Below are 57,671 nucleotides of genomic sequence, written 5' to 3'. Positions count from 1 at the left end.
GAACAGCAGAGGGATTTCGAGATGGATGGCTATATACAGGAGATGTCGTTACGGTTGATGAAGAAGGGTGTATTAAGATTGTTGATCGAACGAAAGATGTAATTAAAAGTGGTGGAGAATGGATTTCATCTGTTGATTTAGAAAATGCTTTAATGGCACATGAAGCAATATTTGAAGCGGCTGTTGTTGCAGTACCACATAAACAGTGGCAAGAGCGCCCTGTTGCATGTGTTGTTGTAAAACAAGATCAATCTGTTACAAAAGAAGAATTATATGACTTTTTAAAACCGCAATTCGCAAAATGGTGGCTACCAGATGAGATTGTCTTTCTAAAAGAAATTCCAAAAACTTCAGTCGGCAAATTTTTAAAACAGGCACTTCGAAAAGAGTTAGAGCAATATTATATAGCAGATTGAAGATGTTAACTGTAATTGTATTGTAGTTGACAATATAAAAAGAGCAAGGTAACATATCATATGTTACCTTATTTTGATTTAAAGTTTACAAACAGGAGAAAACATAATATGAGTACAAGAAATTTAGTTTTTGTAGCTTTATTTAGTGCCATTATGGCAGTGTTAGGACTTATACCGCCAATTGCTTTATCATTTACACCTGTACCGATTACACTACAATCACTTGGTGTCATGCTTGCAGGCGGTTTGTTAGGATCTCGTCTGGGGGCTCTTAGCCAATTCGTATTTTTACTTGTTGTAGCAGCGGGTGCACCGTTGTTAGCTGGAGGCCGCGGTGGATTTTCAGTTTTTGTGGGACCGAGTGCCGGTTATTTAATGGGATATGTAATTGGAGCATTTGTTATTGGATATTTCGCAGAACGTCTTCGCAACGTATCATTTCTGAAATTATTTTTAATTAATATTATTGGTGGTATTTTCGTTGTATATTTCTTTGGTGTTATCGTACAAGCTTTTGTGATGGATATAAGTGTAGTAAAAGCAGCGAAATTAAGTGTTGTGTTCTTACCGGGAGATCTATTGAAGGCTGTATTTGCGACAATTCTTGTTACGAGACTACAACGTTCATTGAAACGAACAATTTATCATACAAATTATGAAACACGTTAAAACGTGTTTCTTTTTGTTATAGAGAAGGAAGTGAAATAGGTGGGGATTACAAAATCTTATGCAGCACATGCTCATTATCAACCGAACAAAACTGCAATAAAATTAAAAGATAGAAGCGTTACATATAAAGAATGGTATAGGTCAGTTTGCCAAGTTGTGAATTGGCTTCATGAGGAAGAAGTAAGTAATAAAAAGATTGCGATTTTACTTGATAATAGCGTAGAATTTTTACAAATTTTTGCTGGGTCTGCTATGGCAGGTTGGATTTGTATACCACTTGATCCAAAGTGGAGTATTCATGAACTTGAGGAACGACTACAAATTGTACAGCCTTCTATTATAGTTGTAGCACAGCATAAACGTAATCAATTGCCTCAAACAAATAGTAAAGTATTTTCGATCAGTACGTGGTCTGACAGAATAATAAACACTTCTATTACAGTAAATGATATAGAAAAGGTGGGAGAGTTACCTTTTTATATGGGATTCACATCAGGATCAACTGGACAAGCAAAAGCGTTTCTCCGCTCACAACAATCATGGGTAGAAAGCTTTGCTTGTAATGTTTATGATTTTCATATGAAAAAAGATGAGACAGTATTGCTTGCGGGAACGTTCGTTCATTCTCTATTTTTATATGGTGCAATGAGCGCTTTATTCTTAGGACAAACGATATATATGACAGAAAAATTCATTCCAAACCGTGTTCTTTCAATATTAGAGAAGGAATCTATTTCTGTTATGTATACAGTCCCAACGATGCTAGAGTCCTTATACAAAGAAGAAAGAATGATAGAACGGGAGATAAAGATTATTTCATCAGGTGCAAAATGGGAAGCTGAAGCAAAGCAAAAAATCAAACAGGTTTTTCCGAATGCAAAGCGATATGAATTTTATGGAGCGTCTGAATTAAGCTTTGTTACAGCGCTATCACATCATGATAATGAAAATAAACCATCTTCAGTTGGAAGACCATGTCATAATGTAAAGATTAGTATTCGAAATGGGGATGGACAAGAAGTAGAGCAAGGAATAGTCGGCACAATTTATGTGAAGAGTGAACAATTTTTTATGGGATATATAATAGATTATGCACCAATTTCTCACGTAACGAGTGATGGATGGATGACAGTTCATGATGTAGGTTATGTTGATGAAGATGGATTTTTATATATTGTAGGACGAGAAAAAAATATGATTATTTATGGGGGAATCAACATCTTTCCTGAAGAAATTGAACGTGTATTACAGATACATCCATATGTAGATGAAGTAGTAGTTGTTGGTAAGAAAGATATGTACTGGGGAGAAAAGCCGGTAGCGCTAGTTAAAGGAGCTGTATCAAAAAAGGAATTGAAGCAACTTTGTTTGGGAAGGTTATCTTCCTATAAAATTCCGACGGAATGGTATTTTGTAGATGTAATTCCTCATACAAGCAGTGGGAAAGTTGCACGGGCAGAAGTAAAAGAAATGATTGAAAAGCAGGAGCTTATGTATGAATAGAGCGGTAATTGTTGAAGCGAAACGTACTCCAATTGGAAAGATAAATGGTATGTTTAGAGATTATTCCGTTGAAAAATTAGCAGCTCCTTTACTTACATATATAAGTAAAGGTATCGAAAACGAAATCGCTGATGTTATATTCGGAAATGTTGTCGGGCCTGGTGGGAATGTAGCTCGGTTGTCAGCATTAGAGGCAGGTCTCCCATATGGAGTACCTGGGGTGACGATTGATCGCCAGTGCGGGGCAGGATTGGAAGCAATTCGATTGGCATGTCATCTGATTCAAGGCGGGGCGGGAACTTGTTACATTGCAGGTGGAGCCGAAAGTGTAAGTACCTCACGATTTGAAAAGCGAGCTCGCTTTTCACCTGAGCATATTGGTGATCCTGATATGGGAGTTGCTGCAGAGTATGTAGCAAAGCGTTATGGAATTACAAGAGAGATGCAAGATACGTATGCATGTTTGAGCTATAAACGAGCATTAGCGGCGTTAGAAAAAGGATATTTACAAGAAGAAATTGTACCAGTTTCTCACATTACCGTAGACGAAACAGTTAAACATTGTATGAATTATGAAAGAATGATAAAACGAACACGCCCTGCCTTTTTACAAGAGGGAACAGTGACGGCAGGGAATTCATGTGGAGTGAACGACGGAGCGTGTGCACTTCTTATTATGAATGAAACGCAAGCTGAAAAGCTTGGTTATAAACCGGTACTACGATTTGTGCATAGTGCTGTTGCTGGCGTAGATCCTCATTTTCCTGGTAGTGGACCGATATTTGCGGTACAAAAACTATTACAACAGATGAACCTTACAATAGAAGATATTGATTATATTGAAATGAATGAAGCGTTTGCTTCCAAAATCGTTGCATGTGCGCGAGAGTTAAACATTCCTTATGAAAAATTAAATGTAAACGGCGGAGCGATTGCTGTTGGACATCCATACGGTGCATCGGGAGCAATGCTCGTGACAAAATTATTTTATCAAGTGCAAAGAGAACAGGTGAAATACGTGATTGCAACGTTAGGTATTGGCGGAGGGATTGGACTTGCGCTTTTGTTTGAAAAATTATCAATACCTAAATTTTAAAAAGTCATAAAAAATAAAGGGCGATACATATTAGACATGACTAATATGTATCGCCCTTTTACTTTATGTTCAACAATCGCGCCCTTTAATAAAATAACTATTTTTTTAATGATTTTAGGTAAAGCATCTTCGTTTGACAAAAGCTAAATCTACTATTATCATCAACTCGAGCTTATTTATAGGAGTGATAAAGATGAAAATTTATGTTGATGCAGATGCTTGTCCGGTAAAAGATATTATTATCTCTGAAGGTACGAATGCTGAAATTCCTGTTATCCTTGTTACTAGCTTTTCTCATTTTTCTAATGCGGAACAACCATCAGGGGTGGAAACCATTTATGTTGATTCTGGAGCAGATGCTGCGGATTATCGGATTATGAAGTTAGCAGAAAAAGGAGATATAATCGTTACGCAAGATTATGGTCTTGCTTCGCTAGGTTTAGCAAAAGGGTGTACGGCTCTTCACCATAATGGGTATAGCTATACAAATGAAAACATTGACCAATTATTACAAACACGTTATTTGAGTGCAATGGCTCGAAAAAGCGGAAAGCGTACAAAGGGGCCAAAACCATTTACATCAGAAGATAGGGAGAAATTTAGGGAGCTTTTTAAAAGAGCGATTTCACTTTAAAAAAGAACCGTCCATTTTTAAGGAAAACCTAGAAAAATAATATTGTGACAAGTATTTCAGTTCTTTTTTCAAGCCTTACACTACACTCACATGAATAAACATTATAATTATTTGATGTATCCGTATTAATGGTACCATATTCTATCAAATGACTTAATATACAAAAAAAGACGCGTTTCTAAATAAACGCGCCCTATAGTTTAAGTGATAGCATTTGCAAATTTATATAAGGTGAAACTTTAATCAGTGGGGGGGGTTCTTCATCCCCCACTGATTATCAGCCCTCACCAATCGGGCTTTTACGGGCAGTTTATCTCCCGCCTAACTTCTTAAGAAAAGCGGAAGCGGCTCGTTCAGAATCGCAGGACGCCCACGCCCCTGACAGAGAGGCGCTTTTTGCCTCGTCCGAGGGGCGAAACGACCGGAGATTCTAGCCGCTAGAGCTGGACAATGCTTTCGCCGAATTTTGAGGTGGGAGTATTACTGCCCGTTAATGCGGGATAAAAAAGCCGATCTCCACATTTGGAAAGTCGGCCATATTGATGTATTGAGTGGAGTTGGATCGGTAACTATCATTTTTAAGTATGCACAACCGATAAAGTTGGCTTCAACTTTTTATCCCAAAGGAAAGATTGTGAGACACCGCTCTGGTATCCACTGGAGCGATGCTACAAATTAAATCTATTCGTATTCAAAATTACAATATTTCGATATAACCTTCTGTTCCATGTACGCGAATTCGTTGCCCATCTTTTATCAGTTTGGTAGCATTTTCTACCCCAACCACTGCTGGTAAGCCATATTCACGTGCGATAACTGCTCCATGGGTCATCAGTCCACCAACTTCGGTAACTAGCCCTTTTATGGATACAAATAATGGTGTCCAGCCAGGATCAGTAAAGGAGGTGACTAATATATCTCCATCTTCTAAATCAGCATCTTCCATGTTTAAGATGACACGTGCTCGTCCCTCTATAACTCCAGAAGAAACAGGCAGACCTAAAATCGCTTCGGCTGGGAGATTTTCTCGTTTGTACTCACCCGCAATGATTTCACCATCAGACGTGATAACACGTGGTGGAGTTAGTTTTTCATATAATTTGTACTCGTCTTTTCGTTTGCTAATGATCTGGTAATCCAGTTTGTTTATACGTACGACTTCGTGAAGTTCTTCAAAAGTGAGATGGTATATATCTTCTTTTTCATGAATAACGCTGGCTTGTACGAGTTGTTCGGCTTCTTTCAGTAAAGCCTGCTTATAAACGAAGTAGCGATTAATCATGCCGTATTTTGGATATTCACGATAACCGATGAAATTCCGTATTAGGCTGATCATTCGTTTTGTTTCTTTGGCTTTTTGTTCACCATCCGGTAATTGCTTCAATCGATCTAATAACTCTTGTTCTTTTTTCAAAGCGTCCTGTTGTCCTTGCTCAAATTTTTGATTTCCAGAATTAGGATCAAGTTCTTTGATGTTATTGAGAATCATGGGGACAAGTGTAGTTGGTTTTTCACTCCAACGAGTTTTAGTAATATCGATTTCTCCAGTACATCGCATTCCATATTTGTTGAGATAAGCATAGATAGCGTCTTGGGTTTCCTGTCCACCATCAAACTTAAGCAGTTCATCCAAAAAGTTATCATCTTTTACATGCTGTAAATAATTAATTACTTCTGGATAAGGACGAATCACATCTGCAACATCCAATAGCGCCAGACCCATTTCTGAAGTAATATTGTTAGGTACGGATAGAGAAAGCGTGTCTGCTACGTTTTTTTCACCTAACCACTTGTTCATTTTTTCATTGATCCATGTTGAAGCATCCATAGCGGCCATAATCACACCCAAACTTTGTGGGTCAAATAAAATCTTCTTTAATTTCTGGATATCTTCTAGAATAAAATCAAATAAATCTGATCCTGATTTCGTTTGGATGTTTTGTTTTAACTCTTCTATCGATGTTTGACTACTCTTAATCAAATTAGAAACGATTGTCGGATCGTTTTCGATTTGTGTTTGAAAATCCAAAGATTTACCCTTATTGCTTTGGCTGGAACTTTGTATTTTTTCATCATCTGGTAACGATTTTATAAAATTTTCTCGCTTGACTACGGTCATAAGCGCGTCTTTGATAAGCGGATCGGATTGTCCCAATGTATCTATTATCGTTTTTCTGCTGACAGGTGAAGCCAGATTATGCGTGATATCAACAAATAACCTTCCACCAGCTTTAAACCTGGGTCCAAAAGATGTTAACTGGAATAAAGACATTCCTAATGGTTTCAAGGGGTCGGTCATCATTTGTTGATGACCAACAGATACATAGACGTGATTTTCTTGATCATTCACTTCAGGGATGGGGTATAAAGTAGTGATTGGACGACTCTGGACAATATAAAATGTATCATCAACCAAACACCATTCGATATCTTGTGGGCAACCAAAATAAGCTTCGATCTGTCTTCCTATACGTGCTAGTTGTAATATTTGTTGTTCAGTAAGTGTTTGAGTCTTGTGCTGATCAGGATCAATCTGCCGCGCTTCTGTTCCGCCTTCTTTTCGTGCATAGATAGCCAATTTTTTGGTTGCTATCATCTTATCAACGATTTTATCTTCCTGTACTTTATAACAATCGGCAGATACCAATCCAGAGACCAGTGCTTCTCCAAGCCCAAAACTGGCATCGATTGATAGTAACTTTCGGTTAGAGGTAATCGGATCAGCGGTAAATAAAATGCCTGAAGCTTGTGGGAAAACCATCCTTTGAACGATAACGGATAAATAAACTTGTCTGTGGTTAAATCTATTTTGTATTCGGTATATTACCGCTCGATCCGTAAATAGAGAAGCCCAACATTTTCTGATATGCTGCAAGATGTCTTCTTTTCCGATGATATTTAAATAGGTGTCTTGTTGACCAGCAAAAGAAGCATGTGGCAAATCTTCAGCGGTCGCACTAGAACGCACTGCATAAGCATTTTTATCACCAAACTGGGAGAGATAGTCAGCAACTGCTCCCGCAATATCGGAAGGAATTTCTACTTCCATAATAATTTGTCGGATCTTCCTGCTGATTTCACCAATTTGATCACGATCCTCTACTTTTAGCATTGTTATTTGATCCAACAATGCTTGAAACGTTTCGTTTTGTTCGATGGCTTTTTGATACCCTACTGTTGTAATACAAAATCCTTCTGGTACTTGTATTCCTTGAATTTTTGATAATCCCCCTAAATTTAACCCTTTTCCGCCAACGAGCAAAAGCTGTGTTTTTTCTATCTCCTGAAAACCGAGAATCAAAGAACTCATTCTACATCTCTCCTAAACATTAATGTTCTATTGATTCTAGCAGTAGTAAATGAGAATAAAAAGTCTATATTAACCATTTTGTAAATGCTATAATTAAATTAGGAAGAGTTCAAAAAATAGTTAAACCTTACCATACAGTAGTAAACTGATGCCTCGGTTCATCCACTCGAAAGTAGTTCATATGCCTTTTAGCCCACAATGAATATCGTTAAAATCAACTTTTTTCCATTTAATCTGTGTATTTTCCCCAAAATATCTTATATTAATATGAGATATCAAGTTCCTTAATAAACTAACCTTCCCGTTGGCATAAGTACAGTTCTTCACAATCTCTATTTTCTGTATAAAGAGTTATTCAATAATCGGGCCGAATTGTTGAGGGATTATAGACAGTAGACATCCTACTTGAATAAGATTAATGGTAAAATTGAGAAGTATGGAAGACTTGATAAAGAATATAAAGTGAAACTTTAATCAGTGGGGGGGGTTCTTCATCCCCCACTGATTATCAGCCCTCACCAATCGGGCTTTTACGGGCAGTTTATCTCCCGCCTAACTTCTTAAGAAAGGCGGAAGCGGCTCGCTCAGAATCGCAGGACGCCCACGCACAAGGTGGAGAGGCGCTTTCTGCCTCGTCCGAGGGGGCGAAACGACCGGAGATTCTAGCCGCTAGAGCTGGACAATGTTTTCGCTGAATTTTGAGGTGGGAGTAGCCCCCAAATAGCAGGATAAACTAGTTGGTTACAATTAAAAGGGGCTTAATATTAAGGAAGGAAGTGCAAAACTATAGATTTCGAAACTATTATGCAGGAGCTTGAAGCCCTCGGTAAGGAACGAACTAAAAAAATGTACATATCCAATGGTGCGCACAAGCCGCTTTTTGGCATAGCTACAGGTGCTATGAAACCAATCGCAAAGAAAATAAAAATAAATCAATGTTTAGCTGAAGAGCTTTATTCCACAGGTAACTACGATGCAATGTACTTTGTAGGCATTATTGCAAATCCAAAAGCAGTTTCCTAAATGCTTACGAAAGTATTCATAAAGAAATTGATAGAGGGAGGCTTGGTTTCAAACGTAAATATGTAAGATGTTAAAAATTAGCTTAGTATTGGGGTGTTGATCCAAGAATGATTAACACTCTTTTTGTTGAAGTTACTGAACTAACGATTACGACTTGTTTCGATTAGCTGGTTTAGTTAAAGAAGGCCTCAAATGGGTATGTAGTCAAAATAAACGATGTTATCAGCAATGAAAAAGGATCTGCATTTGAAGATCCTTTTATAATATCTATAAATCATTATTTAAAATTTCCCGCATTTTACACATTTACCTTTGGTTTGCTTCTGATAATTCCAGGTAGCTCCAGTGATCGCGATACCCAGCAACAACCATCCTCCATATACTATAGATACCAACAAACCTTGGTCATCGAAAGACATTGGTCCATTCGAAAGACCTAATACTTCCAAAAGAGAGCCCAATATTGCCAAAAATCCCATTGAAATTGTCATAGATGCAGCAACCCAACCTCCGGTGATTAGAATGAATCGAGGAACTTTTTTCCCAGCAGCAAATGGTACCCACTTAGGAAACATACGCCCCCATTTTTGTACAAGAGCAAGACAAAGCAATGCACAAGCGCCAAATACTAGCATTTCTCCATAAGCAGAATGTTGACTGAAATTTTGGCCACCTCCTAGGGTGCCACCGAAGGACCAATAAAGTTTCAATAATGGATATGGAAAAGATAGTACAAACGCAGCATAGCCGAACCAAATACGGTCAGGTTGGGTTTTCACTGAAGGCCCTTGACCACATACAATGCATGCCCCTCGGGATATACGTTGAAAAGAGAGAGTTGCTGCAGCAAGTAGTATGGCAGCTATGAGGCTAATGGTTCTGGTTGCAAATCCTGGCCAATCCACAACAGGGGGCAAACCGGGGATTCCAAGTACAGCAGCTGTTCGTAATATGTCAAACATAATACCGCCTGATGACCAGACTAACATAAAACAAGCGCCCCATGTGCTAATTAGCAAAAGAAAACGTATCGTCAAACTTTCCCGCTGCCAGTTAATAGATAGTGCTAGTGCAATCATTCCTAAGATTGAAGCAAATACCGTAATTCCTACTGGAGCAAATCCCATTGTGTAATCCGGTGCTCCAGGTAAAAAGGATTTCAATATAATTGCGAATAGTGTGATAGAACTTGCTCCAATTGCAAACCACGCTTTTATATTCGATTGAACAATCTTGGTTTTACTGTCCACCTTGGTAACTTTTTCTCCATTGAAATTAATCATGAATGAATCACCTCATTTTATTTTTCAAGATTGTTACCAACTTTTTGCTTTTCCTATAATTCCTTTGCAATAATCAACAATGAAGGCAGATCACTAAGGACATCTTCAATCCCTTACTTCTCGGTTATTAATTTAAGTTTATATAAAAACTTCAGTTGCTAATATAGCCTCAGGGAGTATTTTCCAATACAGCTATGGTCTTAATTACATTTTAAATATCAAGACTTCAATTTTTTCAAAACGATTCAACTTTATTTCAATGCTGCATTAAGACTTAAAAAACTAATTTTTTGTAAGTGTTTTAAAAGATAAAAAACAACTGTTTACGGTATAAAAATAGTGCTATTATCAAGAGGGATTTTTTACTTCCCCTTAGGATAGCACTACACTGCATTAAAAAGCCTAATTATTATTGGATAAGAAGGTGAAGTGCCACATTATTCATATCAAAGTTGTATGACTGGTACCTAAAACCATACCGCTGGTTAAAGAAAATACATATGTTGTGGACCTTTTGAGATAGATATAGTTATGCAAAAATGAGAACAGGGAGGCAAGGAAGTGTTTAATGATTTTAAGCTTGTAGATGATCGTCCGGTTTATATTCAATTAAAGGATTATTTAAAAAAAATGATTATGAAAAGGCACCTGCTGGAGCACCAGAAGCTTCCATCTACCCGAGAACTTAGTAAATTATTATCGGTCAGCAGAAATACAGTTCTCACTGCTTACGCGGATTTAGAACAAGAAGGTCTAATCTATGCAATAAAGGGAAAAGGAAATTTTGTAGGGAAAGTCAAAACATCCAAAACTCCATCCATCGAACTAAACTGGAAAGAAAAGGTCAATGAAGTTACCTTGCTAGCTGATGAATTAGATTTAATGAAGCACGGTGTCCGCTGGAAAAAAGGCATGATTTCATTCAATAGCATTGCCCCAGACGAAAAGCTTTTTGATGTTGAAAATTTTAAAAGGGCTTTTCTGACCCGAATGTCTATTGAAGGAGATATTGTTTTGAACTACGGATATGCAAAAGGTTATAAACCCCTAATTGATTATCTTCTTCACTACATGGAAATGAAAGGAGTAGACATTTCCAATAAAGATATTCTAATCACGAATGGCTTCACCGAGGGTTTGGATATTTTATTGTCTTCTTTAGCTAAAAAATCTGGGCGTATTATTTGTGAAAATCCTACCCATCATGCTGCATTAAAGCTTTTTCGATTACATGGCCTTGATATCCACGGGATAGAAATGAAGGATGATGGTATTGATATTTGTCAAGTTGAGAAAAGCTTATCCGAAACGGATTTTGATTTTGCATATTTAATCCCGTCCTATCATAATCCGACTGGGATTGTCACATCCTCGGAAAAAAGGACTGAAATTATGAAACTTTTTTCAAAATATCGAATTCCTATTGTGGAGGATGGATTTAATGAGGAATTGCGTTATTCAGGTTCCCATTTAGCGCCGTTAATGACTTTCGCCGGACCTGGCAACAATGTGATCTATATTAGCAGCTTTTCAAAAATTCTGTTTCCAGGGTTACGTGTTGGGTGGATTTTAGCAGATAAGGAATTAATCCACTGTTTGGAAAGTGTGAAAAGGGCACGGACGATTCATACATCCACGCTGGATCAGGCAGTGCTTTATCAATATTTGCATGATGGTTATTTCGAAAAATATTTAAAAAAGGCTAAGTCAGTTTATAAGAAAAAATATGAGCTAGCTGTTCATGCTTGTAATCAATACATTCCTTTTCAAAGAATGACTGGGGATGGTGGACTGCATCTTTTTATAGAATTAGAAAGAGGAATGAATTCGCGTACCCTTTTGAAAAAATGCTATGAAAAGGGAGTTGTTTTTTCTCCTGGAGACGTCTTTTACACGGATGGAAGGGGAAGTAATACGTTTCGATTAGGATTCTCTCGGTTAAAAGAAGCGGATATTCTTAAGGGAATTAAGATAATTGGAGATACATTGAAAAATGAAAATGGGAGTTGAAAAAAGTGAGAGTTGGCGTAATTATGGGAGGCATGTCCTCCGAAAAACAAGTATCCCTCATGACTGGGGAAGAAATGATTGCACATTTAGATAAAAGTAAGTATGAGATTGTGCCTATTCAACTAAATAACAAAAAAGAGCTTATTGAAAAGGTAAGGAATATCGATATTGCCTTGTTAGCGCTTCACGGCGAATACGGGGAGGACGGCACGATTCAAGGTACACTGGAAACGCTTGGTGTTCCATATACCGGAAGTGTCATGTTATCAAGCGGTATTTGTATGGATAAAAATATGTCGAAAAAATTGATTCGTTATGAAGGAATTCAAACCCCGGATTGGATGCATCTTTCGAATATGGAAGAACTTCAGCTTGATGAAATCGAAAAAATGGGATATCCGTTAGTTGTAAAACCTAATTCGGGTGGTTCCAGTGTAGGGGTAAAGATCGTATACGATAAGGATTCTTTACTATCCTCGCTTGAGGATGTATTGAAATGGGATTCTGAAATCGTAATTGAAAAATATATAAAAGGCGAAGAAATTACCTGTTCCATTTTGGACGGGAAACTTTTACCGATTATTTCAATTCAACATGTAGCTGAGTTCTTTGACTATCATGCGAAATACGATGATGCGGCTACGATTGAAGAGATTATAGAACTTCCGGTCACAACTCAAAAGCGTGTCGCTGAGGCGGCAATGGCATGCTATAGAGTATTAAAATGCAGTGTATATGCTAGAGTTGACATGATGATAAAAGATGGAATCCCATATGTGATGGAAGTGAATACATTGCCGGGGATGACAAAAAATAGCTTACTACCCAAAAGCGCTCATGCGGTGGGAATCTCTTATAGCAAGCTATTGGATATGATCATTGAAATCTCTTTAAAGGCTAGAAGAAACGAAGGATTTTAATAGAAACATTCTATTAATTTTGTTGTCGGAGATCGTGCGTTAGACATTATACCGGCTACAAAACTAGGAATCACAACATGTGCTTTTCAAAACGCAGCAATTCAAGACGCATATTATCATATTGATTCTTATCATCAGTTACTTCATATTCTGAAAGAGAAGTGTATGCAAATATAAAAGAAACACAAGCTGCAGTTTATCAAGACCTAAATCGTAAAAAGTCATAAAAAATAAAGAGCGATACATATTAGCCATGTATAATATGTATCGCTTTTTTAATTGTTGTTAAACAATCGCGCCCGTTTGTTTAACATTTGTATCACATCATATAGTGAGTAAAGAAGATTTCTTTTCAATCACAGCTTTTATTGTCGAAACACTTTGTTCGGTTGATTGATTTGTTGTGTCAATAATATTGGATTCATAGATACCCAAATTGTTAAATTGCTCCCACATTTTTTCTACCAATTCAATGTTGGCATCTTCGTCCAATTTGGTACGATTGATTGCTCGTTTCATTGTTTCTTCTTTAGTCGCTCTTAAGATAATGTAATCGATGAATTGCAGCTATTCGCTCAAGAAATTCAAAGTTTTTTATCCCCAAATACCTTACGAGATCTTGCTAAAGATGTTGGTTTTGTGTACCGAACAGTAAGTACCAAGCAAAGGAATAATCATATGGTTTCTTTTTAAATGGTCTCTTTGCTTTTTCGATTTGATTACGTGTTTCATATTGTTCCCCCTTGCCAAATTGTTTTTCTTAATGGTATCATATTTTTTCGTGAATAAAATAAAAACGGTGAAACTCTCGCCCTTCCTGATTCCTATATATCTGGTAATAAAAATAACCTAAATAAACGATAAATTCCTTTTCTTCATCAAGCAAAAGGGAAACGGTGTGACTGGTCGCAAACGGTAGATGTCGTGTGGAATCAATGTTTTGAAAAGAAGCGGTTATTTTATGATTGTAATCGGAAGCGTCGTTAGCTTGTTATGGAGAAGTCCTTATACAACAATTGGAATCGTGATGCTTATGATTCTATGTATGATTACAATCGTTTACAATGTAGAGAAAAAGTTAAAAGAAAGGGAGAAATCAGATCCCAACAAACAATCTTAAAACGATTGAGTTGAAATGGTTATATAGAAAGAGGTGAAGTATCGATGATGGTGATGACAGCTCTATTGTTATTGCTTCAAAATAGTTTGCACACAGAAAATGGGAATGCCATGAAACCGATTCCGATTACCGCGGTGCATGTCGCAAATAAATACGAAAAATGGGACGGTGCAGAGCGAAACCGTTTCATGCAAACAAATGGGGTATCCACAAGTAATCCTGTTACCCAAATAGCGGCAAAACAAACAAAAGAAACAAAAAAAACAAACGTAGCACTCGGAAATTTACAACATATGATTTACAACAATCAATCTTCTTACGGAGTAGAAGGCACGGCAGAAGCAAATACGCCTGTTCACATTGAAGTGACAGATGCAGATGGAAAACAAGTTTCTGCAGACGTTACAGCAAATAAAGAGGGACTATTTCAAACTTCGATCAACGGAAGCAGGTTGAAAAATGGGAACGTGCAAGTAAAGGCGGCGGCAGGTGGACAAGTTGCCCTCAAAACGGTAGAAAAAGATGGTACTTTCTATGAATTAAACAAAAAAGAGCAAGAAAAATGGCATATTTCAAACGATGGCACGCATCCGATTGAATCGACAAAAGGAATGAACGATGCACTCCAATTCGCAAAAGCAAATGCCCTCAAAACATTCAAGGTTCCAGCAGGAACGTACATGGTAAAAAAAGAAAATCCTGCTTTGTGGAATGACCCTTCCGCGTGTATCAATATGGTTCCGAATATCACATTCTGGTTAGATGAAAATGCTGTGATTCAAAAAGAAACAAACGCAAGAGAAGTATATTCAACTGTATGTGTTGGGTACGGCGCCGACAACGTCACATTAAAAGGCGGGACGTACAAAGGTGATAAAGATACGCATGACTATTCGAAAAAACAAGGACCGAGTTTTCCTGGTACGCATGAAAATGGAATCGGCATTTCTGTATATGCGGCCAAAAACTTGACAATTGACGGCGTTAAAGCAACAAACTTCACAGGTGATGGTGCGGGTATTGGTGGGAAAGGAACGTTATTGCAAGACATCTATCCAGATCATTTTGAATCGGGTTCTCTTGATAAAAATGGAAACAAAGTGGCAGATCCCACGAAAATTAGATTGAAAGCACCGATCCCATTCACAAAGGACATCCTCAGAACAGAACCTTATTTTGAAATGCCAAATGCAAAAAATTTGCCGTATCTCTATGATGTCTATTTTTATCGAGCAGATGGTTCCTTCTTATCTAGCTACAGTGTCAATACCAGAAAAGAAGTGGTTCAAATTCCAAAATCTGCAGCGTCCTTTAAAGCGGTGTTTAAAAAAGCAAATACGAGCGGTGTATACGGGGAGTTTTGGAGCAAGGCATTAGCAACGAATGTGACCGTAAAACATTCTGACTTTTCCTTTAATCGGCGTCAAGGCATCACAGTGGGAGGCGCGGACCATGTAACCATCACAGACAGTGTCTTCCATGATATTAAAGGTGTTGCGCCTGAATCTGGCATTGACGTAGAGGGCGGATACGGTGAAAACGGGATGATGAACAAAAACATCTTCATCAAAAACAACAAATTCTACAACAATAACAAATACGATGTCATTTTATATGATGGACATGATGGGGTTGTTGAAGGGAATCACTTCGGATCAAGAGGGAAAATCGGTTTAGCTGTTTCTGAACCATTCACAAATGCATATATTAAGAATAATATATTTGATGCCAATAGTATTTACGCCTATCACGATATCACGTTTGAAGGAAACAGCATAAAGGATGGACTGATGAGCATCACAGGACCTCGCGCGGTGGTAGACGGCATGACATTTGATAAAACGATGTTCAGTCTTTCAAGTCGTGTCCCGTTTGGAATCGAAGCGAAAAACCTTACATTAAACAATATGGATTTAAATGTGTGGGTCAACCCTGTTCATGTAAGTAATGTAACCATAAACGGAGGAAGAGTGAGCGGCCAAGCACCAGACGGAAGTACTTTTGAAAACTTGAAAGTGCTCAATCACCCTGGCACTTCATTCGTACGAGGGACCTATAACAATTGCATGTTTGAATCCAGTCCAACTGCGACTGGTGGTACAAATGTCGACTATAACGGCACTTACACCTTTCAAAATTGTACATTTAAGGCAGCAAAAGGGACATTTAACGTTGGAAGCAAAGACGCAAATGTTACGATTCAAAACTCTCGATTTGATATCAATGGTGATACAACTGTACTCAATATCCCAATGGGGAAACAAATCAATGTTGTCAATAACACGATTACCTCTGGCTTACTGCCAGGGATGAACAAAGCGGTTATCAAAGTGGGAGACTATTGGAATAAAGACAAACCGTTCCAGGTCCAACAAGCAAACATCACTGGCAATACCATCACAACAGGTGCAGCGGTTGAAGGCATTAGCACGATTTACGGTGGCGTCAATGCACCAGCTTATCGCGTTCAAAACAACATCTTACACAAGGCATTTTCGAAGGTAAAGCCAAAGGATATTGTAAACGGGAATCAGGAGCTTCCGAATTAATTGAAAACACGTGGTGCACCTACACCGCGTGTTTTTTTTGTTTCTTCTATATATAAGTTGGGGTACCGCCACACATCCATCAACTTAAGGATTTAGGCTATTTTTGAAGTTAAAAGCACGTTACTATTTTCTTATGTTAATGAGAAAGGGTGACGTGCTTTTTATGAATATGAATCAAAAACAAGAATTATCTTTATTCGCTGAAGAGTTATATCGATATATGTCTCCCGCTACACTTAATCAATTAGCCATAGAAGCAGGCGGGATGAAACGAAAACGTAAGTGCCACGGGCGCCATTTCTTATCTTTGTGTGTATGGTTAAATCAACAAGTCGCTACTACCTCTCTTACTCAACTATGTAGTATTTAAAATATGGAAAGACCGCATTTTGTTTAAAAATATACCTTAAGTTGATGGATGTGGGCTACGTTCCCTATCCCTGAAAACAAACATAAGTTCTCTTAACGTTATATACATACTGAACTATACCCTTAACATATAGTTATACATTCTGATATGTATAAAAAAAGAGGATATATGCACTCATACTGAACATAGTATTCTCTTCTTATTATAGTCTGTTTAAAATCTACTTATGATTCTTGTGTTTCTTTTTGTATTTGAATAAGGTGCGATAAAAATGCTTCGCCTGTAACAGTTGCTTTACCGCCGCCGCGTGCGCTTTTTGGATTTCCGCCACCTTTGCCTTCTATAAGAGGAAGGGCTGCTTTTAAAAGGATATTCATATTTAGTGTAACGGCTTGACCACATGTGCAAATGCATTGTAAGTTTTCGCTGTTTTGTGTAACAAAATATGTAATGATATGTTCATCTTTTTCTGTAAGGATAGCTGCTAATTTTGCAAGTTCTTGCATAGAGCGATCTGTAAAGTGAACGGCAATTTGTTTCCCAAATGACGTTTTTTCTGCTTGCTGTAACAATTCATTTGCTTCTACAAGAATAAGTTTTTCGTTGGCTGCTTGCAACGCTTTCTCAGTTTCTTTTTGAGTAGAAAGGAGCTGCTTTATTTTGTTTGAAATATCGTCCTCTTTACTTTGTAATTGCTGGGCTGCGCCTTTTACGAGAGCTTGATTACGTTGCATCAGTTCAATTGCACGCCAGCCGCAAACAAACGTAAGACGAATGTTTCCTTTATGACGCTCCCAATTGATGATTTGAATCGAGCCCACTTCACCAGTTTGTTTTGGATGTGTACCACCACATCCGTTATAATCAAGATTTTCAATAATAACAACACGAATATTTTCTGTCACAGTTGGTTCCTTGCGCAAAGGAAGTTGCTTTGCTTCTTCTAGATTTACCGACTGAACTGTAATTGGCCGGTTTTCAAGTACAATTTGATTTGCAAGATTTGCAGCTTCTTCAGCTATTTCGAAAGAAAGGTCAGAAGTTTCTAAATCAATTGTTACGATTTCTCTTCCTAAATGAAAACCAATTGTTGGAATATTGAAGTGATCCCAAAAAATAGCGGACAAAATATGTTGTCCAGCATGTTGCTGCATATGATCGAAACGACGCTTCCAAGAAACATATCCCGTTACTTCATCTGCATGTATTTCTTCAGTTATGTAATGACGAATTTCGCCATCTATTTCTTCCACATTTATAACAGGAATTTGATTTAATTGCCCTGTATCATTTGGTTGACCGCCGCCGGTTGGATAAAAAGCTGTTTGTGTTAATACGACATATAAATTGCCGTCTTTGTCACGCACTTGTTTTGTAATTTGAGCCGTAAATGTTTGTAAATATGAATCTGCATAAAATAATTTGTGATTCACAACCTTGCTCCTTTCAAACTTAGCTATATAAATACAAATTTAAAAATCAACATAAAAACCCTCTTTTTTAGGTGGGCGAGAGCATCTGGCCATGCATAGAAGCGGCCAGATCCTTTTTCTGCCACAGGCAGAGCTAGACAAAAATGTCGAAAAATTAAAATGAATATATATAGTTCTATTGTAAAACACTACGTATAATTTTCCTAATATTTCATAAGAAAAATTCTCTTTTTTAGAATTTTCTTGCTATAATGGGAAAAAAGAACATAACGGGGGTGGATGATATGTTGTATGAAAATGGCGTACGCAAACTGATTCATCTAAACACAAATATTTCTGAACTATACCGAGAATTGCATGAAATGACCCGTCATTTAAAAAAATGTAACCGTGAAAGTGTAACATTTGATCGATTATATGTGAAAGAATTATTATGGAAAAAAGAAGATATAGTTTCTATGTATGAACAGCTCCTCATTCAACTTTGTATTAATGAATGTTTTGATATGAAAAGTTTCATTTCTGGGGAATATGCTTATACACATGAAGAAGTAGAGAACTATGTAGCAGAATTTAATAGTAAACATAATGTGAATATTGTAGTTGAGGAAGTATTAAAAGAATTACAGTTTACATATGGTATTGATATGGAGTTGAAACGAACAACTCGTGTTTAAGAAAATGAAAATTATGGTTTCAAAGGAAGCTGTTTTTCAGCTTTCTTTTTCTTTGCATTGCATTTAGATATAGAGAAGGTGAAAGAGATGAAGGGGAAGTTACGAAACATTCATCCAATTGGGATGACTATCATTATTGGAACTTTATTTGCAAGATTTGCAACATCGATGAGCATTCCATTTTTAGCAATTTACTTAACGAATGCAAAAGGAATATCAGCAGGCGTTACAGGAGCGATTATTGGAACGAGCGCATTAGTGGGAGTATTTGCAAGTTTTATTGGCGGGAATTTATCAGATCGTTATGGGCGAAAGAAGATTATGTTATCCTCTATTATAGTTTGGATTCTTGTCTTTATTGGATTTGGCTTTGCAGAGCATGTTGTGGCATTTTTCCTGCTAAATGCACTAAATGGGATGTGTCGTTCATTTTTTGAGCCAACGTCCCGTGCTTTATTATCTGACTTAACAAAACCGGAGCATCGTTTAATGGTGTTTAACTTACGTTACGGTGCTATTAATGTTGGTGTTGCGATTGGGCCACTTGTTGGTCTTCAGATTGGCAGTGCTGAAGCAACAACACCATTTTTTATCGCAGCTATTATGTATGTTCTATATACAATTGTACTCGTATTACAATTTCGCAGGTATTGCATTGAAGAAGAAAAAACAGAGGATAGAGAACGAGTTACTTTTATGGATTCCTTGCGCATTATAAGAAAAGATATTGTCTTTTTAGTTGCGTTAATTGGAATTATCATTAGTACAGCAGGATACGCACAGTTTTCATCAACGCTTTCCCAATATTTCGCGAATTCTCATCTGTTTGAAAATGGAGTGAAATTATTTTCTTATGCATTAACACTAAACGCAATTACTGTAGTAATTGTTCAGTACCCACTCATTCAAATGTGTAAAAAGTATACATCGCTTGTATCCATTATGATCGGTACATTACTTGTTGGTGCAGGATTATGTGGATTTGGTTTTGCGGAATCAATGTGGGCTGTTTTTGCTTGTACGATCATATTTACAATTGGAGAAGTATTAATGTTTTCCATGACAGATGTGTTTATTGATCAAATTGCGGTTTCAAATTTAAAGGGAACTTATTTCGGTGCGATGGGATTCTCTGGAATTGGTTCTGTTATTGGGCCATGGTTTGGTGGACTTTTGTTAGATTATTACGGCTATCAGAGTGGTCTTACGATTTTTACAATTTTGGCGACTCTTTCAATGCTTGCATTTCCGATTCTTTTATTGACAAGAAATTTACTTCATAAAAGAACGACAGAAGAAAAAATAGGAAGTACAAATGTAATGTGAGTTTACATTTAGGAATAAGGTTTTGAAATGAGAAAGGTGGATGATTGTAGTCAGCCACCTTTTTTCGTATACATTATTTTAGTTGAAGAAAGGGCATTTCTTATATGAATTGGTAAATTTGTATACGATTATTTTGTAAGGAGAACGGTTCGTTCTGTTAATTGTGCTGCTTCTGTTTTAGAAATGTGAATGGCAAGAAGGCCATTTTCAAGATAGGCTAACATTTTTTTATAGATAATATTGGCTGGTAAGAAAATCATATGCTGTAAGGCGGGATTATTACCAAATATGTTAATTTGTAGGCCTGTCTCCATCTTTTTAATAAGAATATTTTGCTCAACTACGTTCGGGATATCAATTTCTAAAATATATTCTTGTTCCGTTTCAAACAGGTCAATGTGAATATCGTTTGGAGAGGGGAAGTTTGCGTATAAATCGGAGCAAAATTGATCCATCCATTCTTCAAAGCCATCAACATGAAAAAGGCAGTCTTTTTTCTTTTTCTTGCCCATTGTAAGAAAACCTCCATAAAATTTCATTCAAATTATGATATTCACTTTGAAAATAGAGGTGAAAAGGAAAGAGGAAATGTGCTTAAAAAGAAGAAAAGATAGGATAAATATATGATAAATAGACAGTGCACATGCACTGTCTATTTTTTACATGTCGTGGTGAGCGTGATTTTTTTGTCGTGAATGGTTACGATTTTTTACTTTGTGTGACCCGCTTAATGGTTCTGGTTGTCCGCCAGAAACTTGTCCTTGCGGTGAATTTTTACGAATGGATTTGCTGTTGTTTTTCTCCATTTATAATACCCCTCTTTTTATTAAGCTCCAGTGATTAATCGGATAAACGGTAGAGCTTGATTAGCGAAACGAATCAACTGAGGAAGAGCACTTCAGCCTAAAGTTTCGCTTTATATTAGGATGAGAGAACTTCATAAATTTATACGAGAATGTTTTTTGAGAAAAAGGTAAAAGATAATGGAGAGTTAACGACAGAAAGGGGAATGATTATGCCGTACCACAAGGATAAACAACAAGCATTTCAAGCTGCGCAGCAAGGAATAACAGATGCAGAAAATGTATATAACAACATTGTAAAAAACGATCCGAATTATGCCAATGACTTAAAACATTTACGCCAAGAAGTGCAAGAAGCATATGAACAAATCCAAAATGCATTAGAAGTAGCTTCTGAAACGCAGCGAAAGCAATTACAGCAATATGAACAAGATTTGCAACATATTATGCAAAATGTGGAGGAAGTACGTGATTAATAGGTTGTTGAGTGTCTTCAGTAGCCTTTTCACATAAAATGAGGTAATAATGATTAAAAAAACGAAATGTATTATAATCAGTTGTTTAATCGTAGTATTAAGCTTGATGGAAATTGAGAAAGTCGATGCAAAAATGTTAATGAGAAAAGAGTTAGAGCCAACTGGCTATGTGACGTGGGAAGTACCAACGAATGAAAAAATAATAGCAATTACTTTCGATGATGGTCCGGATCCTACATATACACCGCAAGTTTTAAAGATATTACGCGAATACCACGCTGAAGCGACCTTTTTTATGATTGGCTTCAAAATTCAGCGTAATCCATATTTAATCGAACAAGCATTAAAAGAAGGCCATGAAATTGGGAATCATACAATGAACCATTTGTATGCACGCAGTGCAACAGGACAAAAGCTCGAAAATGATATTCTAGAGGGGAAAAGATATTTGCAAAAGTGGGTAGAGAAACCGCTCCTTTTCCGTCCGCCTGGTGGTTATATTAATGAATCGGTGTTTAAAACAGCGACAGAAGCAGGATATCAAATCGTATTATGGTCATGGCATCAAGACCCAAAAGACTGGTCTAACCCTGGAAAAGATACAATCGTACAACATGTTCTAAACAATGCAAGAAGTGGTGATATTGTTTTACTGCATGATGGCGGAACTGATAGAAGCCAAACTGTTGAAGCATTAAAAGAAATTTTGCCAGCCTTGCAAAAACAAGGGTATCGATTTGTGAAAGTGTCAGAGTTATTAAAGTATAAGCATTGAAAAATCCCAAAAGATTATCTTTTGGGATTTTAAATTATTGATTCTTTTTACGCTTTTTATTGTTTTGGCGTTGTGCAGGTGTTAATGGCTCATTTGAAAATTCCTCATTGTATCCTGTACCTTGTCCTTGTGCAGAGGCAGCATTCATTCCAGGAATGACATGATTTGCTTTACGTTTTCCCATTACTATCCCCCCTAATTGGCTGTAAAAACTTGAATAGTTCGGTTTATTTATAAAGTAAAATATCTTCTAAACAGAAGTTTCACTTTATAGGAATAGTATCTGTTAACGAGAAAATTATTATACAACAACGAGGTTATAACGAAAACTTATGAGAAACTATAAGTTTCTTATTATTTACTTATCCATTAAGTTGTAATAATATATTATCGTAAGGTATTGAAAAATTCGTCTACATTTTATATTCAGACAATTTCAGTCACGTTTAACAGGGGGGTAACCATAATGGTAAAACACAATCCATTTCACGCTCGCGCAACATTTGAAGTAGATGGAAATACGTATCACTATTATAATTTGAAAGCGCTTGAAAATGCAGGGGTAGGTAATGTTTCTAAATTACCTTATTCAATTAAAGTATTACTTGAATCAGTACTTCGTCAAGTTGATGGCCGCGTTATTAAAGAAGAGCATGTTGAAAACTTAGCGAAGTGGGGAACGAAAGATATTCAAGATATCGATGTACCGTTCAAACCATCTCGCGTTATCTTACAAGACTTTACAGGGGTTCCAGCTGTAGTTGATTTAGCTTCTCTTCGTAAAGCAATGGCAGATATGGGTGGGAATCCTGATAAAATCAATCCAGAAATTACAGTTGATCTTGTTATTGACCACTCTGTACAGGTTGATAGAGCAGGTACAGCAGATGCGCTTCAATTTAACATGGACTTAGAGTTTAAACGTAATGAAGAACGTTATAAATTCTTAAGCTGGGCACAAAAATCATTTGATAACTACCGTGCAGTTCCACCAGCAACAGGTATCGTTCACCAAGTAAACCTTGAGTATTTAGCACCAGTTGTTCATGCAGTGAAAAATGCTGAAGGTGAACTTGTTGCATACCCAGATTCATTAGTAGGAACAGATTCTCATACAACGATGATTAATGGTATCGGCGTTCTTGGATGGGGCGTTGGTGGTATTGAAGCAGAAGCTGGAATGCTTGGCCAGCCTTCATACTTCCCAGTACCAGAAGTAATCGGTGTGAAATTAACAGGTACACTTCCAAGTGGTACAACAGCAACAGACGTTGCATTAAAAGTAACACAAGTATTACGTCAAAAAGGTGTAGTTGGAAAATTCGTTGAATTCTTCGGTAGCGGTTTACAAAGCATGCCATTAGCTGACCGTGCAACAATTTCTAACATGGCACCAGAGTACGGCGCGACTTGTGGATTCTTCCCAATCGATGATATTTCATTAGATTACTTACGTTTAACAGGAAGAAGCGAAGAACAAATTCGCATCGTTGAAGAATATTGTAAAGCAAACGGCTTATTCTATACAGCTGATAGTCAAGATCCAATTTATACAGATCTTGTTGAAATTGATTTAAATACAATCGAGTCTAACCTTTCTGGTCCGAAACGTCCACAAGACTTAATTCCTCTTTCTAACATGAGAGATGAGTTCCGTAAAGCTGTTGTGGCACCGGTTGGTAACCAAGGATTCGGCTTCGCAGAGCAAGAATTTGATAAAGAAGTGAAAGTAGTATTACAAGATGAAGAAGTAACGATGAATACAGGTGCAATTGCAATTGCTGCGATTACAAGCTGTACAAATACATCTAATCCATATGTATTAATTGGTGCAGGTTTAGTTGCGAAAAAAGCAATTGAAAAAGGACTTAAAGTACCTGGTTATGTAAAAACATCATTAGCACCAGGATCTAAAGTTGTTACGGAATACTTAGATAAGTCTGGGTTAACAACTTATTTAAATCAATTAGGTTTCCAAACAGTAGGTTATGGTTGTACAACTTGTATCGGTAACTCTGGTCCATTAGCACCAGAATTAGAAGAATCAATCGCTGCAAATGACTTATTAGTAACATCTGTATTATCTGGTAACCGTAACTTTGAAGGTCGTATTCATCCGCTTGTAAAAGCAAACTACTTAGCATCACCACCGCTTGTAGTTGCATACGCACTTGCTGGTACAGTAGATATCGACCTGAAAACTGATGCAATCGGTAACGATGCAAACGGTAACCCAATTTACTTTAACGACATCTGGCCAACAGCGGCAGAAATCGAAGAAGTTGTACAAAACGTAGTAACATCTGAACTATTTAAGAAAGAATATGCACAAGTATTTAACAGCAACGAACGTTGGAATGAAATCCAAACTTCAAACGAAGCGTTATATACTTGGGATAATGACTCAACATATATCCAAAACCCACCGTTCTTCGAAGGGTTATCTAAAGAGCCAGGTGAAGTGGAAACACTTTCAGGACTGCGCGTAGTTGGCAAATTTGGTGATTCTGTAACAACAGACCATATTTCACCAGCAGGATCTATCGGTAAAAACACACCAGCAGGCCGTTACTTATTAGAAAATGGCGTACAGCCAGTTGACTTCAACTCTTACGGTTCTCGCCGTGGTAACCATGAAGTTATGATGCGTGGTACATTTGCGAACATTCGCATTAAAAACCAAATCGCACCTGGCACAGAAGGTGGATTCACAACATACTGGCCAACAGGCGAAGTAACATCTATCTATGATGCAGCAATGAAATACAAACAAGACGGCACAGGTCTTCTTGTTATCGCTGGTAAAGACTACGGTATGGGAAGCTCACGTGACTGGGCTGCAAAAGGTACAAATCTTTTAGGCATTAAAGCAGTTATCGCGGAAAGCTTCGAGCGTATCCACCGCAGTAACCTTGTATTAATGGGCGTATTACCGCTACAATTTAAAGATGGCGAAAGTGCAGAAACATTAGGTCTTACTGGTCAAGAGTCATTTGAAATTCAAGTTGATAAGACAGTAAAACCACGCGACATTGTAAAAGTAGTTGCGACTGACTCTGAAGGAAACAAAAAACAATTTGAAGTTGTAGCACGCTTCGACAGCGAAGTAGAAATCGACTACTACCGTCACGGTGGTATCTTACAAATGGTTCTTCGTGAGAAATTAGAAGAGTCTAAGGTTTCTAACTAAGTTTAGATGTGAATGATTTTAAATAAACAATAGAATAGTAATTTATTGATTAGTATAAATATTTACGCTGAAACAAAAAAGGGAAGACGACGAAAGTCGTCTTCTCTTTTTTCATAATTGTAAACTTTTAATTTGATCAGATGAAATAATTCGTAATGGGGGAGAAATATATCAGTGGTGAACATGCTTTTTAGCAATCAAAATGGGATAAGTTTAATAAAGAGATACAAATACATTTTTAAAATAGTAAAAGGGGCGATGTAATGACTGTTATTAAAGATATCGGAAGTCTATGCATTACAGATAAAGATGGATATATAATCAACCAGTCAGATAAAAATAAAATCAATCCTATTTTTTTACTTGTAATTCATGATGTGATTCATGCTTATTCTACCTATCTCAAAGATGATTTACATAGTGTATACATAAGAGGATCAATTCCAAAAGGGATAGGCATTGAAGGTGTCGCTGACTTAGATACAATAGCGGTGACTAAGCAACATCCTAATAAACTAGAGTTAAATTGGGTGAAAAAAATAGAAAACAGGTTAAATCAAAAATATGATTGCGTAGATGGTATTGAACTAAGCTTCTACTCCATAGAAGAGATTCTAAATACTTCATCATTTTCTATAATGAGTTTTATACTTAAAACCCATGGAATATGTGTATTTGGAGAGGATTTGATACCTCAATTACCACAATATAAAGCTAACGAAGCATTAGCAAATGACCACCTTATTCACTTACAAACTCAAATTAAAAATGCTTGTGATGACCTTCAAGATAATCCTGATATAGAGGATATTAAAGATTGTTGCAAGTGGATTATGAAAATTATAGTAAGAGCCGGACTTGCACTTGTCATAACGAAAGAAAACACATATACAAGAGATTTATATCCTGCTTATAAATTGTTTTCGAAATATTTTCCTGAAAAGGAACACGATATGAGAAGGGCACTTGAATATGCAATAACACCTATAATAGATACAAAAGTACTGTTATTATTTTTAAATGAATTCGGAAAATGGATGGTTAGTGAAGCTGAAAGATGGCTACAATTCTATAATCCAAATATGGAATTAAACATGAAGATATAGACTAATTGGTAACTTTTGAGAACATGGAGAAACTGTATAAATGGCAGGTTAAATCGAGTATAAAATCACAAAGGTTTTATACTCGATTTTTTTGTTGATATGTAAAGATTTGTCTTGTTTTCACTGTTGAATTAACAAGTGAAATTGTATACCAATTAACGGAATGACCACAACTATTGTCACTTCGTTATTTTGGTTGTTATTCGAGGTGTCAAAAAGGAAATGAAAGGATTAGGTAATTTATGTTAAAATATAATGAGAAGCAAAATTGTCTTCGTTCTGCTAAAAAGTAGGATAGTTTAAGAGGGATTGTTGAATTGGGGATGATAAATTGAAAAATAATAAATCAAATAGGGCTTTAAGGGTTGGAACTAATATCGTACTTATTTTATTATTCTTAGGTGCAATACAAATGTTTTTTGATGAAAACTATACAAATGACCATTTTGGCTGGTTATTTTTGATAGCTTTTTGGATGGTTAGAATTATTTATGGTTTTATCATAAATTTAAAAGAAGGAAATAAGAAGTTAGCATTAGTTGATTTAGTTTTAGTAATTTTTGTTTTTTATTTTTTATTTTCTCAGAGTATTAAATATTTCTTCTGAAAATGATTAATTCACTAACGGGGCTTTAATTGAATAAGCCTCATACAAAAGTAAAGCTCAGAGCCATATATGGACTTTGAGCTTTTTTGCGTGTTATTTTACTATGCAAATTAACATGTGGTGTAACAAAGAATTGGTCCTGACTACATAAACGAAGCGCAGCAACACTTTGATGATATTCAATCGTAAGGAGATAAATTGATATTCAGTAAGCTTAGAAGATAGATGAGTAAAAACTATTGGTATGTGCCCGATTGGTGAGGGCTGATAATCAGTGGGGGATGAAGAAAACCCCCACTGATTAAAGTTTCACTTTATTTTGACAAAATTTTAAGCAGAGAACTGCCCGCCCAAAGAATATAAGCAAATTGAGTTATTGTATACATTGTGAATTCGAAAGAAGAAAGCTTTCTTTCTCGTTTCATTTTTCTTAGGTGTATATAATAGAAAAATGAACATATAACTAACAGTAAAACAGAAGATTCATATATAGTTTCTAATATACTAATAAACACTCATCTCCTCGCATTGAATTGATAAAGTATATACTAACAACATCATTAGAACGATTACATTCATATGTTTTTTTACTTTATATTTTTTATGATCTAACCTCACACGTATCTCAGCTGAACTCTTATAAGCAATATTCGTGAAAAATAGGGGGAAACCTCCCAATGCATGATTAGAAATATACAAGGGATTCTTTCTATATAATTTTGTGATTATTAATTCAACTATGACTTTATAAAAACACGGCCGCTTTTACTTTTCGGCCGTGTTTTTGTTTGGTTACGAAAAGGGTACTTTGTATCGGTGGGGTGAAACCGTTACATACACTTAATGAGAAATGTTTTGAATATTGTTGACATTAGTTGATTACAAATGTAATATCAAATTTAAGATTACATTTGTAATATAAGGGGAGATATGCAATGAAAGAATTACCTAGAATATCTGAAGCTGAACTAGAAATCATGAAAGTTCTTTGGGGAAAATCCCCTCAAACAGCAAATGAGGTGATTAAAGAACTGGAATTGATCGTAGATTGGAATCCGAAGACCATTCGAACACTGATGAATAGATTGGTTCAAAAAGAAGCTATTTCTTATCATCAGGAGAAAGGGCGTATGTACGCCTATTATCCTTTAGTGTCGCAAGATCTTTATCTACAAGTAGAGACAAAATCTTTACTCAAACGTTTTTGCGGTGTGGCGTTTAAACCGTTGCTTGTAAATTTTTTGAAAGAAGAAAAATTATCTTCAGAAGACATTAACGAACTCAGACGGATCCTTGATGAGAAGAATGAAGAAAATCGGCGGAAGGGGAGATAGAAGTGATAGATAGGTTTATAAATACCTACCTTCCTTTCGTATTTGACTGGATTATAGATACATCTCTGATGGCAAGTGTATTAGTGGGATTTATTTTGTGTGTCAAAGTCTTATTAAGAAACAAGCTAGGTCCAAGATGGCATTATTTACTATGGATGATTTTGATTGTGCGACTACTGTTGCCATGGTCACCTGATAGTTCTTATAGTATGTATTCACTCCTTTCATATGGTTATAAAACGACTACTTTTGCTCAAAATCAACCTGTTGTTTCTTCAAAAAACGAGCATGTGCGTGAGACGAAAAGCATGCCAGATATCAATACAGTTAAACAAGAGACAAGCTCCAATGATCATACACATCAGACAACGAAGGAACCTATAGTAGAGCCCGCTCATAATGAGAAACAAAAGGATACCGCCCTTTCTTTGTATACAATTGTTTCATATATTTGGATGATAGGCGTTATCATACTAGGCTTCACAACTTATCTTATCAATAGACGATTACATTCCTACATACAACAACAACCCGTTATCACAGAAGAAAGGGTTATTAACATCTTTGAAAAGTGTAAAAGGTCTATGTCCATCCAAAATAATATCCCGTTACTGATAGCTGGGAAAGTTTCAAGTCCGACAGTGTTTGGATTCTTTCATCCGAAAGTATTAATATCGAGTGTGCATATTAGTAGGCTCAATGAGCAGCAACTACAACATATTTTTCATCATGAGTTAGGTCACATTAAGCGGAGAGATGTTTTCGTCAATTGGATTATGTATAGTCTGTTAATTTTGAATTGGTTTAATCCGATTCTTTGGTATGCTTACTCATGCATGCGGGAAGATCAAGAGATGGCATGCGATGCACTTGCGCTCACGTTTTTCGAGGAAAAGGAAAAAATCGCATATGGATATACCATTATCAATCTTTTAGAACATTCCTCTAGCTATTACCAAGTACCAGGTTTGGCGAATCTAATCAGAAATAAAAGAGCCTTAAAAAGGAGGGTTTTCATGATTAAAAAGTTTCAAAAGAAATCGTATCGTTGGTCTGTACTTGGTGTAATTACTGTGATTGTTGTTTCATTATTCTCCTTGTTAAATGCCCGTGCAGATGGGACAACTGAACAGCAGAAAGGACAAACTTCCAAAAAAGAAACAACAACCGAAATAAAAAAAGAGGGAACGGTATATACTCCTCCTAAGCAAGAAGAATATTTTGGGGATATGACGAAAGAAGAGATACTGACGAAAATGCTGAATACAGTCGATAATTTTGAAACTGCTAAAGGCGAATTTAAAGTTCATCAAGCTACTGTTCCAGGTGACGGGGTAATTAACTATGAACTCAGTTTGCATAATAAAGCAGGTGGCCATAGTAAAACTACTCGTGTGGACAATGAAATAGAAAAGGTAACATCTCTTTATTACAACGATGGTATAATGTGGAAAGTTGTAGAAGATACAGGTATGTATATAGAGTTGAAATATCCAGAAGAAGAACGTTCTAAGCCATTAAAGATTGAGAATGCATTTTTAATAAATAGTGAAGGTGATAACGTAACAGTTAATCGAGAAAGACCTCCTATTGGAGAAGCAATGAGTTCACTATTTCCTTATGAAATAGCCTCAAACTATACAAGGAATTTGAATACTTGGGAGATCGAAAAGCAAAACGAACAGTTATTGGGGCATAATACGCTTGTCATCAAAGGGAATATAAACAAACGGATTAACAAGTCCTTCCGTTTTTGGGTTGATAAAGATACGGGAATTCTCGTAAAGTATGAAACGTATGATGCGGCTGGCAAGGTAGCTGATTATTTATATTCTACGAGTTTAGAAATCAATGTTCCTATTGATAGTAAAAGATTTACACCAGATTTAACAGGATACAAAAAAGAAGAAATGTTTAAAAAGGACCAGCCACAAATGAAGACTGGGAATATCGATAGTCTCGTCCCTGAAGCAATCAAAGCACAATGGGAGGAAGCAAAGAAAAAACCAAATGAAACAGCGACTTTGAAATATAACGACAAGTGGTACATTCATGCCAAAAAAGGCTACTTGGTAAACAATATAGAAGTTAATGGAAAAGAGGGAACGTTATTCTTAGCAAAAGCATCTCCACAAAAAGAACACTCTACATTCTCTGCCTTAGCGGAGGGGTATAAGGTAGAGACCCTTAAGATTGTTTATGAATGAAGTGCAACCGTCTAGGGGGATGTCTTAATATGGATAAAATATTTTCTTTCTATAATACTAATGATGGTTTTACAAAAAACAAGGCTGACAAGTAATCGGCCTTGTTTTCGTATGTTTGATACAAGAGTGTCATTAAATGTGCATTTTGTTCTTCGATGAGACTGTACTCATCGAGAGGTGGATCGTAGTCGTACTGTTGTTTTCTAAGATTATCAATCCGTTGAAACAACTACAGATAGGCTTTGGAAACGCCAGAGCGTACGGAGACCGCATGGAAGTTAACAGCACGGTTTTCTCGAAGCAATGTTTGGATGACATGATGGACACAAGAAGCTGCTTTTAAACTTTTCTTTTTATTGTATGCTTGCACACCTGCTGTATTTCGATGTTGCTAGGACATGGTACCCCTCCTATGAAACGATATAAAAGAACGCACGTTCTTATTTTAATTGTAAGGAAGAGTAGAGGATGATGCAACGGGGTGTTACAGTAGCCGCTGTGAAAAATGAGGTTTTTAAGGGAACTCCAAAAGAATCCCTTATTTTATATTATTTATAAAAAAGTGTTGTACTATATCAAGGTATTTATCTGGATGAATTAAACTAATTTCTCCATGCCCATTTTTTTTAATGACTTTTAAAAAACTACCATTAATGGTATCGTGAAGTAGTGTTGCTGATTTTTTCATTATTGATAATTCTTTCTCACCAACTAATATTAATGTTTTTGCTTTCGTCTTGCATAATGTTGAAGGTATTGAATAATCTCCATTGCTTTTCGTAATATTAATTAGGGTTTCTTTTGTCATTCGTGAACTATCTTCATAATAGGTTTCAAATAATTCATCTGGTACATTTATTGTTTTAGCCTGTAGTTTTGCATACCATCTTTTTTTAATTAACCCATAGCACACATTATACATTGGTACAGTTAACGTGACTGCCATTTTCATAGGATAAACCAACGCACTTTCTATAACAGCATTCTCTGTAATATCACATTCTTGTGATATTATTTCAACAACGATTTGAGCACCAATAGAAAGACCACAAATTGCAAAAACTTTTCCATTACAATTTTCTTTTATATAATTAATAACCTGTTCTGCCGATACTTTTATACTTACAAAAGTATTATTCCAATCATCACCATGTCCATCAATAATAGGTGTAACAATATAATACTCCTTTTTCAATGCTTCAATTTGTGGTTTTAATGACCACCATGACAGTCCACCACCATGAAGAAAAATAATAACTGGCATATTTTTGTTGCCAAATTCTTTAAATATCATATTTATCTCCCATCTATATATCGAATATTATATAAGAAATCTCATTTCACATTTTTTTAATTACTGAACCATGCTTCGATTTTTTTGCACATGGCACGTTCTAAAGTTTTAAGTTGGCTAGGTGTAAGATACTCAGTCGTCATATGATCGTGTTCTTCTTTGAAATATATACCATTCGTTTCACCGATTGTACGGAAGAAAGATAGTAATAATCCCCATAGATTTTATATTGTTGTTATAGAATTATTTTATAAAAAGCTTCGCGAATAGCTGTTTCTCTCGGATCATCAAACATCTGCATACCAACGCGTGTCATTGCATAAGAAAAGCCAACTCGGTTTATTGGATCAGCGAAACATAAAGAGCCACCCGCGCCTGGATGACCAAAGCATGAGGGATTTCCGTAGTGAGAACCAGTTTCTAACGGTTTGAAAAAACCTAATGAAAAAGCGGTGTCTACGGTTTGGACAGCATCACGCCAGCCACTGCTCGTTTGTACAGGTGGTTTTGATAGTTCGCTTAAAGTATATGGGCTTATACCTAATATTGGACCGCCATTAGCAAATTCACTATATATTTTTGCCATATCACGCACTACACCGATACCATTTCCAGATGGGAATTCTATTTCTCGTAATTCTCTTTTGTTGAAATTATCATGCGCTAGTAATCCTTTTGGATCCACCATACTACGTTTTGCTAAGGATTTTGGATTCATAAATGCCCAGAGTAAGCTTTTGGGGAAGGAGCCAAAGCTTTTAAATATATCAAAGATAGATTGGATTCCTTTAATAGTCGCTATTTGTTCATTTGGAAATGAAGAGGGGATACCAATATACATTTCTGCTTGTAAAGGCTGTGCAATCTCTTCATTGAAAAATTGAGTCAGATTTCTTCCTTTTGGATCTACATGACGAATTAATTCACTTATATACCAACCGATTGTCCAAGTATGATAACCATGTCTTGTACCAGGTTCCCAAGCTGGTTTCATGGTTTCTAAATAAGGAGTAACATTTTTGGTATCGAAATCACTTAGTGTATGTAGTGGCAATTTATTAATACAACATAAGCCCGCTTCGTGCCCAAGTAGTTGCCGAACTGTGATGTTTTCTTTTCCATTTACCCCGAATTCGTTCCAATAAGTAGATACTTTTTCTTCGTAATCTATATAACCTTTTGAATGAGCTAAGGCCAATGCAAGAGCAGCGAAACCTTTTGTTCCAGAAAATATGAGAACCGCTGTATCTTCTTGCCAAAGTTCTTTTGTAAGATGATCACGATATCCACCCCATAGATCAACAACACACTCACCGTTGTAATAGATGCAGCAAGCTGCGCCTAGTTCTTTACGAGCTTTAAAATTTTCTATAAATACTTGTTTGATTTTTTCAAATCTAGGTTTGACGAAACCGTCAATATGAATGGTTTGATCCATTGTCGTATCCCCTTATTGTGTAAATTATAATAAAAAAATATTATCATATATAATAATACTACACCAAAATATGTAAATCCTTTATGTTTAATGAGGTAACGTAAGATTAATTTTAAAGATAGAATGTATATATATTCAGTTCTGATTAAAAGGGTATGGAGAAATACTATATAGTAACACTTATTTTTGTTACTGCCCATGATTTTAAATAAACAATAGTATAGTAGTTTATTGATTAGTATAAATATTTACGCTGAAACAAAAAAGGGAAGACGACGAAAGTCATCTTCCTTTTTCTTAGGATAGTAAATTATATTTCAAGCGATGTGTTTGTGATTTCATATGCCGCGTAATTTAATTTTCGATTACTAAGGAATGGTTCTAAGATGTTAAATAGGTATGTATTTCTTAAATCCCTTACTTATGGTTCCATTATAACCATTTTCCGTGAAGAATTTATGTGCTTCTATTCTAGTTGCGCTACTTAATAAAATAATTCTTGTAGATTCTCTAGCAATTGATAACTGCTCTACATGTTTCAATAATTTTTCACCTATTCCATTCCCTCGAAATTCTTCATTTACAATCACATATTCTAGAACGGTGTATGGGCGAAATTGATATCCAGGGTCAAGGCAAAAAGTCATAAATATACTTCCTTTCACCTTGCCGTGTTCCTCATAAACAAATAAGAAGTTATTAGAATCATTCTTAATTTGCTCAATTCTTTCTGGAAAAACCTTAATGTTTTTACTGTGTGGTGCTAATATTTTATAGAGATTTTCAATTTCATTACTGTCCTTTGATTCAGCCTCGCGAATCATACCATGCCTCCTCTGTTCACATTGATATATAAATAGTTTGAAATATTGTTACATCTAAATTGTATCCTTAAAAATGCTTTTTTTCTTCAATTTATACTCTATCTTTATAAACATCCATTACCTTAAACGTTTGACAAACTAGCAATAAGTCTGAGGTAAAAGTAAGTCCATACTGACTTAATTCCCAAGTGAAAAATTTAACATGCTCACTATACCAATAATCATAGCTTAAATCCCCTGCACCCTCAGACCTTGCAAAATCACTTGTGACTTCATTCATTTTACAAAAATCAATCTTTGTATATTTTATAATTGCTAATGGATTACTGTCTCCATCCAATACAATATCGTACTGACCAACTTTTTGAATTTCTTCTCCTTCAAGCTCGTATACACAATGCGCAGCACATGTTCCTGTTTTGATTCCTTTTACAACTAAACTTCCTAATTCATCTCCCATTTCTTTAGAACCATCTCCAAACATCCATGCATCTGGAACACCACTTATGTTTAACTTATTTTCTCTGGCGTACATATGCCAATATTCTTCTATCCTATTAACTGACATTAGTCACTTACCCCCTTAGTAGTTAAATATCCTAATTTTAACATATAACCTATTATCTGTATATGTTTTAGAAGAACATGTAATTTTGCTCTCAACTTTTGTATTTATAATTATCTGTATTTTATAAAATTCCACAAAAAGAATAGCATTTTACCTATTAAAATCATATGTTTTTTTGTTATTCTGCCACAGAAGTAGTAGCTTTTTTATATAAGTTTCGTACTTTCGATTGATTTATCTTGTTGTTCTATTTAATAAAATATCAAATAGGGATATGAAACTTGAAAATAAGATGATGGGATTTCGGTATTCCGTTTCAATATTTCTAGCGTTTGCAACGAAATATTTTAGCTGATTGACAAGAAATATTGGAAGGAGAGGAGGAGTAATGAGTATGAAAGTCTCTAAATGGAGAGTATTTGGTAATAAGTGGTTTGTTGTTTATTTTTTAGGAGCAACCTTTTCAAAAATCGGAAGTCAAATTTATCGATTAGCTATCCCTTGGTTTGTTTTTGAAAGAACAAACTCAATTGGTTTAATGAGTTTAATGTGGGTTGTTGAAGTCGTACCTTTTGTAATTCTTGGACCATTTTTGGGAGCAATGGTAGACAAATGGAACCGCAAAAAGGTAATGATATGGTCAGATTTTGGTCGTTTTTTATTAGTGGCTATGTTGCCGTTATTATCATTATTTGGCACAGTTCCTATTGGGATAATATTTGTTATCGGATTTCTATTGTCAATCCTCACATTGTGTTTTGATTTAGTTGCGGACTTTGATATGTTGCCAAGGTTAGTAAAAGAAGAACAATTAACGTCTGCAAATTCCATTTACATAGGTATGGATAACTTAGCGAATCTATTTGGACCAGCTATAGCAGGCTTTACAATTGCCTTAGTAGGAACGATTCATGCAGTTTTACTAGATGTATTTTCGTATTTGTTTACGCTAATTGTAGTCATTATTTTGCCGATAAAATTGGGTGAAGTAGGGAGAAGTAATGAAAAGATGACATTTAATAAAGTGCTTAATGATGTAAAAGAAGGAGTCGTATTTTTATTTCATAATAGAATTTTGTGGGCATTAGCAGTCATAGGGTGTCTTTATAATTTGGCAGTGGGAGCGCTATATACAGTAATGACATTCCATTTAGCAAACGATTTTAATCTTAGTGCGTCTATTGTTGGAATGTGTATTCCATAATGGGAGCTATGGCTTTATTAGGATCTTTTATAGCTCCATTTGTAATCAAATATATGCGAATGGGATATGCGATTACACTTGTGGGACTAGTTTCTTTAATAGGAACAATTATACTTGCTGTATTTCATGATTGGCAGATTGCTATGCTTGGCTATGCAATATTGAATATCGGTGGGGTAATGTTAAATATTTATACATTTACAATTAGACAAAAAGAAATTCCTAATCAATTTATGGGAAGAATTAATGCAGCATACCGTATGATATTAACGGTATCTTTTCCGCTATCTGGAGTTCTGTTAGGAGGACTAACCTCTGCTTTCGGAGCAAAAATAGCTTTTATGGCAGCTGCATCGATTATGTTTGTTCTTATGTTATTTATTTTCATATCGAAGTTACCGTTTTACCGGGAAGGTATTAAAGAAAGATCTAAAACTGCAATTTAGAGTAAATAAAAATCTTGATAAATTTTGATAGGTATTCAATTTATAAGTGTCTTTTGCCCGTTTGTGTATCGAGTCATTTCATTATGTGTGAAAAAAGAGTTTAATTAATTTAATATTTATGAGATAAGACGATCCAAGAACTAAAGATTGTAATAATTGTAAGCGACATTAGAAGCCGAATGATTTCAACGGTAGTAAGAGAAACAATATTATATTGAATTAACACTAATGAAATCATAAAATAACTTAGTACTGCAACTCCCGAAAAATACATTCCTTTTTGTTTAATTAATTTAACCCGTTCATCTTCATTTTTAAATTGAGGATATAGATATCCTCCTGTAAATCCTAAGAAAGCTAAAGCTCCCCACATTAATAGTTCTATAAATGATACTGAATCTGTCATAATACTGAGAACTAGCCTTACACTTAGTATAAATATAAACAAACAGCCTATAATATAAAAGTTTCGTCTAGAGGTCATAGATAACACCTTCCTTATCATTTTTTTAATGAAGCAGTTTTACTCTAAAAAGAAAATATTTTCTATATATGTATTAAATACCTTCCCAATTAATAAGGCTAAAGGCAAAGATGGGTTATATTTTCCTTTTTCGATTGATATAATTGTCTGCCTAGACACGCCGAGTAACTCAGCTAATTTGTCTTGTGAATAGCCCTGTTTTTGTCGGAATTCTACCAGTTTATTTTTCAAATACCCATCACTTCTTTCATTTATAGACATAAAACCTATGTAAAGCAAACTTTACGTAGGTTTTACCACATTATAGTGTAAAGGATGCTTTACGTCAAGTGTGCTTTACATAGGTGGTTAAGAAGTGGTTTCCAATTTAATATTAGAAATAATGGGGCTCCTCAAAAAAGGGTTTTTAATTACAAGTCATGTCATTTCTTATGTATTCTACACCTAATTTGATATTCAACTTTAGTCTGTTGTTTGATAACCGTTTTAATGATGGGACAACAGTAGATATTAAAGAATATAAAGTGAATGAATTCTTTTTTGAGAGGATGGCTAACATCTCACAATTGTTTTTACATGTATATCAAATTGCACTTACGCAAGATAGCATACTTCAAGTAGGATTTTACGATGATAACCATTGTATATTTGAGAGTTATCGAGACTTAAAGGTTAAACATTTTATTTCACAACGCATCATGTTTTTCTTATTTTTAGAAATATTGCTAATTAATGTATTTGGGCTTATATTATTAGAGTGCATAATTTTCTGTTTTTTAAATTTTCAGGTACTTATCTTCTGATTTATGTATTGATTTGTAAAGGAGTTATCTTATGGATTATAGAATTGTATTTTTTGATGTTGATGGAACCCTTACACATCATGAAAATGGTAGTATTTCAGATCATACGAAAGAAGCTATAAAATTATTGAAAAATAAAGGGTTAAGGGTAGTTGCAGCAACAGGAAGACCGTTATCTATGTGCGATGAAATAAGAAAATTAGGAGTAGATACGTTCATCACAGCAAATGGAGCTTATGTGAAGCACAATCAAGAGGTTCTCCATAAAGTACCAATGGATAAAAATATCATTCGAGAAGTGGTTGAATTTGCAAATATCGAGAATAATGGGCTGTCGTTCTTTACAGAAGATTTTAGTATGAATGGTGTAGAAGATATAGAAATATTAAAAGCATTGAATGAAACGTTGTCATTGAATGCTTATCCAACTATAAATAAACATATTTATAATCAAGAGGTCTATTTGATGTGTTTGTATGCTACTGATGAAACAGTAGAGAAGTACATTCATAAGTTCCCACATTTAACGTTTAGCAGATGGCATCCTTTTGTGTTAAATGTATTACAAGAAGAAGTATCCAAATCTTTAGCAATCAAAAGTGTCTTACAGTATTTTGACATTGATAAATCAGAGGCTATTGCGTTTGGGGATGGTGGAAATGATATAGACATGTTGGAATTAGTAGGACTCGGGATTGCTATGGGAAATGGGAATGAACAATTAAAAGAAGTTGCAGATTTCGTCACGAAAAAGTCAAGTGAAGATGGGATTGACTTTGCTCTTAGAAAGTACGGAATTATTTAAGTATGAATAAAGAACGGCCATTTTTTGTTTGGAGTGATTTCTTTGATAGATTTGTTTCAATATAATTGGCAAGTTAGAAGAGAATGGTTTAAGTGGTGTGAAACAATTTCGAGTGAAGAGCTTACGAAAAAACGTACTGGTGGTATGGGGAGCATTATACATAATTTATTTCATGTGATTGATTGCGAACAATTATGGATTAATCAGATGCAAGGAACTACTGCTATGAATAAGGACATAAATACGATTTCTAGCCTAAGTGATGTAAAAATTTTTTCTAATATAACCAAACCAGTAACAGAGAGCTTTTTAGAGTGGTATGCTCTTGATTCCAATGAGAGAATTTTAGAAGTTAAGAGTAAGAATGGTAATTCATTTTCATTTACTTATGAAAAAATTATTCGTCATATCATTACTCATGAAATTCATCACATTGGACAATTGTCTGTTTGGTCACGAGAAATTGGCATCAAGCCTGTTCCATCTGATTTATTAACAAGGAATTATGTAGGAATCTAGCTCGCTTTTATTTCCTCATAGAAAAAAGCAATCGGTTGAACTATAAAAGTTGAAATGAAGCCCCATAGGACAAGCATAAGGAATTTATTAGTGATTTCTAGAAGAGGTCTTATAAAAATTAATAAACAAATTAGTACATGAAAAAGAAAATAGATCAGAAAAGATTTTTTGTTACATGTAATGTTGTATCGCAGTTTGGGCAAACAAGATTACGAGAGTTGTTTCGGAAAAAGAGGGTTTTCTTCTTTATTTTGTTGCGGCATTTGGGACATGTTTTCATTTCTATTCTCGTTACGTTTATAAAGGAGGGTCGGTAATGAAGAAGGCATTTCCCATTTTCCTTTTTATTTTAATGTTTTTAGCTGGATGTAATTCTGATACAGTTAATTCGTCTCTTTACAAAGGTAAGAACTTAAACATCGGTATTATAGGGAATGCTCCAAAAGTAAGAGAAGAAAACGTGAAATTCACAACTATAACTTTCGCTGAATTAGAAGAAGGGAAAACACTTGCATCTAAATTTGATGCCGTTTTTATCCCGCATTAACGGGCAGTAATACTCCCACCTCAAAATTCGGCGAGAGCATTGTCCAGCTCTAGCGGCTAGAATCTCCGGTCGTTTCGCCCCCTCGGACGAGGCAAAAAGCGCCTCTCTGTCGGGTGCTCCAACGTCCTGCGATTCTGAGCGAGCCGCTTCCGCCTTTCTTAAGAAGTTAGGTGGGAGATAAACTGCCCGTAAAAGCCCGATTGGTGAGGGCTTATAATCAGTGGGGGATGAAGAAAACCCCCACTGATTAAAGTTTCACTTTATCAAGAAGGAACATCTGTCAGAAGCTGCCCATAGTAAATACGCGAAAGTATATAAAAAGGCAGGGATTCCATTTTTCTTTATTGAGACTAGAAAATCATATATTCCATTCGTTGATGAGAAACTATCCTACGAAGATTTCCCAGAAGTGGAATCAGTTGAATATGCCACAGGCTATTTTCAAGAGGGTGAAAATATTCAAAGTTACGGTTATGGACTATACAATGATAAGGTAAATGAAACAAACATTAAGGATGATTACTCACGAATGTTTAGTACAATCGAGTCCATAAAAAGAGGAAGTTATAATAAATGATAACCGCTTTGATTTATGTCAAAGCGGTTTCGTTGTTCCCTTATTTGTAATTATGTATTAAGCTCGTTCAAGATATCTTGTACACGTTCTTTTTTAAAAACAAATTTGAAGGATTGATTGTCTTTTAGTGAAACTTGAATTGCTCCATTTAGCACGCCGTTTACTTCTTTGCATTCTGTTATATCGGAGCGGTGAATTCCAATGGCGAGTTGAATTTCTGAATTTAGTTGTTGTTTATACACAAGTAATTTTTTGTTTGTTATCGCTAAAACTATTGGCATATTCTCTTTCGTAAGCCAAGAAATTTCAGGAAGAAGTTTCATAACCCAATTAGTAGGGGCAGTTCTTCCTGAAATGATATCAACAATTTGCTCATTGTGTTCTAGATCTTGTTTCACTCTCTCTTGATACTTAACCATAATACTCATTTTTACTTCTCCTCTCAGACTATAATTTCTAGTTTCATTCATCTTTAATATATTCTAGGAGAACAATGGGTTCAATCTTTTAGACCAAGTTGAACTATATACTTACCAGTACACACAACTTGATTAGAACCACAATGAATGCAAGGGTAGCCATCTTTATTCTTACGTTCAATTCCTTCTTGAAATACAGATACACTGCACTGGCCGAAAAGGACGCAAGAGAATTCTTTTGAAGGATGTTGTTCTACTGAATTAAAATTTTTATTCTCAACTATTAATTCTCTTAACGTCTTTTGTTTTTACTTGTTCAACTCAAGCCATCCGATGGTTGAATAAGTAATCTTTTATACATGTAATGTTGGAATTTATACTCTTTTAACTTGTTCAATCTTTAATCCGAAAATTTGCGGAGGTTCAACATTGTTGTTCTGTAAATAAGTAGATAACTGCCCACGGTGATGTATTTCATGTTCTATGAATGCCATCATAATCCTCCCTGAACTTACCTCATGACCATGCATAGTGGGAATTCTTTTGGTTAAAAGATCATTGCCTAGAATTAATAAGCCTTTTATAAATTTAGCATGACACGCTTCTAAATAATGAGTAATTTCTTCTATAGTTTCCCCTTTATTTCTATCATGCCCAGGATAGATCCAACCCTTTTGCTCTAATATATTTAAATACATTAGCTGAGAAGAACCTAAATGTCGAAATAAATCTCCCGTTGAAAATTTATTTTCTGTTGGTTTCCATTCTAAAGTAAAACTTGGAGTAGCTTTCACATATTGCATGGTACGCTTTCGCACACTATTCAAATACTCTATATATTCATTAATGTTGTGAATCATAATTCATCACCTCCAATATACATTTATTCAAATTTTCCTAGTTTTTGACGAAAGTAATAAAAAATTTTCCTTCTTATTAAACAAAATTGCCCGTTACTTTAAGTACATTTCTTCATAAACTCTTCTTGGGATAGCGCCATCAAAACGTGGATTTTGTACGCTAAGCATATATAGAATGACTTTGATGTGGTAAAATTTGTTATAAAAGGAGGCGGAGTAAAGTGATTGCTGGGTTTATTACTTGTATAGTTGTTGCTTTAATTATCATTATTATAGGTTATCAAATCCATATAAAAAAGAAACTGTGGCTCATTGCAGGTTATCAAGAAGATAGCTTTATTGGTGATAAAGATAAACTAGCTAAGCTATTCGGTATATTCTCTTACATAGTAGGTATTGCTACTTGTTTATTACCTTTTGGACTGGAATTTTTGGGTGGAATTAGCGGTATTATATATGCAGTTTGTATATGTGTAGGGACAGTAGCAATTTTGGTGTGGACACAAATAATAAATAAAGCATTTTAGAGGTAGCAATTGTGCCATGAAATTTATAAAGCTATAACGAAAATCAAAACAACTCTAGGGGTTTCCCACGAGTTGTTTTTTTGTTGTTATATTTTCACAATAACAAGGGTCTACAAGCTTCCTTATGGATATGTTTTATATTTAGGGAAGCTTGGTGACGAACTAACAAATCCTTGTAAGAATACACACTAATAGGTGGGGGAAGTGAACAATTCGAGAAATGAACCGCCTCATCTAAAATTTTTTCCCATTATGGGGTCATCTTACATGCCCCCTAGAAGACATCGCATTCATTTCTGTTGACTTTATCAATTCTTCGGTAGTATTTGCAATTGAATTCATGTTATCACAAAGATAAAAAAACATGTTGTATATTTTAGAATTGACATAACATTTATATTAATCTTATACTGTTAGTAACATATTACTGTTAATGACAGTATACTGTTGTTAACAGTGTTAATTTTAATGTTATGTTAACGAAAAAAATTTTTTACATTTAAATTAGGAGGTTATATATTTCATGAAACATACAGGAAGACACACAGGTGCATTTCTTTTGCTGTTTTTAACAGAGGGAGATTGCTATGGAGGGAAACTTCTGCAGAAATGTGAAGAAGAGCTTCCCATCAATCCAATTGATAGTGCCATCATATATCGCACACTAAAAAAATTAGAGAAAGAAGGTGCTGTTGAGTCTTATTTGGATACAACTGATCAAGATAAGCCGATAAAGATGTACAAAATTACTACAGTTGGAAAAAGAAAATTAGAAGATTTTCAAATAGATATTGAAGAAAAAATTAAGAATTTATCATTTTTCTTAAACAAATATAAAGAATGGAAGGAGTCTGATCATGATTAATGGTGTTATCCTTTACGCTATCGCTATTATTCTTATCAGTATTTCTTTTATAAAGGATCGAAATAAAACAAAAGATGCTCTACTAAAGTCATGGAAAATGTTTCGTAATATTATACCTGACATGTTATCAATTATGCTTTTCGTTGGACTATCACTATCTATATTAACGCCATCACTCATTTCTTCAATCATTGGAGAAAAATCTGGATGGATAGGTATTGTTTATTCGACAATAATTGGCTCTGTTGCACTACTTCCAAGCTTTGTTGTATTTCCTCTTGGACATACATTAGTCCAAAATGGCGCTGGTCTTCCTCAAGTAGCTGCATTAATGTCTACATTAATGTCAGTAGGAATCACAACTTTACCTATGGAACAAAAAATATTTGGACGAAGTTTTGCTTATTCTCGCAATGTATCTGCAGTAGTAATGTCTCTCATATTTTCATATATTATTTGGGTGGTGATGGTATGAATGAATTAAGAAAGTATCGTTTCTTTTTCATTTTATTAGCTGGTCTCATTATCCTAACTCTTATAAACCAAACGGTGGGATGGAAGGCATTTCAATTAACAGGAAAAAGCATTTTAGATATGCTGCTTTTACTCCCTCCTGTCTTAATATTCGTAGGTTTGCTTGACAAATGGGTGGAGAAAGAAACGTTAATTAGATATATGGGGGAAAAATCTGGAATTTATGGCGCCTTATTTTCTCTATTATTAGGAGGAATTGCAGCTGGCCCCCTTTACGTGGCTTTTCCAATTGCGGCACTTTTATTAAAAAAAGGAGCAGGCATACGGTACATTGTATTTTTTTTAGGAGTTTGGACAACTGCAAAGTTACCGGTTATTGTATATGAATTTGCTTCATTTGGAGTTAAATTTACACTCATTCACATTTGTTTTGGTTTATTATTTTTCTATTTAATGGGTGTTATTTTTGAAAAATTTTATGACCATCGACAATTGTTAAAGTATGATATAACGAAAGAAGTTTAGATTTAGATCAATGAGTCTTTAAGCTCCTCAATCCCAGATTCTTTTGTAACTGTAGATTTTAAATAGCATTTGATCAAAAATACTGTGTAGGTATGTAGGATTCTTATGTTCAACAAACAGGCAAATTGTTAAATTAAACGAAATCAAATCAATGTTCCTGTTGCACATCGCTTGATGAATGGTGTTTGAAGTCAGATAATGAGGAGAATGAAAAAAATGGGCGTAACTATTAAAAAATTCACAGGAGAAGACCTGGATTATTCTGTTATCATCAATGATCGATTCACAGTAGATTCGCTTCTTTTTTTAACAGCAACGGAGCATTCCATCCAGTATACGGTGAAGAAAGTCCTTCCTTATGAAAAACAGTATTCGGAGGATCTAGATGATCTACTTGACTTCCAAAAATACATTAATCATCCAGATAAAGCAATATTCTTGGCGATTGAAGGAAATGATATTGTCGGCCTGGTTATAGTAAGGCGAAACTGGAATGAGTTTGCTTACATCGAAGACATCAAAGTAGATCAAAAATATCGGCGACATGGTATCGGCCGCCTACTCATGGATAAGGTCAAAGATTGGGCTCAAGATAACCGAATGGTTGGTATGATGTTAGAGACACAAAATAACAATGTAGGTGCATGTAAGTTTTATGAACGCTATGGTTTCTGTATTGGTGGCTTTGACAAATATGTCTACAAAGGCATCAATCAGCTGAGTGACGAAATAGCGATATACTGGTATTTTATATTTGAGTAGATTTCTATAATAAAGTCATATAAATGGTATTATTCTTTAAAGTCAAAGGTAGGAAATGATCAAACTTTGTTTTAAACTAACAATTGATTTTTACTTGTCTTTTTTCGTTCTAGTGCTGAGGAAAAAGTGTTCATTTCTGTCATACGGTCACATTTGCTTATTCGTTGTCATAATTACTTGGACATAAGGAAATATTAAACATACTTTATACACAACATAAAGTGAAACTTTAATCAGTGGGGGGGGTTCTTCATCCCCCACTGATTATTAGTTGAACCAATCGGGCTTTTACGGGCAGTTTATCTCCCGCTTAACTTCTTAAGAAAGGCGGAAGCGGCTCGCTCAGAATTGCAGGGCGCCCACGCACAGGGCGGAGAGGCGCTTTTTGCCCCGTCCGAGGGGGCGAAACGACTGGAGATTCTAGCCGCTAGAGCTGGATAATGCTTCCGCTGAATTTTGAGGCGGGAGTATTACTGCCCGTTAATACGGGATAAAATGAGGGATAGTGTGAAAAGAAAACTATTGATTAGCATGTTTCTGCTTATCATTTTTTTTATATATACTTATGCTTATATGACAAGAGAAGAAGAACACCCCTTGACACAAGCTAAAAAACTTTCTGGAAAGGGGTGTATCATATTAAATTACCATCGAATTCGTCCTGGTAATGCCATCATCAAATATCTTGCGAAAGTAAGTGGAAACCTAGAATTAACAACGTATTCTGTTTTTAAAGATGATTTTATGAAGCAAATTACATTTTTACAAAAACATCAATTTCAATTTATCACACCAGAAGAATTATATGATTACATAGATCAACAAAAAAAAATGCCTTCCAAATGTGTGATGATTACATTTGATGACATTGATCAGAGTGTTTATCGTTATGCGTATCCCTTTTTAAAACAACAGCAAATCCCTTTTACAATTTTCATCATTACAGGGGAAGTAGGAAATCCAAATTTTAATGGATTAACCATGATTAACTGGGATCAAATTTTTGAAATGACACGATCAAATCTAGTAACAGTGGGGACACACACTCATCAATTACATTACATTGAAAAAGATGAGAAACCACCTTTTTTAAAAAGTGAAAATATATCTAAATTTATTACAGATTCCAAACGAGCAAAACAAGTTTTTTATGATCATTTCGGGTATGAACCAAAATATTTTGCATATCCATATGGATATGGGACACCACAGACAGATAACGTATTATTATCTGAGCGATATGATTTACTATTCACTCTATCACCAGGAATCGTTAATCAACATAGTTCCCCTTTTTTTATTCAAAGAGTATTAATTGATGATGTTTCTTGGGAAGTGATACAAAATTGGGTCCATACAACTTCATGAAACATGCAGTATATGCTAGGCATCCAATGGGAATTCTATTTCTATATATGTTTCCGTTTGGAAATATATATTCTCTTCTTTCGTTAAATGAAAAAAATGAGCTGTCATATATGCATGTTGTTCTATATTCCAGACTTGTCTTTTTGTTTTGGACTGGAAATTATAAGACCTATACGTATTCCACAGAAACATGAAAAAAAATGAGAGAATACTCCATGCCAAAATAATAAACATCATGATTCGAATATGTGATTGGCTTGTATTCAACAAAAATAATAGGAATTCCGTATACTCCATATTCCATTTGAAACAATTCATGATAATAAAAATACCAAACATTATAATATACAACCATAAAAAGAATGATATGCTATATTGTAAAAATTTCATTTTCGTTAAATTCAAATCGTATACAATTATTTCGTTTGTTGTAGACCTCTGTCTGGACTTTCCCATACTGCAAATTTTCCTTTCTTTTTTGTTAAAACTTTCATAATAGCCACTAAAATCACAAAAACATTCACATACCAATAACATATCGGATACCAAGCAGCCCACAAATATTCTTTTATTAAATTCACATCATATTTTTTATCTATCATAATCGCAATGAAAAATTGAAACACGCATATCATCGATAATATCCCTGATGATACTGTGAATAATTTTAAGAAATCAAATGTAAAAGAAATATTTATGAAAAGAGTCACAGTCATGAGGAACCATACGATTGACCATACAATACTTACGAGCTGTTCTATATAAATGATATATAAACTTTTATATTTCCAATTTAAAAAGATATCCCTATGTTTAATTAAAACTTCTAACCCGCCTTGTGCCCATCGAACTCTTTGTTTCCACAATCCATATAGGGTTTCGGGAACTAACATCCAACAAATAGCACGGGGCCCATATTTAATCTGCCAACCTTTCTTCTGTAATTTCCAAGTCACCGCAATATCTTCCGTCAAAATATCTCGATCCCATAATTGACAATCTAATAATGCTTGTTTTCGAAAAGCAACAACGACACCCGAAACCGTCATTATACTTCCATATATACTTTGTGTTCTTTTAATCATGCCAACTATGCTTGAAAATTCGGATATTTGGATTTTACTTAATAAGTTATTCCGATTTCTAACTCTCGGATTTCCAGTTACTGCACCAATATTGTTTCCTTGATTAGCAGTTGAAAAATGTGGAATCATATGTTGTAACGCATGTACATCTAATATCGCATCTGCGTCTATGCAAACTAAAAAATCGCCTTTAGAAGCTAATAATCCGGCATGTAATGCATTGGCTTTTCCGAAATTTTTTTTCACATTGATACATCGCAAGTTCGGATATTTATCAATGAGTTGTTTCACAATAGAAACAGTTTGATCTGTACTTCCATCATTTATCACAATAACTTCATAATGGGGATATTTTTGTTTCATTACATGATCGATCGTTTCTCGAATTGTATGTTCTTCATTGTAACAAGGTATTAAAATTGAAACAAACGGTGTTTCATCTCGAAATCGTATTTGTTTAGATTCTATACAAATATAAAATATAATAGCACCTACCATCCAAATAATGGACATACAAATCGGATACCATATTACAAATTCAGATAGAAAAGACAGCATATTATTTACACCTCTACAGGTTTATTTCCAAAGAAATGTTACTTTCTCCTATACTAGGATAAATGATTTTTTAACCAATCACTATTGTTAAATAACACCAATCCGTTATTGCTTTCCAACTATTAAAAAACAATCCAATGATTTTTGTTTTATATTTATTTTCCAGAGGGGGACCCTCATTCCTTGAATCGTTTCCGTACCCCTTAAAGGCTTGCTTGCAATGAAAATATCTAGGGATAGAAAAAATACTTTGTAATCGCTTACATATTGTTATACTATGAAATTACGATAATAAATTATCATGATAATTTATTATTATCGTAATATATACCGTTATTTATAGAAAATTAAAGATGAAAACAATTAATTTTTTGCGAAAACTTGTTCATCATTCCACATGATGGGTAGTTGAAAGACAGGGGGAGCAATTTGTGAACAAGAATAGTATCTTACGTGTGTTAGAGAAAGAATTAGTCGTTGCTTTAGGGTGTACAGAGCCAGTGTCGATTGCGTTAGCCGCAGCTACTGCAAGAGATTATATGAAGGGCGACATACAGTCAATCGAAGTACTTGCAAGTACAAATGTCATTAAAAATGCAATGGCGGTTGGTATACCAGGAATGAAGGCTACTGGAATTGCCTTTGTTGCTGCTTTAGGAGTGTTAGCAGGAGATAGCAAAAAAGCTTTAGAAGTGTTAGCCGGAATCTCAGAAGAAGATGAAGAACAAGCAATTTCTTTAGTAGAAGCGGGGAAAGTGTCTGTAGAATTAGCAGATACGTCTAAAAAGCTATACATTGAAGTGAAGCTTACGACAGACGAGGGATATGCAAGGGCTATTATTCAGGATAATCACACATTTATCGCATTAGTAGAAGCGAATGGGGAGCTTGTTTATAAGAATGGATGTGGAAATACACACTTTGCCACTTCTGAAGAAGAACGTGATGAACTAACGATTCCAGAAATATATGAATTTGTTATGACTGTAGATGTAAAGGAATTGGCACTTGTAAAAAAGAGTATTGAACTGAATCGTAATGTGGCACTAGATGGTTTGTCGAATGAATATGGCTTACAAGTTGGAAAAACATTAAAGGCAAATGTATTGAAAGGAATTCTATCAGATGATTTAACAACTCATGCGATGGCATTAGCAGCTGCTGGTTCAGATGCACGTATGGCCGGTTCGACGATGCCAGTAATGGCTAACTCAGGAAGTGGTAATCAAGGGATTGCCGTAACGATGCCTGTAGTAGCCGCAGGTGAGAAATTAAATGCTTCGGAAGAAGAGCTAATTCGTGCTGTTACGTTAAGTCATTTATTAGCGATTTACATTAAAAATCAGTTTGGACGTTTGTCTGCACTTTGCGGTGTAACAGTTGCTGGTGCAAGTGCATCGGCTGCTATTACGTATTTATTAGGTGGAGATATTGAAAAGATAAAATATGCAATCCAAAATACACTTGGAAATGTGACAGGGATGATTTGTGACGGAGCAAAAGCAGGATGTGCGATGAAAGTAGCAACTTGTTCAAGCGCAGCTGTACAATCTGCACTGTTAGCCTCACAAGGAATGTGTATCTCTGCTACAGATGGATTTATCGAAGCAGATGTTGATAAAACAATTGAGAACTTTTGCCGATTAGGAAATGAAGGTTCACCGAATATGGATAAGATCATGCTAGAGATGATGATTAATAAAAGAAAATAGTAGTGATGTATCTATCGTGGTCCCAATCACTATGAATCAGGCAATTATACCTTCAAAAATGAGTATGAAGGTACTATTGATTGTTTTCATGGTAAGGAAATGATTCTAATGGACGGTCAACAAGTATATGAATTAAGGTACAGCGGTGGAATAAATCGGTGATCATAACCTTACATACGGACACTTAAACTGCTTTTTTATTCCTTATAAAGGTGGCAGTCTATAGTAATACTAATCGTAACATTAGTGATACTATGTGACATAAATGTGCCTTCTTACATCATTTGATTTTGCAATTTATAATGTAAAGAGAAGCTCAATTTTATCAAGCGGAGGAAATGAATATGAAAGCAGTTGGTTTATTGGAATATTTACCTATCGAAAATGAGAACAGTCTAATTGATATTGAATTACCACGTCTGATACCGAAAGGAAAGGATTTACTTGTGAAAATCCATGCTATTTCGGTTAATCCTGTTGATGTAAAAGTTCGAGCACCAAAAGATAAAAAAGAAGAAGAATATAAAATACTAGGATGGGATGCTAGCGGCGTTGTTGTAGAAGTTGGAGAAGAGTGTACTTTGTTTCAACCAGGTGATGAAGTTTTCTATGCAGGAAGCATTATTAGACCAGGTACATATAGTGAATATCATCTAGTGGATGAAAGAATTGTGGGAGCGAAACCGAAAAATTTGACTCATGCCCAATCAGCTGCCATTCCTTTAACTGCGATTACAGCGTGGGAAGGGTTGTTTGAACGTTTAGCAATTGATGTTAATAATAAGGAAAAGAATGAACTGAAAAATATTTTAATCATTGGCGGTGCCGGTGGTGTAGGTTCTATTGCCATCCAATTAGCAAAATGGGCTGGCCTTAACGTTATTACAACTGCCTCTCGAAAGGAAACGAGAGAATGGGTGGAAAGTCTAGGTGCTGATTATGTTATCAATCACCATGAATCATTTAAAGAACAATTATCGCAAATGGAAATAGATGAAGTGGATTATATTTTCTGCTTAAATAATACAGATCAACACTGGAACGGTATGGCAGAAGTAATCAAACCGCAAGGAAAGATTTGTTCGATTGTAGAAAATGAGAAACCGTTAGAGTTAGGGTTATTAAAAAGTAAAAGTGCTACATTTGTTTGGGAATTCATGTTTACAAAATCTATGTACCATACGGAAGATATGATTAACCAGCATCTTTTGTTAAATCAAGTTAGTGAGTTACTAGATCAAAAAGTGCTTAAGACGACTTTAAACAAGACGTTATCACCAATTCATGCGGCTACTATTAGAAAAGCGCATGCGATGATTGAAACAGGAAGTACGATTGGAAAAATCGTTTTAGAAACATTTTAAAAGTATATATGTGAATACTGACGAGATTGATATATGAAGAATGGAGCTGTATGTGTATTATAGCTCCATTCTTATATGATTGAAAATTATCTTCAAATAAACAGTTTGTATAGGTTTGAAATACTGCTATTAAAATTGATAAACCAACAAAAAAAGCTTTTCCTATGGTAAATTAAATAGTTGTTTTATAAAAAAGTTGGATTGATTTGTATTCCTTCTTTAACTAACGTACTGACTGATTTGATATTCTGCTTTAAAAAATTTGTGGTTTTTCAACATATAAACCTAAAATATATCCACAATTCAAACAAAAATATGAAGATATTGGTGAAGATTGACTTCTTGGATTTTTATAGGAAAGCATATGAACTACCCCGTTGCCTGCTCTTATAATCCCTTTCTCAATTTGATTAGCATTACACTTAGGACATACTTTCTCTTTCAACATTTTTCACTCCATTCCTTTATTCAACTTCCATTTACATGTATATTTTAACAAGAATTTGAAGTGTGTTGCTCCATTAAACTGTATCTTTAGTTCCTTAAGGTTAAGCCGGAAATTACAAAGAGTTTTCAGTTCATCTTTTTTCAAAACCACAGTTCACTCACTTCTAATATGTTAAACTCCCGCATATATGTGAATTTGAAGTAGAGTCACAATGTTTAATAGCAAGAGCCGATCCTGAAAATAGGTAGTGTCGGCTTTTTCCAATTAATGTACAATAATAGTGTGAATATTCATTTTATATAAATTAAGGGACGAATTCTTTTCATATTTATGATGAAATAAAAGTGAAACTATAAATTCTGAAGGGGTAATTGGTATGAAAATTGCTATAATGGCTGACATTCATGGAAATAAAGATGCCTTACAAGCTGTACTAACAGATATTAATAACCGAGGGATTCAATCTATTTATAATTTAGGAGATAGCCTATATGGTCCTTTATTTCCGCTGGAAACCTATGATCTTTTAATGAACCAAAATATTCAAAGTATTAAAGGAAATTGTGATCGAATTTTATTAGAACCTAATACGTCTAATTTAACAGTTCAATATGTACAAAATTTATTAAAAGATGAGCATAAAACGTGGATTTCTAATTTACCTAATTTCTTACAAACAGACGATTTTTATTTTTGTCATGGAACACCGACAAGTGATGAAATATATTTGTTAGAGGAAATGAACGCTAGTGGATCAGTGCTTAAAAAGACAGAAGATATTATGAAATTAGTAAGTGGTATTCCACAAAGGCTTATTTTTTGTGCACATACACATATACCAAGAGTCATTTATCTTCCAAATGATAAAATAATTATTAATCCAGGAAGTGTTGGGCTCCCCGCTTATGAAGATGAATTACCAATCTATCATAAAATGGAATCAGGTTCACCATTTGCTAATTATACAATTGTTACAAAACAAGAAAATGATTGGATGATAGAGCAATTACATATTCCTTATAATCGAGATGGAGCAATTAACAAAAGTGAAATAAACGGTCACTTAGATTGGGCTAGAGCAGTGAAAACAGGAAGAATATAAACTTTTATAAACTGAGAAGTATGATGATGATAACCTTTAGCCATAATTACGACTAAAGGTTATTTTAGTATAAAAAATTAAACAAATATAAAATTACAAGGAGACAAATTTATGGAAAATAATAAAAATGTAATACTCGCTTTGACTGTTTTTGCTTTAGGTTTAGCATTTTTTGTTGGTGGCATGGTTTATTCATTATGGGGATCATTTTGAATGCTTAAATTGTCGGTTTGAAACAAAGATGCATCGTTTGTAAGTTATCAAGACCTAAATTGTAAAAAGTCATAAAAAATAAAGGGTGATACATATTAGTCATATATAATATGTATCACCCTTTTACTTCTTGCTCAGTAATCACGCCCGATTGTGGAAGATCATAAGTACATGTCTTATTCAATTAATCTGTCGTTAGTTGAAATAAAGTCGTACCGTTTATAAAAAAGTTATACTGTTCTAAATAAAGTTAACGCCATCCTTTCCTATGATTCTACAGAAAGAATAGCGTATTTTTTCATTTTAGGGAGAATAAATGACTTGTTTTGATTAAGTATCGATTATCCAGTATTAGCTTGGTTTACTTATCTTCAATTTTTGTGCTGACGGTGGACAAGTTAAATTGTGCTCATAAATTTTTTTATTAATCATTTCAACCATTGCAGTAGTTTCTTCCTTTTCTGTGCATGTATGCAACTTCTCCTTTAACGTATCAATCTCTTTCGAAAGCTCAATCCACCTCGGCAATATATGATTATCTTTCATTGTTTTATATAACTGTTTTTCTGGATTATAAGAGAGACTATTATCCATTTGTAATGGCTTTCCTTTACCTACTAAATCATCAAATACACCTTCTTTTTGCGAGCGTTTAATAATCGAACTAATATGATCTTCATACGTAAATGACCATACCTTTTCATCTTTTACTAGAATCTCTTGTTTCTTTAACGCCTTATCTAATTCTTTTTCTCTATCTTTCATATGTTTTCTCCTCCCTTTTTATTATTTCATAGGTATTTTAAATTGTTGTAAGGACACTAATCCATCAGCAAACTGTTTATGCCACCACAATACATCGTGACCATCAGGGAATTCAACATAGGTGCTTTGATATTCTTTTTCTTTTAGTACTTGGGGTCTCGTCAACATTTCGGAAATTTTGTACGGTAAGCGAATTTTAATATAAGATTTACTCGTTTCCTGTACGCTAAGACATTACCAAAAAGGGTAACAGTCTTAATCAAAGGAACTTTGTTTTTAGGAATGAGTTTTGGTGCTATAATTTAACCATTTTTAGAGTGTATGTAACTTCTTTTAATGAAGCACCGAAAACTCGTTTATGGGACTTGAATATTTACTAAAGGTATCTTTCTTTGACACAGGAAAATTATTCTGCCTTTGAAATTAACGGGATTAAAATTAATTATTTGAAAGATCAATATATTCTTCTATATCCTTAATAATTTGATTAACAGACTGCTGCCAAAATTGTGGATTAGAAAGATCAATATGAAAGTAATGGTATACTAATTCTTCAACTGGCCTTTTTCCAGTTTCACTTAAGAACCTTTTATATTTCGAATTAAATTCACTACCATCCTGTTTTGCAATGGCTAACAGACCTAAACTTAATAGATAGCCAAAAGTATAAGGATAATTATAAAAAGGAATGTTAGGTTCATAAAAATGCCCATATTTTATCCAAACAAAAGGTTGATACTGTTCTAAGCTATCACCATAGGCCCTTTTCTGGGATTCGATTGATAATTCCTCTATCTGAATAGGGCTTAATGGACCATCTTTACTTTTTTCATAGAAAAGTTGCTCAAATATAAATGACCCTCGAACTGCCATTAAATAATTTAAGCTACTTTGTATTTTATAGTTAAGTAAAGATTGTTTAATTTCTAAATCACTCGTAACGGTAATTAAATGATCCACAAAAATTAATTCAAATAAAATAGATGAACACTCTGCGATACTCATTGGAAAATGTTCTTTTAAAAAAGAAAGTGAAGGAGCATCTTTTAACTGTTTAAAATGCCATGCATGTCCGATCTCATGTGCTAGTATCCTTGCACTCTCTATCGTTCCGTCGTATCGTAAAGAAATTCTAGATTCCCCCTCACTTAGAAAAGGAGCACAAAAACCTCCAGGAGGTTTATTCGTTCTTGGCTCTGCATCTACCCAGCCGTCTGTTATTGCATGAAGTGCAAATTGAGCAATTTCATCGTCAATATTTTTAAATGAATTGAATATTTCTTCTACGGCTTTTGAAAAAGGCATTTTACTTTGCTCATTTTGTTGAGAAGTCATTAGTTGATGCCATGTTAGCCTTTCCACATTATTCTTTTTAAAGTCTAGAAAACGAGTTAAATCTTTTAAATTCTTATCTATTGTCTCCCACATTGTAAAGAGTGATTCTCGAGAAATTTCATTTGAATGAAGAGAATCTGATAATATATCGTCTTTTTGTAGGGCATCGTTTTGAGACAACCGTAATCGTGCAAAGTTATTAAAAACGGTACCAAAAAGATCCTTTTCCTTATCCAATTTACTTGTTAGAAGCTCAAACGCTTTCATTCTATTGATAGGGTCATCATGATTCATAGCTAAATCATTCACTTCACTAAAAGAAACTATTTTTTTATTATCATCATCAATAAGTTCAATTTCTAATTTGTTTTTAAGCTGAGTGTACATATCTTTCCAATAATTTAATTCATTTCTTGTAAAATTTATCATTTGTTCTTCAATACCAGTATACATGTTAGTAGATAAATCAGAAATAAAGGGTTGTACAAAAGGGAGACTATACCATTCCTTCTGGATTTCAACAGGAAGTTTACTTATATATTTTTTCCAATCTGATAATAAAGAATGCACTCCGTCTTTGAGAGAAGTTATATTGCTATGCAATGAAGTAAGAATAGAATGATCTTTTGATTCAGAACTAAGACAGTAACAATAATATTCCGCCTTTTCAAGCCTACTGCGGACTTTGGAGAAGATTTGCAGCATTTTTTCATCGATAAAACTTTCAGAGTTGAATTTTGAATACGTCTCTTCTTTTAAATAATGAATTAAAATTTTAATTTCATTTAATTCATTGGATAAAGTTTGATTCAATTCATTTGGATATAATCTTTGTAAATTCCAACGTGTAGGCTCATGAGAAATTTGATTCATAAATACAACCTCCAATAGCATTTTATTGAGTTCTTCAAAATAAGAACTTATTTATAGTTCAACAATATCAGAAATATATAAATTTGTAAATAAATTCAGAATTTTGGACATTGTTCAATTGTTATATTTTTTGATATTCTATAATTAATATCCTAGTAGGAGGTAAGTAATGTCATATCGTGTAGCATTAGATGATTCAATAGTTTATGAATTACTTTTAAGCTTTTTATTATATAAAAGGAGGAAAAATCTGAAATATTTGTATAAAGGTACTAGTTGGATTGAAAAGGTTGATGCTAAACTAACTGATGAATATAAAAATAAACTTGAACAATTTGAAGATGTATCGTTTGGGGATGTACTATGCTTAATAATTGAAGGGTGTCCTCAAAAAGATGATATTCATTCATTTTTAAATTGGTTCCAGAAAGCATCAATAACCACATTGTATGAATTACTAGCGCCACACTTAAAAAAAGAAGATTCTCATCTTTTACTTAATCTAGAAAATCAAAAAAATAATTATTTTTATTTCCTGTCGGAGTGGTATAACCAGTACTTTAAATTTGAGAATATAGAGAAAGAAATAACTAATGAGGCTTCAAAATTTAATGGAAAAGCCGAAACATATTTACCAGAAGAGTTGGTAGAAGAGTTTGCGACTGGCCTTAAAATAGAAATTCCAACAATTAAGCACGTTGTTCTAATTCCTTCTCTTCACTTTTGTCCGCTCCATACTTTTAGTATTTTTAAAGAAAAAATGTTTGTGTGGTATCCTGTAAGTTTTGAAGAATCAAGAGAAAAAATATGTAACATTTCAAAAGCGCTAGCAGATCAAAAACGTTTAGATATACTTCAGCTCCTTTCAAGAAATAAATATAAATTTACGGATATTTTAAATTATATAGGCGGAGCTAAAGGGAACCTCCATCATCACCTTATGATATTGCGATCAGCAAACCTTATACGTGTACATCTATCTAGTAATAATCAATTCTATCTCAGTACACGTACAAAATTTGCTACTGAATTAAAGGAGAAAATAATAGATTTTATTCAAAATGCTGATGCATAGCATTGTTTGTGAAACCAAGTACTAAATTTAAAGAATAATGGAATGATCAAAAGCTGAGGTTCTTGGCGTACGGGGAATTGGTTTTTCTATGTGAAAAATCGCTTAGTGTACGAAATTCGCGTTTTGTTGGTGCTACCCATGCCCGTCAAGCTAAGATTTTGAGCCCCCCATAATGAAAATTTAACCTTTTTACAGTTATTTGTTATTTATGAGAGTTTGGCTCATTTTTTCGTTTGGGTAACAAGGAATTTCTTAGCTTGATGGCGATATGGCTAGACCCGTTTGTTATTTGAGCGAATTTTTAAAAATATGTTTATGTTATAATTAATTATATAAAAAATATAAAGGGAATGGATATATCGTGCAGACTATCAATATTAGACACTTAACTGATATCTGTTTAACATATCAACAGTCTAGATTTTATGTTAAGAGAATACCTAGTAATTTCTTATCTATTACAAAGAAGCAGTTCGCTATACCAACAGAAGATCATATTTTTGCTTTTTTAAGTTGTAGTCTTTTTAATTCTGGAAAAGCTGGTGTCTATTTTACAAGTTCAGGATTGTATTGGAAAAATAGTTTTTTATCTAATGGGAATATAAAGTGGGATCAATTATCTCGAGTACAAAAAATCGAGTGTACTAAAGGGACATTTCTTTCTTTTGACTCTCAAGAGATGTTTAGTATTGGGGGAAGTGACTATCCAATAACATTATTTAAAGAATTAATTGAAGCCATTAGAGATTCATTCCATCATTCAAAAGATTATGATATCCAGCCTATAATACCAGTCAATCAGGTGAAAGAAACATGTATACTTTTTGAAACATATGGTGAATTATTAGAAGAAGATAATGGTTTATATATAAATAATCATATACCTGTTTTTTGCAAGCAGAAAGTACAGAGAATTGCAGCGAAAAATGCAGAGGCTTGCAGTTCTCTTTTTCTTACATATTTGTTTCTGCAGTCGCAAAAGAAAGGGCGTTTCT

At 34.7% G+C, this 57,671-nt stretch carries 54 protein-coding genes and 4 pseudogenes (1 of these 58 running past the window's edge); 37 read left to right on the top strand and 21 right to left on the bottom strand.

Annotated elements, in window-relative coordinates:
- From MR076_RS13645 to MR076_RS13625, 5 genes are all read left to right on the top strand, one after another.
- Nucleotides 1-416, top strand: the final stretch of a protein-coding gene (locus tag MR076_RS13645; protein ID WP_242221399.1) for a long-chain fatty acid--CoA ligase. Its footprint begins 1,198 nt before the window's first position; only the last 416 of its 1,614 coding nucleotides appear in the window; the start codon falls outside the window, past its left edge; the stop codon is at nucleotides 414-416.
- Nucleotides 417-524: 108 nt separating this feature from the next.
- Nucleotides 525-1,085: a biotin transporter BioY gene (locus MR076_RS13640; protein WP_242221397.1), complete on the top strand. Its 561-nt coding sequence runs from the start codon at nucleotides 525-527 to the stop codon at nucleotides 1,083-1,085.
- 39 nt (nucleotides 1,086-1,124) lie between these two features.
- A complete protein-coding gene (locus MR076_RS13635) occupies nucleotides 1,125-2,588 on the top strand; it encodes an acyl-CoA synthetase (protein ID WP_242221395.1) in 1,464 nt (487 codons plus the stop codon).
- Nucleotides 2,581-3,684 (top strand): acetyl-CoA C-acyltransferase, encoded by a 1,104-nt coding sequence (locus MR076_RS13630; RefSeq protein ID WP_242221393.1) that lies wholly within the window; start codon nucleotides 2,581-2,583, stop codon nucleotides 3,682-3,684. Before MR076_RS13635 ends, MR076_RS13630 begins: the two co-directional genes overlap by 8 nt.
- 193 nt (nucleotides 3,685-3,877) lie before the next feature.
- A complete protein-coding gene (locus MR076_RS13625; RefSeq protein ID WP_242221391.1) occupies nucleotides 3,878-4,318 on the top strand; it encodes a YaiI/YqxD family protein in 441 nt (146 codons plus the stop codon).
- Between the two features lie 697 nt (nucleotides 4,319-5,015).
- Here MR076_RS13625 and ppsA read toward each other — a convergent pair.
- Nucleotides 5,016-7,628: a phosphoenolpyruvate synthase gene (gene ppsA, locus MR076_RS13620; protein ID WP_242221389.1), complete on the bottom strand. Its 2,613-nt coding sequence runs from the start codon at nucleotides 7,626-7,628 to the stop codon at nucleotides 5,016-5,018.
- A gap of 786 nt (nucleotides 7,629-8,414) precedes the next feature.
- Between ppsA and MR076_RS13615 the strand changes: the two are divergent.
- Nucleotides 8,415-8,648: pseudogene (locus MR076_RS13615) on the top strand (DNA alkylation repair protein); the annotation flags it as partial.
- Nucleotides 8,649-8,932: 284 nt separating this feature from the next.
- Here MR076_RS13615 and MR076_RS13610 read toward each other — a convergent pair.
- Nucleotides 8,933-9,901 carry a hypothetical protein gene (locus MR076_RS13610; protein ID WP_242221388.1) on the bottom strand — a complete coding sequence of 323 codons (969 nt, stop codon included), beginning with the start codon at nucleotides 9,899-9,901 and terminating at the stop codon, nucleotides 8,933-8,935.
- Between the two features lie 594 nt (nucleotides 9,902-10,495).
- Here MR076_RS13610 and pdxR point away from each other — a divergent pair.
- Both pdxR and MR076_RS13600 read left to right on the top strand, forming a co-directional pair.
- The gene (gene pdxR, locus MR076_RS13605) at nucleotides 10,496-11,944 is read left to right on the top strand and encodes a MocR-like pyridoxine biosynthesis transcription factor PdxR (protein ID WP_242221385.1); all 1,449 of its coding nucleotides are present in this window, start codon (nucleotides 10,496-10,498) and stop codon (nucleotides 11,942-11,944) included.
- 5 nt (nucleotides 11,945-11,949) lie between these two features.
- Entirely contained in the window at nucleotides 11,950-12,864 is a 915-nt protein-coding gene (locus tag MR076_RS13600; protein WP_242221383.1) for a D-alanine--D-alanine ligase, read from the top strand.
- Between the two features lie 324 nt (nucleotides 12,865-13,188).
- Here the strand turns inward: MR076_RS13600 and MR076_RS13595 are convergent, their stop codons facing one another.
- Entirely contained in the window at nucleotides 13,189-13,383 is a 195-nt protein-coding gene (locus MR076_RS13595) for a polysaccharide deacetylase family protein (RefSeq protein WP_242221381.1), read from the bottom strand.
- A 442-nt stretch (nucleotides 13,384-13,825) separates the two neighbouring features.
- Between MR076_RS13595 and MR076_RS13590 the strand changes: the two genes are divergently transcribed.
- The 3 genes and pseudogenes from MR076_RS13590 to MR076_RS13580 all read left to right on the top strand — a co-directional run.
- Nucleotides 13,826-13,984, top strand: a complete 159-nt coding sequence (locus tag MR076_RS13590) for a hypothetical protein (protein ID WP_242221379.1) — start codon at nucleotides 13,826-13,828, stop codon at nucleotides 13,982-13,984.
- Between the two features lie 44 nt (nucleotides 13,985-14,028).
- Entirely contained in the window at nucleotides 14,029-16,533 is a 2,505-nt protein-coding gene (locus MR076_RS13585; RefSeq protein WP_242221377.1) for a right-handed parallel beta-helix repeat-containing protein, read from the top strand.
- Between the two features lie 163 nt (nucleotides 16,534-16,696).
- Nucleotides 16,697-16,897 (top strand): annotated as a pseudogene (locus MR076_RS13580) (IS4 family transposase); the annotation flags it as partial.
- Between the two features lie 230 nt (nucleotides 16,898-17,127).
- On the opposite strand, the gene MR076_RS13575 reads toward MR076_RS13580, so the two are convergent.
- On the bottom strand, nucleotides 17,128-18,336 hold the full coding sequence (locus tag MR076_RS13575) for an alanyl-tRNA editing protein (protein ID WP_242221375.1): 1,209 nt from the start codon (nucleotides 18,334-18,336) through the stop codon (nucleotides 17,128-17,130).
- A 284-nt stretch (nucleotides 18,337-18,620) separates the two neighbouring features.
- On the opposite strand from MR076_RS13575, the gene MR076_RS13570 reads away from it, so the two are divergent.
- Together MR076_RS13570 and MR076_RS13565 are read left to right on the top strand one after the other, a co-directional pair.
- Complete coding sequence (locus MR076_RS13570) at nucleotides 18,621-19,013, top strand: hypothetical protein (protein ID WP_242221373.1); 393 nt, start codon at nucleotides 18,621-18,623, stop codon at nucleotides 19,011-19,013.
- Between the two features lie 87 nt (nucleotides 19,014-19,100).
- Nucleotides 19,101-20,339, top strand: a complete 1,239-nt coding sequence (locus MR076_RS13565; RefSeq protein WP_242221371.1) for an MDR family MFS transporter — start codon at nucleotides 19,101-19,103, stop codon at nucleotides 20,337-20,339.
- Nucleotides 20,340-20,467: 128 nt separating this feature from the next.
- On the opposite strand, the gene MR076_RS13560 is transcribed toward MR076_RS13565, so the two are convergent.
- Entirely contained in the window at nucleotides 20,468-20,851 is a 384-nt protein-coding gene (locus MR076_RS13560) for an Hsp20/alpha crystallin family protein (RefSeq protein ID WP_242221369.1), read from the bottom strand.
- A gap of 147 nt (nucleotides 20,852-20,998) precedes the next feature.
- The gene (locus tag MR076_RS13555; protein WP_242221367.1) at nucleotides 20,999-21,145 is read right to left on the bottom strand and encodes a small acid-soluble spore protein P; all 147 of its coding nucleotides are present in this window, start codon (nucleotides 21,143-21,145) and stop codon (nucleotides 20,999-21,001) included.
- A 209-nt stretch (nucleotides 21,146-21,354) separates the two neighbouring features.
- On the opposite strand from MR076_RS13555, the gene MR076_RS13550 reads away from it, so the two are divergent.
- Both MR076_RS13550 and MR076_RS13545 read left to right on the top strand, forming a co-directional pair.
- Nucleotides 21,355-21,618 carry a hypothetical protein gene (locus MR076_RS13550; RefSeq protein ID WP_242221365.1) on the top strand — a complete coding sequence of 88 codons (264 nt, stop codon included), beginning with the start codon at nucleotides 21,355-21,357 and terminating at the stop codon, nucleotides 21,616-21,618.
- 106 nt (nucleotides 21,619-21,724) lie between these two features.
- A complete protein-coding gene (locus tag MR076_RS13545; protein WP_396021701.1) occupies nucleotides 21,725-22,393 on the top strand; it encodes a polysaccharide deacetylase family protein in 669 nt (222 codons plus the stop codon).
- Nucleotides 22,394-22,427: 34 nt separating this feature from the next.
- On the opposite strand, the gene sspO is transcribed toward MR076_RS13545, so the two are convergent.
- Entirely contained in the window at nucleotides 22,428-22,577 is a 150-nt protein-coding gene (gene sspO / locus MR076_RS13540) for a small acid-soluble spore protein O (protein ID WP_020063103.1), read from the bottom strand.
- Nucleotides 22,578-22,859: 282 nt separating this feature from the next.
- Between sspO and acnA the strand changes: the two genes are divergently transcribed.
- From acnA to MR076_RS13525, 3 genes are all read left to right on the top strand, one after another.
- Entirely contained in the window at nucleotides 22,860-25,583 is a 2,724-nt protein-coding gene (gene acnA, locus MR076_RS13535) for an aconitate hydratase AcnA (RefSeq protein ID WP_242221359.1), read from the top strand.
- Nucleotides 25,584-25,846: 263 nt separating this feature from the next.
- Nucleotides 25,847-26,689, top strand: a complete 843-nt coding sequence (locus MR076_RS13530) for a nucleotidyltransferase (RefSeq protein ID WP_242221356.1) — start codon at nucleotides 25,847-25,849, stop codon at nucleotides 26,687-26,689.
- 331 nt (nucleotides 26,690-27,020) lie between these two features.
- Entirely contained in the window at nucleotides 27,021-27,296 is a 276-nt protein-coding gene (locus MR076_RS13525; RefSeq protein WP_242221352.1) for a hypothetical protein, read from the top strand.
- Nucleotides 27,297-27,610: 314 nt separating this feature from the next.
- On the opposite strand, the gene MR076_RS26570 is transcribed toward MR076_RS13525, so the two are convergent.
- Nucleotides 27,611-27,811, bottom strand: coding sequence for a hypothetical protein (locus MR076_RS26570; protein ID WP_242221350.1), 201 nt, complete (start codon nucleotides 27,809-27,811; stop codon nucleotides 27,611-27,613).
- A gap of 420 nt (nucleotides 27,812-28,231) precedes the next feature.
- Between MR076_RS26570 and MR076_RS13515 the strand changes: the two genes are divergently transcribed.
- Together MR076_RS13515 and MR076_RS13510 are read left to right on the top strand one after the other, a co-directional pair.
- Nucleotides 28,232-28,630: a BlaI/MecI/CopY family transcriptional regulator gene (locus tag MR076_RS13515; protein ID WP_242221348.1), complete on the top strand. Its 399-nt coding sequence runs from the start codon at nucleotides 28,232-28,234 to the stop codon at nucleotides 28,628-28,630.
- A 2-nt stretch (nucleotides 28,631-28,632) separates the two neighbouring features.
- Nucleotides 28,633-30,837, top strand: a complete 2,205-nt coding sequence (locus MR076_RS13510) for a M56 family metallopeptidase (RefSeq protein ID WP_242221346.1) — start codon at nucleotides 28,633-28,635, stop codon at nucleotides 30,835-30,837.
- Between the two features lie 538 nt (nucleotides 30,838-31,375).
- Here the strand turns inward: MR076_RS13510 and MR076_RS13505 are convergent.
- The 4 genes from MR076_RS13505 to MR076_RS13490 form a co-directional block, all read right to left on the bottom strand.
- Complete coding sequence (locus MR076_RS13505; protein WP_242221344.1) at nucleotides 31,376-32,131, bottom strand: alpha/beta fold hydrolase; 756 nt, start codon at nucleotides 32,129-32,131, stop codon at nucleotides 31,376-31,378.
- 235 nt (nucleotides 32,132-32,366) lie between these two features.
- Nucleotides 32,367-33,569 carry a serine hydrolase domain-containing protein gene (locus MR076_RS13500; RefSeq protein ID WP_242221342.1) on the bottom strand — a complete coding sequence of 401 codons (1,203 nt, stop codon included), beginning with the start codon at nucleotides 33,567-33,569 and terminating at the stop codon, nucleotides 32,367-32,369.
- A gap of 389 nt (nucleotides 33,570-33,958) precedes the next feature.
- Complete coding sequence (locus tag MR076_RS13495; RefSeq protein WP_242221340.1) at nucleotides 33,959-34,393, bottom strand: GNAT family N-acetyltransferase; 435 nt, start codon at nucleotides 34,391-34,393, stop codon at nucleotides 33,959-33,961.
- A 91-nt stretch (nucleotides 34,394-34,484) separates the two neighbouring features.
- On the bottom strand, nucleotides 34,485-34,961 hold the full coding sequence (locus MR076_RS13490; RefSeq protein WP_242221338.1) for an ASCH domain-containing protein: 477 nt from the start codon (nucleotides 34,959-34,961) through the stop codon (nucleotides 34,485-34,487).
- A 394-nt stretch (nucleotides 34,962-35,355) separates the two neighbouring features.
- Between MR076_RS13490 and MR076_RS13485 the strand changes: the two genes are divergently transcribed.
- Nucleotides 35,356-36,165: an MFS transporter gene (locus MR076_RS13485; protein WP_242221336.1), complete on the top strand. Its 810-nt coding sequence runs from the start codon at nucleotides 35,356-35,358 to the stop codon at nucleotides 36,163-36,165.
- A gap of 8 nt (nucleotides 36,166-36,173) precedes the next feature.
- Nucleotides 36,174-36,611: an MFS transporter gene (locus MR076_RS13480; protein ID WP_242221334.1), complete on the top strand. Its 438-nt coding sequence runs from the start codon at nucleotides 36,174-36,176 to the stop codon at nucleotides 36,609-36,611.
- 109 nt (nucleotides 36,612-36,720) lie between these two features.
- Here the strand turns inward: MR076_RS13480 and MR076_RS13475 are convergent, their stop codons facing one another.
- A complete protein-coding gene (locus MR076_RS13475; RefSeq protein ID WP_242221332.1) occupies nucleotides 36,721-37,095 on the bottom strand; it encodes a hypothetical protein in 375 nt (124 codons plus the stop codon).
- 39 nt (nucleotides 37,096-37,134) lie between these two features.
- Entirely contained in the window at nucleotides 37,135-37,326 is a 192-nt protein-coding gene (locus MR076_RS13470; protein WP_277928470.1) for a helix-turn-helix transcriptional regulator, read from the bottom strand.
- A 603-nt stretch (nucleotides 37,327-37,929) separates the two neighbouring features.
- Between MR076_RS13470 and MR076_RS13465 the strand changes: the two genes are divergently transcribed.
- The 3 genes from MR076_RS13465 to MR076_RS13455 all read left to right on the top strand — a co-directional run bounded on the left by MR076_RS13465 (nucleotide 37,930) and on the right by MR076_RS13455 (nucleotide 39,769).
- A complete protein-coding gene (locus MR076_RS13465; protein WP_242221328.1) occupies nucleotides 37,930-38,703 on the top strand; it encodes a Cof-type HAD-IIB family hydrolase in 774 nt (257 codons plus the stop codon).
- A gap of 42 nt (nucleotides 38,704-38,745) precedes the next feature.
- The gene (locus tag MR076_RS13460) at nucleotides 38,746-39,222 is read left to right on the top strand and encodes a DinB family protein (RefSeq protein ID WP_242221326.1); all 477 of its coding nucleotides are present in this window, start codon (nucleotides 38,746-38,748) and stop codon (nucleotides 39,220-39,222) included.
- Nucleotides 39,223-39,538: 316 nt separating this feature from the next.
- The gene (locus MR076_RS13455) at nucleotides 39,539-39,769 is read left to right on the top strand and encodes a hypothetical protein (protein WP_242221325.1); all 231 of its coding nucleotides are present in this window, start codon (nucleotides 39,539-39,541) and stop codon (nucleotides 39,767-39,769) included.
- A gap of 627 nt (nucleotides 39,770-40,396) precedes the next feature.
- Here the strand turns inward: MR076_RS13455 and MR076_RS13450 are convergent.
- From MR076_RS13450 to MR076_RS13440, 3 genes and pseudogenes are all read right to left on the bottom strand, one after another.
- Nucleotides 40,397-40,774 carry a hypothetical protein gene (locus tag MR076_RS13450; protein ID WP_242221323.1) on the bottom strand — a complete coding sequence of 126 codons (378 nt, stop codon included), beginning with the start codon at nucleotides 40,772-40,774 and terminating at the stop codon, nucleotides 40,397-40,399.
- A gap of 74 nt (nucleotides 40,775-40,848) precedes the next feature.
- A pseudogene (locus MR076_RS13445) lies at nucleotides 40,849-41,049 on the bottom strand (IS1595 family transposase); the annotation flags it as partial.
- A 90-nt stretch (nucleotides 41,050-41,139) separates the two neighbouring features.
- On the bottom strand, nucleotides 41,140-41,625 hold the full coding sequence (locus MR076_RS13440) for a DinB family protein (RefSeq protein ID WP_242221321.1): 486 nt from the start codon (nucleotides 41,623-41,625) through the stop codon (nucleotides 41,140-41,142).
- Between the two features lie 221 nt (nucleotides 41,626-41,846).
- Here MR076_RS13440 and MR076_RS13435 point away from each other — a divergent pair, with 221 nt between their 5' ends.
- The 6 genes from MR076_RS13435 (at nucleotide 41,847) to MR076_RS13410 (ending at nucleotide 46,146) form a co-directional block, all read left to right on the top strand.
- Nucleotides 41,847-42,152 carry a DUF3784 domain-containing protein gene (locus tag MR076_RS13435; protein ID WP_242221319.1) on the top strand — a complete coding sequence of 102 codons (306 nt, stop codon included), beginning with the start codon at nucleotides 41,847-41,849 and terminating at the stop codon, nucleotides 42,150-42,152.
- Between the two features lie 523 nt (nucleotides 42,153-42,675).
- Nucleotides 42,676-43,017, top strand: coding sequence for a PadR family transcriptional regulator (locus MR076_RS13430; protein WP_242221317.1), 342 nt, complete (start codon nucleotides 42,676-42,678; stop codon nucleotides 43,015-43,017).
- Entirely contained in the window at nucleotides 43,010-43,492 is a 483-nt protein-coding gene (locus MR076_RS13425) for a hypothetical protein (RefSeq protein WP_242221315.1), read from the top strand. Before MR076_RS13430 ends, MR076_RS13425 begins: the two co-directional genes overlap by 8 nt.
- Nucleotides 43,489-44,016 (top strand): permease, encoded by a 528-nt coding sequence (locus MR076_RS13420; protein ID WP_242221313.1) that lies wholly within the window; start codon nucleotides 43,489-43,491, stop codon nucleotides 44,014-44,016. The genes MR076_RS13425 and MR076_RS13420 overlap by 4 nt, the downstream gene beginning before the upstream one ends.
- Before the next feature lie 216 nt (nucleotides 44,017-44,232).
- Nucleotides 44,233-44,778, top strand: a complete 546-nt coding sequence (locus MR076_RS13415; RefSeq protein WP_242221311.1) for a GNAT family N-acetyltransferase — start codon at nucleotides 44,233-44,235, stop codon at nucleotides 44,776-44,778.
- A gap of 597 nt (nucleotides 44,779-45,375) precedes the next feature.
- Nucleotides 45,376-46,146, top strand: coding sequence for a polysaccharide deacetylase family protein (locus MR076_RS13410; RefSeq protein WP_242221309.1), 771 nt, complete (start codon nucleotides 45,376-45,378; stop codon nucleotides 46,144-46,146).
- Nucleotides 46,147-46,562: 416 nt separating this feature from the next.
- Here MR076_RS13410 and pgaC read toward each other — a convergent pair whose 3' ends face one another.
- Complete coding sequence (gene pgaC / locus MR076_RS13405) at nucleotides 46,563-47,789, bottom strand: poly-beta-1,6-N-acetyl-D-glucosamine synthase (protein WP_242221308.1); 1,227 nt, start codon at nucleotides 47,787-47,789, stop codon at nucleotides 46,563-46,565.
- 431 nt (nucleotides 47,790-48,220) lie between these two features.
- Here pgaC and MR076_RS13400 point away from each other — a divergent pair, with 431 nt between their 5' ends.
- The 3 genes from MR076_RS13400 (at nucleotide 48,221) to MR076_RS13390 (ending at nucleotide 50,865) form a co-directional block, all read left to right on the top strand.
- Nucleotides 48,221-49,501 (top strand): L-cysteine desulfidase family protein, encoded by a 1,281-nt coding sequence (locus MR076_RS13400; RefSeq protein ID WP_242221306.1) that lies wholly within the window; start codon nucleotides 48,221-48,223, stop codon nucleotides 49,499-49,501.
- Nucleotides 49,502-49,510: 9 nt separating this feature from the next.
- Complete coding sequence (locus MR076_RS13395) at nucleotides 49,511-49,663, top strand: DUF5680 domain-containing protein (RefSeq protein WP_242221546.1); 153 nt, start codon at nucleotides 49,511-49,513, stop codon at nucleotides 49,661-49,663.
- Between the two features lie 182 nt (nucleotides 49,664-49,845).
- Entirely contained in the window at nucleotides 49,846-50,865 is a 1,020-nt protein-coding gene (locus tag MR076_RS13390) for a zinc-binding alcohol dehydrogenase family protein (RefSeq protein WP_242221304.1), read from the top strand.
- Nucleotides 50,866-51,118: 253 nt separating this feature from the next.
- Here the strand turns inward: MR076_RS13390 and MR076_RS13385 are convergent, their stop codons facing one another.
- A complete protein-coding gene (locus tag MR076_RS13385) occupies nucleotides 51,119-51,313 on the bottom strand; it encodes an acetyltransferase (RefSeq protein WP_396021700.1) in 195 nt (64 codons plus the stop codon).
- A gap of 376 nt (nucleotides 51,314-51,689) precedes the next feature.
- Here MR076_RS13385 and MR076_RS13380 point away from each other — a divergent pair, with 376 nt between their 5' ends.
- Nucleotides 51,690-52,415 carry a metallophosphoesterase family protein gene (locus tag MR076_RS13380; RefSeq protein ID WP_242221300.1) on the top strand — a complete coding sequence of 242 codons (726 nt, stop codon included), beginning with the start codon at nucleotides 51,690-51,692 and terminating at the stop codon, nucleotides 52,413-52,415.
- Between the two features lie 564 nt (nucleotides 52,416-52,979).
- Here MR076_RS13380 and MR076_RS13375 read toward each other — a convergent pair.
- A complete protein-coding gene (locus MR076_RS13375) occupies nucleotides 52,980-53,393 on the bottom strand; it encodes a DnaJ family domain-containing protein (RefSeq protein WP_242221299.1) in 414 nt (137 codons plus the stop codon).
- A gap of 438 nt (nucleotides 53,394-53,831) precedes the next feature.
- On the bottom strand, nucleotides 53,832-55,601 hold the full coding sequence (locus MR076_RS13370; protein WP_242221297.1) for a M3 family metallopeptidase: 1,770 nt from the start codon (nucleotides 55,599-55,601) through the stop codon (nucleotides 53,832-53,834).
- 169 nt (nucleotides 55,602-55,770) lie between these two features.
- Here MR076_RS13370 and MR076_RS13365 point away from each other — a divergent pair, with 169 nt between their 5' ends.
- Together MR076_RS13365 and MR076_RS13360 are read left to right on the top strand one after the other, a co-directional pair.
- Nucleotides 55,771-56,676, top strand: coding sequence for a winged helix-turn-helix domain-containing protein (locus MR076_RS13365; protein WP_242221295.1), 906 nt, complete (start codon nucleotides 55,771-55,773; stop codon nucleotides 56,674-56,676).
- Nucleotides 56,677-57,037: 361 nt separating this feature from the next.
- A pseudogene (locus MR076_RS13360) lies at nucleotides 57,038-57,671 on the top strand (hypothetical protein); the annotation flags it as partial.

Origin of the sequence: Bacillus cereus group sp. BfR-BA-01380 (assembly GCF_022663535.1) — a bacterium.
GTDB classification, from domain to species: domain Bacteria; phylum Bacillota; class Bacilli; order Bacillales; family Bacillaceae_G; genus Bacillus_A; species Bacillus_A cereus_BB.
This window is presented reverse-complemented; position numbering and strand designations above follow the sequence as displayed.

Excerpts from the sequence above, each read along its gene's own strand:
- MR076_RS13515 (WP_242221348.1), top strand. The coding sequence starts at position 28,232 with ATGAAAGAATTACCTAGAATATCTGAAGCTGAACTAGAAATCATGAAA.
- MR076_RS13530 (WP_242221356.1), top strand. The coding sequence starts at position 25,847 with ATGACTGTTATTAAAGATATCGGAAGTCTATGCATTACAGATAAAGAT.
- acnA (WP_242221359.1), top strand. The coding sequence starts at position 22,860 with ATGGTAAAACACAATCCATTTCACGCTCGCGCAACATTTGAAGTAGAT.
- MR076_RS13505 (WP_242221344.1), bottom strand. The coding sequence starts at position 32,131 with ATGATATTTAAAGAATTTGGCAACAAAAATATGCCAGTTATTATTTTT.
- MR076_RS13375 (WP_242221299.1), bottom strand. The coding sequence starts at position 53,393 with ATGAAAGATAGAGAAAAAGAATTAGATAAGGCGTTAAAGAAACAAGAG.
- ppsA (WP_242221389.1), bottom strand. The coding sequence starts at position 7,628 with ATGAGTTCTTTGATTCTCGGTTTTCAGGAGATAGAAAAAACACAGCTT.
- MR076_RS13500 (WP_242221342.1), bottom strand. The coding sequence starts at position 33,569 with ATGGATCAAACCATTCATATTGACGGTTTCGTCAAACCTAGATTTGAA.
- MR076_RS13640 (WP_242221397.1), top strand. The coding sequence starts at position 525 with ATGAGTACAAGAAATTTAGTTTTTGTAGCTTTATTTAGTGCCATTATG.
- MR076_RS13425 (WP_242221315.1), top strand. The coding sequence starts at position 43,010 with ATGATTAATGGTGTTATCCTTTACGCTATCGCTATTATTCTTATCAGT.
- MR076_RS13565 (WP_242221371.1), top strand. The coding sequence starts at position 19,101 with ATGAAGGGGAAGTTACGAAACATTCATCCAATTGGGATGACTATCATT.
- MR076_RS13450 (WP_242221323.1), bottom strand. The coding sequence starts at position 40,774 with ATGAGTATTATGGTTAAGTATCAAGAGAGAGTGAAACAAGATCTAGAA.
- MR076_RS13555 (WP_242221367.1), bottom strand. The coding sequence starts at position 21,145 with ATGGAGAAAAACAACAGCAAATCCATTCGTAAAAATTCACCGCAAGGA.
- MR076_RS13365 (WP_242221295.1), top strand. The coding sequence starts at position 55,771 with ATGTCATATCGTGTAGCATTAGATGATTCAATAGTTTATGAATTACTT.
- MR076_RS13480 (WP_242221334.1), top strand. The coding sequence starts at position 36,174 with ATGGCTTTATTAGGATCTTTTATAGCTCCATTTGTAATCAAATATATG.
- MR076_RS13455 (WP_242221325.1), top strand. The coding sequence starts at position 39,539 with ATGAAGAAGGCATTTCCCATTTTCCTTTTTATTTTAATGTTTTTAGCT.
- MR076_RS13390 (WP_242221304.1), top strand. The coding sequence starts at position 49,846 with ATGAAAGCAGTTGGTTTATTGGAATATTTACCTATCGAAAATGAGAAC.
- MR076_RS13495 (WP_242221340.1), bottom strand. The coding sequence starts at position 34,393 with ATGATTCGCGAGGCTGAATCAAAGGACAGTAATGAAATTGAAAATCTC.
- MR076_RS13545 (WP_396021701.1), top strand. The coding sequence starts at position 21,725 with ATGGAAATTGAGAAAGTCGATGCAAAAATGTTAATGAGAAAAGAGTTA.
- MR076_RS13585 (WP_242221377.1), top strand. The coding sequence starts at position 14,029 with ATGATGGTGATGACAGCTCTATTGTTATTGCTTCAAAATAGTTTGCAC.
- MR076_RS13590 (WP_242221379.1), top strand. The coding sequence starts at position 13,826 with ATGATTGTAATCGGAAGCGTCGTTAGCTTGTTATGGAGAAGTCCTTAT.
- MR076_RS13595 (WP_242221381.1), bottom strand. The coding sequence starts at position 13,383 with ATGAAACGAGCAATCAATCGTACCAAATTGGACGAAGATGCCAACATT.
- sspO (WP_020063103.1), bottom strand. The coding sequence starts at position 22,577 with ATGGGAAAACGTAAAGCAAATCATGTCATTCCTGGAATGAATGCTGCC.
- MR076_RS13385 (WP_396021700.1), bottom strand. The coding sequence starts at position 51,313 with ATGTTGAAAGAGAAAGTATGTCCTAAGTGTAATGCTAATCAAATTGAG.
- pgaC (WP_242221308.1), bottom strand. The coding sequence starts at position 47,789 with ATGCTGTCTTTTCTATCTGAATTTGTAATATGGTATCCGATTTGTATG.
- MR076_RS13380 (WP_242221300.1), top strand. The coding sequence starts at position 51,690 with ATGAAAATTGCTATAATGGCTGACATTCATGGAAATAAAGATGCCTTA.
- MR076_RS13630 (WP_242221393.1), top strand. The coding sequence starts at position 2,581 with ATGAATAGAGCGGTAATTGTTGAAGCGAAACGTACTCCAATTGGAAAG.
- MR076_RS13560 (WP_242221369.1), bottom strand. The coding sequence starts at position 20,851 with ATGGGCAAGAAAAAGAAAAAAGACTGCCTTTTTCATGTTGATGGCTTT.
- MR076_RS13415 (WP_242221311.1), top strand. The coding sequence starts at position 44,233 with ATGGGCGTAACTATTAAAAAATTCACAGGAGAAGACCTGGATTATTCT.
- MR076_RS13430 (WP_242221317.1), top strand. The coding sequence starts at position 42,676 with ATGAAACATACAGGAAGACACACAGGTGCATTTCTTTTGCTGTTTTTA.
- MR076_RS13475 (WP_242221332.1), bottom strand. The coding sequence starts at position 37,095 with ATGACCTCTAGACGAAACTTTTATATTATAGGCTGTTTGTTTATATTT.
- MR076_RS13570 (WP_242221373.1), top strand. The coding sequence starts at position 18,621 with ATGTTGTATGAAAATGGCGTACGCAAACTGATTCATCTAAACACAAAT.
- MR076_RS13465 (WP_242221328.1), top strand. The coding sequence starts at position 37,930 with ATGGATTATAGAATTGTATTTTTTGATGTTGATGGAACCCTTACACAT.
- MR076_RS13440 (WP_242221321.1), bottom strand. The coding sequence starts at position 41,625 with ATGATTCACAACATTAATGAATATATAGAGTATTTGAATAGTGTGCGA.
- MR076_RS13485 (WP_242221336.1), top strand. The coding sequence starts at position 35,356 with ATGAAAGTCTCTAAATGGAGAGTATTTGGTAATAAGTGGTTTGTTGTT.
- MR076_RS13550 (WP_242221365.1), top strand. The coding sequence starts at position 21,355 with ATGCCGTACCACAAGGATAAACAACAAGCATTTCAAGCTGCGCAGCAA.
- MR076_RS13490 (WP_242221338.1), bottom strand. The coding sequence starts at position 34,961 with ATGTCAGTTAATAGGATAGAAGAATATTGGCATATGTACGCCAGAGAA.
- MR076_RS13370 (WP_242221297.1), bottom strand. The coding sequence starts at position 55,601 with ATGAATCAAATTTCTCATGAGCCTACACGTTGGAATTTACAAAGATTA.
- MR076_RS13420 (WP_242221313.1), top strand. The coding sequence starts at position 43,489 with ATGAATGAATTAAGAAAGTATCGTTTCTTTTTCATTTTATTAGCTGGT.
- MR076_RS13625 (WP_242221391.1), top strand. The coding sequence starts at position 3,878 with ATGAAAATTTATGTTGATGCAGATGCTTGTCCGGTAAAAGATATTATT.